Source organism: Ruegeria sp. ABV3_008, assembly GCF_056161185.1.
This window is the reverse complement of record NZ_JBSWYP010000009.1, coordinates 57,672-115,342: the sequence shown is the minus strand read 5'-3', so window position 1 is coordinate 115,342 and position 57,671 is coordinate 57,672. Positions and strand designations below refer to the sequence as shown.

The window sequence follows — 57,671 nt, the reverse complement described above, 5'->3', positions numbered from 1 at the left end:
GCCCATTTGCATGGGCATGTAGTTGCGGATGGCCTTTTTCCCGACTGCCGCTTCGATGGCCTCGATGAAATCCATCAGGCGCACCTTGTCACCATTGCCGATATTGACGACGCGGTACGGCGCGACGGGGGACAGGCTGTCGCCGTCCTCGACCTCATCCGCGCTGGCGGGCCGCACCGGAGGCACGTCGATCAGCAAACGGATGCCTCGGACCAGATCCTCGACATTGGTAAAGTCGCGATACATGTCGCCGTGGTTGTAGATATCAATCGGGCGGTCTTCGAGGATCGCGTCTACGAACTTGTACAGAGCCAAATCGGGCCGTCCCCAGGTGCCATAGACCGTAAAGAACCGGAACATGGTGGTCGGCAGGTCCCAAAGATGGGCATAGGAGTGCGCCATCGCCTCATTGGCTTTCTTGGTGGCCGAATAGATCGTCAGCTGCGTGTCGGCTTTTTCGACCTCGGTAAAGGGCATGTCCTCATTGGCGCCATAGACCGAAGAGGTCGATGCCATCAGAAGGTGCTGAACCTTGTGCTGACGCGCGACCTCCATCACGTTGAACGTGCCGACAACGTTCGAGTTGATGTAGCTGCGCGGCTCTTCAAGGCTGTAGCGCACACCGGCCTGTGCGGCGAGATGGATGATCACCTCGGGCTGAAACTCATCCGCGACCTGCATCAGCCGTTCATGGTTTTCCAGCATGTCTTCAGTGGTGGTAAAGCCGGGATTTTGCAGCAACATCTGATGGCGGCGTTGCTTGAGGGCGACGTCGTAATAGTCGGTCATCCCGTCATAGCCATGCACACGGAACCCTTCGGACAGCAACAGCTTCGCCAGGTGAAAGCCGATAAATCCGGCCGTGCCCGTGATCAAAACCCGCTTCATACATCCCTCACGCTTCGGCGACCCCTTTGCAATGTCTATCAAGGTTGCGCGCCCATTGGTCAACCGCCCGTTTCCGGACCGATTGCCGATTGTCCGTCGCAGCCGGTCAGAGTAGAGGTCTTTGCATGGTGACGGGCTGGATAAAAGGGCTACTTGGACCGGGCGGAATGCGCGGCGCGGATGTGTCGGGCATTAGGCCCGATGCGCGTTTCGTTGCGGTCGGAGATATTCACGGGCGTTTGGACCTGTTGCAAGCCCTGCTGCCGAAGCTCGACGAGAGCCTGCCCTGGGTGTTTGTCGGCGACTATGTCGACCGGGGAGACTACAGCGCGCAGGTATTGCGGCAGTTGAAACATCTGAGTTTGACCTCGAACGGGCGCGTAACCTGCCTGCTGGGCAATCACGAAGAGATGTTACTGCGGTTTCTTGAGGACCCGTTCGGCATTGGCCCGCTGTGGATGAACAACGGGGGCGTCCAGACGCTGGCCTCCTTTGGCATTAAGGATGTCGACGCCGATAGGGGCGATCTGGCAGAGCGTTTGCGCATTGCCATGGGGCATGAGCTTGTGGACTGGCTGTCGGAGCGCCCGTTGATGTGGACCAGCGGCAATGTCTCGGTCGTTCATGCCGCTCTGGACCCTCGGGCATCAGCGGAAAAACAGGACCGGAAAACCTGTCTTTGGGGCCATCCCAAGTTCCGACAGCAGCCGCGTCGGGATGGTCAATGGGTGGTGCATGGACACACGATCATGGATCAGGCCGAGGTTCGGGACGGGGTCATTTCGATCGACACCGGCGCTTTCGCGACCAACTGCCTGACCGCTGCTGAGTTGTACCCCGGAGGGGTGTCGTTTACGGCAACAGCTTAGGTCGCCTGGCCCGAGGCGAAAGACCGCCGCGGGCCGGGTTGCTTTAGCCAACGATCATCTGCTTCATGCGAAGCGCTTCGTATTCCAGTTCTTTCAAACGGAAATGCACGACGTCACCGATGGTGATCATACCGCACAAAAGTCCATCACGGACAACTGGCATGTGGCGGAACCGGCCTTCGGTCATGGTTTTCAAAACCGCATTCAGCGTATCGTCGGGCGAGCAGCTCTGAACCTCTTTGGTCATCAGATCCTCGACCGATTGCGGCAGGGTCTGGCCGGGAGTGTCAGCCATACGGCGCACGATGTCACGCTCGGACAGGATGCCCTGAAGCGCTCCGTTCTGATCGGTCACCAGAACGGCACCGATGTGTTTTTCCTTGAGAATATTCACCACCGTGTGGATCGTCTCGTTCGGACGTACCGAGAACACCGCGTCGCCTTTCCCCTCAAGCAGTTTCGCCACGGTCGTCTGCGACTGCGACAGGTTCGATCCTGTCGACTGGCTGTAGGTGGACTTGTCCTGCTTGTCGCCGCGTGTGGGGGCCTGGTATGAGGTTGGGGCCATGGGCAATCTCCTTTTTGGTTCTTGCAAAGTCTTTCCCTTTCACCTTAGCGCAGCTAAATGGCCTGTATAGGGTGCAAATGCCCGCATCGGCGAAAACCCGGAGTCCAAGCCTGTGAGTGACATCTATCTGACACCCCCCATTGCTGCGCTGATTTTCTTTGTTGTGGTGGTCTGCGGCCATAATTTTCGCATGGCGTGGAAACAGCAGCCGGACGGGTGGCAGAAGCGGGCGTGGCTGTTCGGACTTCCAGCTGGGATCGGCCTTTTGATGTTGGGCTTTTTGCCGCTGAAGCTGTGAAGCCGGTTTGACTCTGATCGGGGTGGCTGGCATATGCCGGGCACTGCTTTTCCCGGAGACTGATCCATGCGTCTACTGCCTGCGCTGGCCCTTGCAATCCTTTTGACTGGTTGTCTGTTCGACAAGGAACCCGATGTGGTGCGCCTGTCGGGTGAGACCATGGGCACGACCTTCAATGTCACTGCGATTGGCGAGAATCTCGACGAAACCGCGCTGGCTGCATCGGTCGAGGAGACTCTGGCCGCAGTCAACGCCAAGATGTCGAACTGGGATCCGAATTCCGAGGTTTCCACCTTTTCGGCGTCCACCAGCACCGACCCTGTTGCTGTCTCCGAGGAATTCGCGCTGGTTCTGGCCGCCGCAAATGACGTTCATAACAAAACCGATGGAGCCTTTGACGTCACACTCGGCCCGTTGATCGAACTTTGGGGCTTTGGCCCGCGCAAGCCCGAAGACCCTGTGCCGTCGGATGCTGATATCGAGGCCGCGCTGGCAGGCGTTGGACAAAATCGGCTTTTGACGCTGGATGCTGAGGCAGGAACGCTGGCAAAATCCGAACCTGGCGTTGGGATCAATCTGTCGGCCATCGCCAAGGGCTATGGCATTGACGCTGTCGCCGAGACCCTGCGGGACGCAAGCATCGAAAACTATCTGGTCGAGATCGGCGGTGATCTGGTCTCAAAAGGCCAGAACGACAAGGGCGAAACGTGGCAGATCGGGATCGAAAAGCCTCAGGCCGGGTCCCAGAGCCTGCAGCTGATCGTGTCGCTGGACGATCGCGGTATGGCCAGCTCGGGCGACTACAAGAACTACTTTGAACGGGACGGCGTGCGCTATTCGCATATCATCGACCCCACAACCGGGCGTCCGATCACGCATCGCACGACCTCGGTCACGGTTCTGGCGGAAAACGCCATGATGGCGGATGCCTGGGCGACTGCAATGCTGGCGCTTGGTCAGGAAAAGGGTATGCAACTGGCCGAAGAGCATAAACTTGCCGTGTATTTCATCTCGCGGGATGTGACAGGCGGCGATGATGCCTATATAACCTCGCACAGCAGCGCGTTCAAAGACGCACTGGGCACCAACTGATTGGTAGGAACCGAGATGAGCACCTTCATTCTGGCCTTTATTCTTCTGTCTCTGGTCATGGTCGGCATGTCGCTGGGCGTGATGTTGATGGGCAAAACCATCAAGGGCAGCTGCGGCGGTCTGAACGCGATCTCGGGCGCGGATAAATGCGTGGTCTGCCAAAAGGACATCGACCGCGACAGCCCTCTGCGGGATCAGCTGCAATGCAAACGCGCCAAGAAGATGCTGGAGCAGATGGAGCGTCAGGCCTAATCAACATTTGCGCTGCCCTTCGGGAATTGGCTAGATAGCCTCCGGACCAGACCGGAGGCGCATGTGGCCAAAGCCAAGAATATCCTGTTCATCATGTTCGACCAGCTGCGCTGGGATTACCTGAGCTGCTACGGGCACCCGCATCTTCACACACCGAATATCGACCGTCTGGCGGCACGGGGTGTGCGATTTAATCGCGCCTATATCCAATCGCCGATCTGTGGCAGTTCGCGCATGTCGACCTATACGGGTCGGTATGTGCATTCGCATGGTGCCTCGTGGAACGGGATCCCGTTGAAAGTCGGCGAGATGACCATGGGAGACCACCTGCGCAAGGCAGGGATGGAATGTTGGCTGGTTGGCAAAACCCATATGCGCGCGGATGCAGAGGGCATGGCGCGGCTCGGCCTTGAACCAGACAGCCTGATTGGCGCCCGCGTGGCAGAATGCGGTTTCGATGTCTTCGAGCGCGATGACGGAATGCGCCCTGAAGGGCCGGACGGGTTTTATGACCCCGATGGGGCCAAGGCCTACAATGAGTATCTGCGCGACAAAGGCTATGAAAGCGACAACCCTTGGCATGACTTTGCAAATTCCGGGTTGGACGCAGATGGCAATGTTCTGTCTGGCTGGTTCCTGAAGAACTCCTCGGAGGCTGCGAACATTGCCGAAGAAGACAGCGAGACTCCCTATCTGACCGGGCGCGGGATCGAATTCATGGAGACCCATGACGCCCCATGGTGCTGTCACCTGAGCTTCATCAAACCGCACTGGCCCTACATCGTGCCCGAACCTTACGCGTCGATGTACGGGCCGGAGCACGTGCTGCCGGTAGTGCGATCCGACGAGGAACGCCAGAACGCGCACCCGGTGTTGAAAGCGTTCATGGAGACCAAAATCGGTGAGACATTCTCGCGCCAGGATGTGCGTGAGGCGGTGATCCCGGCCTATATGGGCCTAATCAAGCAGGCCGATGATCAGATGGGCCGGTTGTTTGACTGGATGGAGCGGACTGGCCGGATGGACGATACGATGATCGTTCTGACCTCGGATCACGGGGATTTTCTGGGCGACCATTGGATGGGCGAGAAAACGTTCTTCCACGATACCTCGACCAAAATGCCGCTGACTATCTACGATCCCTCGTCCGAGGCCGACGCGACCCGAGGCACAGTGAGCGAAGCGCTGGTCGAATCCATTGATCTTGCTCCGACATTCGTCGAAGTGGCCGGAGGCGACGTCTCAAATCATATCCTCGAAGGTCATTCCCTGTTGCCGATCCTGCATGGACAGGCACAGGACCTGCCTCGGGATGTGGTGATCTGCGAATACGACTATTCGGCGTCGCCAATTGCCGAGCGGATGAAAGCCTCTGTCCGCGATGCGGTGATGTTCATGGTCGCCAACAAACGTTGGAAGCTGATCCATTGTGAGGGTGGGCACCGTCCGATTCTGTTCGATCTGGAAAACGACCCGGAGGAGTTGGTTGATCTGGGCGACAGCGAAGATCATGCTGAAGTGATCGGTGAAATGTATGACCACCTGTTCGCCTGGGCACGCCGCCCGTCACAGCGCACGACGCGGTCTGAACAGCAACTGATCGAGATGCGAACCAAAAGCCGGGGCAGGGGGATCGTGTTGGGGATCTACGACGAAAATGACATGCCGCTGGACCTGACGGTCAAATACCGAAACCGGAAAGCCAAGCCGTACAAGAGTTTTCTGAAGGACTAACTGCGCCGCGCTTTCCACTGAACATATCGGGCCATGCCGCGTTCCAGCAGGTTCGGGGTCTTGCCGTCATCCAGATGCAAATCTCCGCCACCGGCCCGGTACATTTCGGCAAACACATCCAGCACCTTGGATTTCACCATTCCGCGCAGCGGGACATGGGCCATCATGCCATAGGTCGCGGCCCCTCCGGTTTTTGCAAGCCCGGGATTGGCGCGAACGGTCGCGACCGCCTGGGCGAGATCGCTCAGGTATTCATCGGTGACATGCCGGTGTTTGGCAGTGACCATGCAATGGATGCCATCGGGGTTCTGAACGCGGTTGATGCTCCAACCGGCGCGCTCCAGCTGATCGGCAACGGCATAGATGTTCAGGTGCGGGTCGGTTGAGCCATAGGCCAGCAGCGGCCCCTGTGGGTTCCCCAGAATGCGCAGGCCGTCTATCGCCGCTATTCCGGCCTTCAGTGTCTCGACCGCTTCGGTCGTTTTTTTCGCCAACCGGCAGTAGCCGTCCTCACCGAGTTTCTGCATCACAGCCCAGGCGGCGGCATAGGCTCCGCCCGGTCTGGTACCCAGCAAGGCGGGTGAGGCAAAAACCCCTCCGGGCCAATCCTGACAGACGAACATCTGGTGCTTCAACAGGTCGAGATTGCGATAGATGATGGTCGATGCCCCCTTAGCCGCATAGCCGTATTTGTGCAGATCGGCCGAGATGGACGTCACCCCCGGTACCCTGAAATCCCAATCGGGCAGCTCAACGCCGTTCCGCTCCATGAAGGGCAGGATCAGCCCGCCGACGCAGGCGTCGATATGCAAGGGGATGCCTTTGGACTGCGCGTTTGCACCCATCTCGGCGATCGGATCAATCGTCCCATGTGGGTATTCTGGTGCCGACCCGAGGATCATCACCGTACCTGCATCAATCATCCTCGCAAGCTTGGAGATGTCAGTGGCATAGTCCGTCGTCATCGGCAAAAGGCGCGCCTTGACGCCGAAATATTCCGCCGCCTTGAACCATGCGACATGCGCGGTCTTGGGCAGGATCATGTTCGGGCGGGTTACCTTGCGCTTTTTGCGCGCCATGTCCCGGTAGGTTTTGACCGCCATCAGGCAGCTCTCGGTGCCGCCCGCAGTGACCACGCCACAGGTGTCCGGTCCGCCGTTCAGCAGCCCAGCCATGGTTGAGATGATCTGCGTCTCCATCCGCTTGAGGCTTTGGAACGCGGCCGGGTTCAATCCGTTGGCCGAGGAGAACGCGCCATAGGCCTTGGCTGTGAAGGCGTCGTGGTCATCGTCCAGATGATACACAAGGCTCCACGTCCGGCCCTCGCGGTAATTCGGGTCGTTTTCGGCAAAGGTTTTTAACTGGTCCAGGATCTCGCCCTCGGGGCGGCCTGTCTCTGGCAATTTCTGATGATGCATATCCTATCCTTTTCCGGCCAGAAGCAGCGCCAGTGAAATGCCCAGATAGTTCCCGATGGCAAAGCCAAGAATGCCGGTTGCCATGCCCGACATCAAGATCGCAGGGTTGCGCAAGCTGCGCGCGACCATGGGCACAAAGGCAGGCGACATAACGGCAGCGACGGAGGTGATCAGGAATGTATCCCGGTCGACCCCGGCGGTGCGTGCAAGCAGTGCGTGCAGACCGAAGCTGCCGAAGGTGGCGATCAGCACAAAGCCAAGAATTGACAGATCCATGTCGCGCAACTCGGTCAGATCCATTGACGCCGCAACGCTGAATGAAAACACGTAAAGCAGGTACATGCCCATATGAGGTGCGGCCCGGTTTTTGCGCAAAGACGGTGTGACCGAACCAAGCAGACCCAGTGACGTTAGAAGAACCACGGTCATGACTTGCGATGGCGCAAAGCTGAACATAGGGGTCAGTAGCACCGCTGCGGCCACGCAAAATGCACTAACCAGAAAAGCGACAACCCCCTGTCGGAGCATATTCGGCGCGTTGGCCTCGTCCACGTCGGGCGCCTGTGTGTCGCGGTCACCCGGGAAGGGCTTCAGAAAGCGGGCAAAAACCAACGGGGCCAGCGTCAGTACAAACAGCAAATATCCCGCGCCAACTACCGTATCGACGGTTGCAAATAGCAGATATCGGCTCTCAGGGATATCCCGCGCCAGTTTGATCGCACCCATATTCGCAAGGCCGCCCGTGTACATCCCCACAGCCATACCGGACAGCTGCTCACTCTGCGCTGTACCGCCTGTTTGAAACGCAAAGAAAAGGCCCGTCGCAACAAGCGTGACCGAGACAACGGCCAGCGCCATCGACAAAAGCGCAGAACCTGCGATCCGCCCCCAAGCCCCAAGGTCGACCCCAAACAGCAGTAAAGGCAGGGCCAGTCCCAAACTGGCCTCCATGACCCCGTCACGGACCTGACCAGCCGCGTCGGGTTGCAGACCAGACAGCCCCAGCGCCAATCCGGCCATATAGCACAGCACAATCGGCCCCAGCCGCCCGGCCAAAGTCGAATGCTGCGCAAGCAGCATCATCGCGGCGGGCGCTAAAAGGTAGACCAGTGCGAAGACTGCAATCTCTAGCTGCATAGGTTCCCTCTCCCTGAAGGTGAGACTAGGCAGCACCGCGCGGTTCGCACAAGATAGTCTGACGTAAGGTTCACGTTCCTTTCGGGTAGGGAAATCCGGGTGTCGGGGTCGGTTTACGAAACGATTAATTCTGCGCCGATGGGCGCAAAGGCGGTTCACCCCAAAGCGGTCAGACGATAGAAGGTTCGCCAAGAGCAGTTACCGGAGACCAAAATGGCCGCGCCCAAACCCGTAGTCCTGTGCATTCTTGATGGTTGGGGATTGTCCGAAGACACTCAGGCCAACGCGCCGCACTTGGCCAATACGCCGACATTCGATGCGATCATGCAAGGCCCGCATGCCACACTGATCACCCATGGCCCGGATGTAGGCTTGCCAAGCGGTCAGATGGGAAATTCCGAGGTTGGGCACACCAATATCGGCGCAGGTCGAGTGGTAGCGATGGATTTGGGCCAGATTGATCTGGCGATCGAGGATGGCTCATTTTTTGACAACGCTGCACTGCAGGCGTTCATTGCTAAGGTGAAAGCCACGGGCGGGACGGCGCATCTGATGGGGCTGGCCTCGGACGGGGGTGTCCATGGGCATGTGAACCATATCGTTGCAGCGGCCAAAGCGATCACGGATGCCAGCGTTCCGGTGGCTCTGCATGCAGTGACCGACGGGCGCGATGTCGCTCCGAAATCGGCTTTCACCTACATCTCCGAGCTTGAGGAACGTCTGCCCGAAGGCGCGCGTATCGTCACCGTCTGCGGGCGTTACTTCGCCATGGACCGCGACAATCGGTGGGAGCGCGTCAGCCAAGCCTACAACGCCATGATCAAAGGTCAGGGCCGAGCCGGCAACTCGGCGCATGGAGCGGTTGACTACGCTTACAACCAATCCGAAACGGATGAGTTCATTGTGCCGACCGTGCTGGAAGGCTATGATGGCGTCAAAGATGGTGACGGGTTTGTCTGTCTGAACTTCCGCGCCGATCGGGCGCGGGAAATTCTGCGCGCGATTGCCGAACCGGGTTTTGACGATTTCGAAACCGGCACACGTCCAGCGCTGTCTGCTTTACTTGGCATGGTTGAATACTCCGACGGCCACAATGCCTATATGACGACGGTGTTCCCCAAGCGGGCCATCGTGAACACTCTGGGCGAGTGGGTGGCCAAACAGGGTTTGCGTCAGTTCCGTCTGGCCGAAACCGAGAAATACCCCCATGTCACCTTCTTCCTGAATGGCGGCAAGGAGGTCCCCGAAGCTGGCGAAGATCGCTTCATGCCCAAATCGCCCAAAGTGGCCACCTATGATCTACAGCCCGAGATGTCCTCGGCCGAGGTGACGGACAAATTCGTTGAGGCCATCGAGGCGGGCTATGATCTGATTGTCACCAACTATGCCAACCCCGATATGGTCGGTCATACCGGAGACCTGGGCGCCGCAATCAAAGCCTGCGAGGCCGTGGATCAAGGTCTGGCCCGCGTGGTTTCTGCCCTGGAAAAAGCCGGGGGGGCGATGATCGTCACCGCCGATCACGGCAATTGCGAAGTGATGGTGGACCCGGAGACAGGTGGCCCACACACCGCGCACACGCTGAATCCGGTACCGGTGGCTTTGGTTGGTGGGCCTGAGGGGGCGGCGCTCCGTACCGGGCGTTTGTCGGACCTTGCGCCTACCTTGCTGGCCCTGATGAACCTGCCCAAACCGCCTGAGATGACTGGGGAAAGCTTGCTGTCATGAAGGTTCTGGCCGCAGCCTTGGCGGTGGTCTTGTATGGCCCGGCAGAGGCGCAGAGCACTCCGTCTCAGGCGGCACTAGCGGCAGCCGAGATGTTGGAACAGGCGTCAATTTCGCTGTCCGATGCAGAAAGCGCGCGCGACCGCGTACGCGCTCTGACCGAGACGATCCAAGCTTACGAGGCCGGGTTGTCCGCCATGCGGGACGGGTTGCGCATGGCCGCCACGCGCGAGGCGCAGCTGTCGGCCGAGCTGCGCGCACGGGAACAGGATGTCGCGCAGTTGCTGGGTGTATTGCAGACCATAGAAACGACCGCCCCGCCGGTGCTGATGTTGCACCCTTCGGGCCCCTTGGGGGCTGCGCGGGCCGGGATGATGCTGTCCGAGGTAACACCGGGCCTGAATGCCAAGGCGCAGGCTTTGGCACAGGATTTGCAAGAGGTCCAGACCTTGCGCCTGTTGCAGCAGGATGCGGCGGAAACCCTGACAGAAGGTCTGACCGGGGTGCAGTCCGCCCGGACCCGCCTGAGCGAAGCCATCGCGGACCGCACCGGGTTGCCGCAGCGCTTTGTCGAGGACCCGATCAAAACGGCAATCCTGATCTCTTCGACCGAAACACTCGATGGGTTTGCTACAGGCCTGTCGGAAATCTCGGAAGGGGAGATCGCGGAAAGCGACGACTCTATTCAAAGCCGCAAAGGCGACTTGCCACTACCGGTCCAGGGCGTTCTATTGCACCGGGCCGGGGAAACAGACGCAGCAGGCGTAACGCGGCCAGGGCTCGTGCTTGGTGCGCGCCCGCGTGCCTTAGTGACAACGCCCACGGCGGCCACAATTCGCTACCGGGGGCCGCTTCTGGACCTTGGCAATCTGATCATTCTTGAGCCTCAGCCCGGCCTTCTGTTTGTCTTTTCGGGCTTGCAGGAAGTCTACGGAGACATAGGTCAAGTGATACCAGAGGGCACTCCGGTCGGTTTGATGCCCGGTGAAACGCCGGAAATCGGTGCTATTTTGTCAACTCGTAGTGATGGCACTGGAACTGACCGGTCAGAAACGCTCTATATAGAGGTCAGAGAAGATAACAGCCCCGTGGACCCCGAGTCGTGGTTTCGGACCAGCAAGGATGGATAAACGAGTATGAAGAAATTTGTGATGGCCGGACTGGCCGGAACGGTTGCAGGCATCATTGCAACAACTCAGATCGCAGGACCCCTGCTGGCGCAGGAGGCCGAGAGCAAGGCCGATGTTTATCAGCAACTCGACCTGTTTGGTGACATTTTCGAACGCATCCGTGCGCAATATGTAGAAGAGGTTGAGCCGGAAGAGCTGATCGAGGCCGCGATTGACGGCATGCTGACTTCACTTGATCCGCATTCCAGCTACCTGTCGCCTGACGACGCCGAACAGATGCGCGTCCAGACTAGGGGTGAGTTTGGTGGGCTTGGTATCGAGGTCACGCAAGAGGAAGGCTTTGTCAAAGTCGTCTCTCCGATCGACGACACGCCCGCCGATGAAGCCGGGATCGAGGCCGGAGATTTCATCACCCATGTGGATGGCGAAAGCATTCTGGGCCTGACGCTGGATAAGGCGGTTGAGCTGATGCGCGGCCCTGTCGGCTCGGAAATCGTGATCACCGTTGTTCGTGAAGGTGAGCCTGATCCGTTCGATGTGACCATCATTCGTGACACGATCAAACTGACTGCCGTACGCGCTCGGACCGAGGGCACCAGCGTTGTCATGCGTGTGACCACGTTCAACGATCAGACCTTCCCGAACCTGCAGGCCGGAATGGAAGAGCAGATCGAGGAAGCGGGCGGGATCGACAAGGTCAACGGCTTTGTGCTTGACCTGCGCAACAATCCCGGCGGCCTGCTGACACAGGCGATCAAGGTCTCGGATGCGTTCCTGAACGAAGGTGAGATCGTCTCGACCCGGGGACGTGACCCCCAGGACGGCGAGCGGTTCAACGCGACCCCCGGTGATCTGGCCGAAGGCAAGCCGATTGTGGTGCTGATCAATGGTGGATCGGCGTCCGCATCGGAAATCGTGGCCGGTGCCCTGCAAGACCATCGTCGTGCGATTGTTGTTGGCACCAAGAGCTTTGGTAAAGGCTCGGTGCAGACGGTGATGCCGCTGCGCGGTGACGGTGCGATGCGTCTGACCACCTCGCGGTACTACACGCCGTCTGGCCGCTCGATCCAGGCGTTGGGTGTCAGCCCGGACATTATCGTGGAACAACCGCGCCCGGCTCCGGCAACCGAAGAAGAGGATGATCGTCCGGCACGCTCGGAAGCGGATCTGCGCGGCAGTCTGAACAATGACAGCCTCAGCGAGGATGAAATCCGTCAGATCGAAGAAGATCGCGCCAAAGCTGAAGCCACGGCTGAGCTGCGGGAAGAGGATTACCAGTTGGCTTATGCAATCGACATCCTCAAAGGTCTGTCGGCGTTCAATCCTGACGGCCCGTCTCAGTAAAATCGAGTCTCAGTAAAATCCAAAGGGTCGCGCCAGGCGCGGCCCTTTCAACTTTCGATCTTGTGCAGCTTGGCTTCATCTAGCATCAGCGCCAGAAGAATGCCCAACGAGACCGAAATCGTGGAAAAGATGAAGGCCATACTCATGCCGCTGTCAAAGGCGGTCGTCAGGGCGGATTTGACAGTATCGACCTGATCCGCGTTCAGCTTTGCCATCACCGCATGTGCAGAGTCGGTGCTGAGGGAACCGCCGTTGATCGCCCGTTGCTCGGCTTCGGTCAGATCAATGCCGGCAGCGGCAAGCTTGTCCCGCAGGGTAGACAGCGATACCGCATACATGATGGCCGTCGCACAGGCGACCGAGATTGCCCCGTAGACCAGATGTGTCATGAAGCTGAGGCCACCTACCAGCCCGGCGCGTTCAGGTTTGACCGCGCAGACCGCGGCGGTCCCGGACGGCCCGACCGTTAGGGTCGCGCCCAGACCAATCATCGCCATACCCGGCAGGATATGGAAGTAGCCCAAACTGCTGGGTAGGATCACGATACTGGCCGATCCGACAGCCGCCAGAACATAGCCCCAAAACAGCAGGCGTTTAGGCCCGAAATCATTGTAGAGCGTGCCGGAGACGATCGACCCCACCGCCAACAGGATAGTCAGAGGGGCCAGCCCAAGCGCCGATTGGAAAGTCGTCCAGCCCAGCACCTTTTGCATGTATTGCGGAAAGTACAACAACGCGACGAAGGCGGCTGAGACGTTGAACATATTAAGGCCAAGCGTGATCAGAAACTCTCTATTCTGCATTAATTGCGGCAGCAGGAGCGGCTCCTTCACCCGCTTTTCAACGCGCGGAAACAGCAGGAACAGAACGGCGCTGACAAAGAACAGCAGCAAGAGCGGGATCGACGACCAACCCCAATCAGCCCCCACATCCAGCCCGTAGAGCAGAAGAAGCACAGCAAAGGACAGGATACCCATCCCGGCAAAGTCGATATGCTCGCCCTGTTTGTGCTGGGTCTCCCGCTCCATCAAAATCAAGGCGGTGGCCATTGAGAGGCAGGAGAACACCACATTGGCGAGGAAGAAATACCGCCATTCGCCGAAACTGACGGCAAGTCCGCTGATCATTGGGCCAAATACATTGCCCGTGGTCACGCCCGCCAGGATCAGACCCATGACAAGCGCGCGGTGTTCCTGTTTGGAGACTTTGGTGGCCCCAAAGGCCAAGGTGCAGGGCCAGACGCATCCTGCACCAATGCCTTGCAAGGCACGCGCGCCGATCAGGAAATCGAGGCCGGGGGCGAAGAAGCACATCACCGAGGCAAACAGAAAGATCGACAGGCCGATGATCATCACTCTGCGGTGTCCGTACATGTCGCCCAAGCGCCCTCCGGCGACCATGGTCATGGCGAAGAACAGTGCGTAAATGTTCAGAACCCACTGGGTGCTGGTGATATCGCTGTCAAAGCTGCTTTCGATTGACGGAACCAGCATCAGGGCCCCGGTGAAGTCGATGCCGATGCCAAATGCGGTCACCATCAAGGCAATGACTTTGATGATACTTTTGCGATCCATGGCGGCTTCCGGAGTGTTGCGGCTGCCTCAATGATGCATGTAAATGACGAAAAAGATAGGAAAACCCGGGTAGTGGCTCAGCTCGGGTCCCGGCAAATTCTGCGAAAAGCTCGCTTGAGCATGTCAAGCTCACCGCGCAATAGCTCGACTTCGGCGCGTAGGTCGTCGGCGGTAGGTTCGCCCGCGATCACCGTGAAATCACCGAGTTTCTTGGCCGTTGAGCGCTCGGATATGACAAAGCAATGGACCCCGTCCGACAGAGCTGCGATCGGCACCGGGATGGTCACGGACCAGCCGTCCTCGACATCCGAGAGTGTAACACCTTCGACGTCCTCACCCCGGTACAGCACCTGAATATCCGGCTGGGTCTGGGTGCGCAGATGTCCTTGCCAAATTCCGTTCTCAAACCGGGTCCGGGTCAGTAGAGGCTCAGTCATTCCCTAGGACCTCACAAATCAGCGCGATGGTGGCGGCACAAAGTCAGGTCGCGCAGAGTGACGTTGTTCATGCCGGGGTTTTCAAGGATTAGGTCCAACCAAACCTTCTCGATCCGTTTCTCATTCAACGGCAGATGGGCCAGATCGAAATCGACGCTGGGCGACGGGCTGGCTAGATCAAGCTTGCGCAGAACCTGTTCGGTATTCGGGCCGCTGAGGATGTTCAGCCGGGCAAAGAGGTCGATCTCCTGCTCCGCGTCAATCTGCGTGTCCAGACGGATAAGGTGCTGCAGGCTCAGGCCTTGAGAGGCGTCGCTAGGCAATTGGATCGAAAGCGAGAGGAAGCTGCCTTCGAAACCAAAGACCTCCACGCCCATGTTGAAAGGGGCCAGATCACTGGACAGACGGTTGCGGTTCTGACGCAGGGCGATCTCGGCCTGTGGGCAGTCGTGAAATACCTGCACCTGATCGCCCAGGGACGCCTTACGCGGGGGTGAGGCAAGGCCGGGTGTCGCAAGAGGCCAGCGCCACAGATCGGGGCGCCAGCTCCAATCCGTGCCGATCGGTTTGGGAAACTGGTTCGAGCCGATTTGAGGGTCGCGCAGCCGCATATCCGCCGTGTCAATCACCTGCCTAAGCTGTGTTTGCAGGGCGCGCGCGCTGTCGCGCTGGCGTCGCAGTTCGGCCTGAGGGGCGTCACCCGCCATCTGCGCGGCCTTGCGCCAGCGGTCCAAAAACCTGCGGTGAAAATAGCGTTCGAGAATCCTGCCCATGGTCCCTTCGTCCGACGTAGGACCTCTTTAGTCAAAGACCGGGCAAGGGACAAACCCGGAATTTAGATCTGTCGGTTTTCGGTGCGTGAGGCGACCGTCAGTTCTTGCATTACGTCGGGTCTGTGCTTAGGGTCGGGCCTCTTGAAAAAGCGGGTCGCCAGCAACCACGCCACGCATCAGTTTTTCATTCGACAAGGCCCGGCCATGGAACCCACCCTGTTTTCGTTCATTTGGAAACACTCCAAAAAACAACAGCTTGTGCTGTTGGTTCTGACGGTTCTTTCGTTTCCGTTCCTTTATGCCTCGCTTGAGCTGCCCAAGCAGATCATCAACGACGCCATTGGTGCGCCTGCAGATACGGTCACGATCTGGGGGGTGACTGTCACACAGATTCAATACCTTATGATCCTGTGTTTTGCCTTTCTGGCTACGGTGATCGCCAGCGGCTTGATGAAGATGCGCATCAACACGATGAAGGGCGTTCTGGCGGAACGGATGCTGCGTCGCTTGCGGTTTACCCTGATCAATCGGTCGATGCGCTTTCCGAAATCGTATTTCGCCACCACCAGTCAGGGTGAGCTGGTGTCGATGATCACTTCCGAGGCCGAACCTATGGGTGGTCTGATGGGCGACGCCATCGCTCAGCCGGTGTTCCAATTCGGTCAGATGATGACCATCGTCACCTTTCTGTTCATGCAGAGCGTCTGGTTCGGGCTGGCCAGTATCGCCCTCATCCCGCTGCAGGCGTGGTTGATCCCGAAACTGCAACGTCAGATCAACCTGCTGAACAAAGAACGCATTCAGGAGGTCCGCCACCTGAGTTCCGAGATCGGCGAAAGTGCCGCTGGGATCAGCGATCTGCGCACCAATGGCGGCTGGCGCTACCGGTTGGCGCAATTCAGCTACCGTCTGGGGAACCTGTTCGAGATTCGCTTCAAGATCTACAACAAAAAGTTCTTCATGAAGTTCCTCAACAATCTGATCACTCAGATGACCCCGTTCCTGTTCTACTCGGTCGGCGGGTATCTGGCGATTACGGGTGAGGTGACTGTGGGTGCTCTGGTGGCCGCTTTGGGGGCGTACAAGGATCTGAGTGGCCCATGGAAGGACCTACTGACCTATTACAATCAGGTGCAGGACATGTCGCTGCGCTGGGAGATCGTGACCGAACGCTTCGCCCCGTCTAACATGATCCCCGAACACCTGTTCGAGGGCCGACCCGAGGTCATTCCGCACCTCACCGGCGATATCGAACTGCGGAACGTCACCGTGCGCGATGATGACGGTAAAACCATTCTGGAAGACATCGATCTGAGAATTCCCAAGGGCGCGCGGGTGGCGATTCAGTCGACCAACGCGGCCGAACGCACCGCTCTGGCGCAGCTTTTGACGCGTGAGGTGGTGCCGGTTCAGGGCGAGGTAATGCTGGCCGGGCACAATCTGAACGAACTGCATCAGGCGGTGATTGCTGCTCGGATCGGTTACGCCTATTCGCGGCCATATCTGTTCGATGGAACTCTGGGTGACAACCTGCTGATGCCGCTGCGCCCCCATCCTCAGCACGAGACTGAGGCCAAGAAGGCCCCGACCCGCCGCCAGATCGAGGCCGTTCGGTCCGGCAATCCAATAGATTCGCTAGAGGATGAGTGGGTCGATCCGGGGCTGGCCGGGCTGGACGATATCGACGACATCCGCGCGTGGTGGTTCCAACTGGTCGAGGCGATGGGCATTGACGAGTTCATGTTGCGACGCACCCTTCGCACGCAGTTTGATCCGAAACTGCATCCGCGCCTGTCGCAAGAGCTTGTGAAACTGCGCGAGACCGTAGCCCTGAAATTGCAGGACAAGGGCCTCGATCGCTATGTCTATCGGTTCGACCCGGATCAGTTCAATCCTGCGGTGCCTTTGGGTGGTAACTTGCTATTTGCGACGCCCGCGCGGGATATCACACCCGAGTCTCTGGCTGGTGATCAGCGGTTCCGCAACATGTTGCGCAGCCATGATCTGGCCGAGGAAGCAATGAACATGGCCAGCACCGTGATCGAGACGTTGGACCAGGCCTTTGGTCGCGATGGCACCGATCACCCGCTTTTCCTGCGGTTGGGCATGTCCAAAGACATGTATCACAGGCTTTTGGACATCAAGGATCGCCTGAAAACCAAAGGGGACGATGCGGTTTCGGAGCCGGATTGTGCGTTGATGCTGACGGTGCCGTTCCTGTTGACGGCCGAGCAAATTGGCCCCGACTTTCCGGATGAATACAAGGACAAGATCCTTGCGATCCGAAAACAGCAATCCGCCGCCATGCATGAGGCGCTGGATGGGATGTTCGTTCCTTTGTCGCCTGACGCCTATTTCCCGCGTCTGACCGTGATCGAGAATGTCCTTTATGGGCGCGTTTCCCTCATGGCGGGTGCGCACGCCGAAGAGATTGAGGATCTGGTTGCCCAGGCCGTGAATGAGGCCGGTCTGCGCCGCCGCGCTGCGGCCACCATGTTCGACCTGCCTTCGGGCTTGGGGGGGAACAACTTGCCCACGGTGTTCCAGGAACGCGCATCGTTCTCGCGTGCGGGTATCAAACGGCCCGATATCCTGATCCTCGACAAGGCGCTCGCCAGCCACGATTCGGAAAGCCGCCTGCGCACCCGGCTGCGCCTGCGGGAATTACTTCCCGAGTCGATCATGATCTTCATGGAGGATCACTTTGCTCATCCCGAAGCCTATGACCTGTTCGTCGAGGTCAAGGATGGCCGCATCGACGGTGTCTCACGCACGCCTGTTCTGCATCAGGAGGGGGCTACTGCCGACCTCAGCAGAAAGCTCGAAATCATCTCGACCACCGAGCTTTTCTCGGGTATCGACGCTCGGAACCAACGGCTGCTGGCGTTCTCGGCGCAATGGTATGACGTCGCCGCGGGGCAGGTGATTTTCTCGCGCGGGCAGACGGCGGACGCAGCCTATCTGTGCATCCGGGGTCAGGCCCGGTTGGACTGGTCGGATGAAGATGGCAACAAACGCCCCATATCGATTGTTGAGCCGGGTCGCTTGATCGGGGATCTTTCGATCATCACCGGTGACCGCCGACAGCTTGATCTGGTCGCCAACACAGATTGCGCCTTCCTACGTATCGGGGCCGAGGAACTGCGCGCCGTGGTCGAAAGTGACGCCTCGGTCGCGACGCAGTTGCTGCAGACCGTTGCGGGATACCTGACCACGCTCGCCACGCGCGTGAACACGGTTGCCAATCCGGCAGATGTCTTCCCGGACGTGGTGCAAGAAACCATTCTTGACGAGGCAGATGACAATGATTGAACCCGCCGCCTATGCCGCGCATGAACATCTGGTGCGCGACGCCCGCGCGCGCCCTGACCTTTGGCGGTTGCTGGTCGGGCTGGTGATTGTTTGCGCGCTCTATTTGGCGGCGAACACTGTTCTTTTTGCGATCATCGGAGCCCTCATCCCCCCCTCTCAGGCCCAAGGGTTTTTGCGCGGTACGTCCCCCCTCGCGACATTTGTCCTGCTGGCCAGCTTTGGGTTCCTGACAATTGGCGTTGCTGTTGCTGCAAAACAGATGCAGCAAAGGTCGCTCTGGGCGATTCTCGGAGAGCGTCGTTTGGCGATCAGTCAATTCACACGGGTTTTGGTGGCCCTGGTGGTTCTCGGTCTGGCACTGGCAGCCCTGCCGCCCTACGGAATGGGGGATCCGCTGACCCAGAACCTGGCGTTCTCGACCTGGATCGTACTGCTGCCGTTCGCGGCAGGCGCCGTGCTGATTCAGACCAGCGCCGAAGAGATCCTGTTTCGCGGCTACCTGCAGCAATCCTTAGCCGCGCGGTTTCAGTCACCGCTGATCTGGGTAGGCGTGCCTTCGGCCTTGTTTGCAGCGGGTCACTATGCGCCGGGGATTGCTGGCGACAACGCGCTGCTGGTTGCAGTCTGGTCCTGTGTGTTCGGCGTTCTGGCGGCTGATCTGACGGCTCGTTCTGGCACTTTGGGCCCAGCTATCGCCTTGCATTTCTTCAATAATGTGATCTCTCTCCTGATTATCTCATTGCCCGATACGCTCAGTGGTCTGGCCCTTTTCGTGCTGCCCTACGATATGTCGGACGGTGGAGTATTGCGGCAGTGGTTGTGGGTGGATTTCGGCTCGATGATGGTTTGCTGGCTGACAGCACGACTAGTCATCAGGCGCTGATTGCATTTCTTTCCGTAGCGTCTTATTTGACGTCAACGCCGCACAATCCAAGGCTCTGATATGAACTGGATCACAAACTACGTCCGCCCCCGGATCAACTCGATCTTCTCGCGCCGAGAAGTGCCAGAAAATCTGTGGCACAAATGCGATGAATGCGGAACGATGCTGTTCCATCGTGAATTGGCCGAAAACCAGAACGTCTGCACCCAGTGCGGTCACCATATGGCAATCACACCGCGTGACCGCTTTGGCCACCTGTTCGATGGCGGGATTTTCACCGAAGTTGCGGTGCCTGCGCCCAAAGATGACCCGCTGCAGTTCCGCGATCAGAAAAAATACCCCGATCGCATGAAGGCGGCCCAGAAGAAAACGGGTGAGAAAGAAGCCATGCTTGTGGCCACAGGCGAAATCGGGCGCACCCCGATTGTTGCGGCGGCGCAGGATTTCTCGTTCATGGGCGGGTCCATGGGCATGTATGTCGGCAACGCGATCATCGCCGCCGCGCAAGAGGCGGTGAAGCTAGAGCGTCCGCTGATTCTGTTCTCGGCCGCGGGTGGCGCCCGGATGCAGGAAGGCATCCTCAGCCTGATGCAGATGCCGCGCACCACCGTGGCCGTTGAGATGCTGAAAGAGGCGAACCTACCCTATATCGTCGTTCTGACCCACCCGACCACTGGCGGCGTGACTGCGTCTTATGCGATGCTGGGCGACGTGCATATCTCGGAACCCAACGCGTTGATCTGCTTTGCCGGTCCTCGCGTGATCGAGCAGACCATCCGTGAAAAACTGCCCGAAGGGTTCCAGCGCGCCGAATACCTGCTGGACCACGGTATGCTCGACCGCGTGACCAAGCGCACCGAGCTGCGTGAAGAGCTGATCACCATCACCCGCATGCTGATGAACCAGCCTCCGGCGATCAAAGGCGATCTGCCTGCGCCGGAACCGGAAGAGGCAGCTGTAGACGTGCCTGCTGAAGATACGGATCAGAAATGACCGCCCAAACATCGGACGCCATCCTCGATCGGATGATGGCGCTGCACCCCAAGATCATCGACCTGACCTTGGACCGCGTCTGGCGTTTGTTAGGGGCCTTGGACAACCCGCAGAACAAGCTGCCTCCAGTGATCCATATCGCTGGAACCAACGGCAAAGGCTCGACCCAAGCGATGATCAGAGCAGGGCTTGAGGGGGCGGGGCTGTCTGCCCATGCCTATACTTCACCGCATCTCGCCCGGTTCCATGAACGCATTCGTCTGGCCGGAGAGCTGATCTCTGAACCCGACCTGACGGCGGTGCTTGATGAGTGCTACGCAGCCAATGGCGGCGAAAACATCACCTATTTCGAGATTACGACCTGCGCGGCTCTTTTGGCCTTCGCACGAGCCACGGCGGATTACACCCTGCTCGAAGTCGGCCTCGGCGGACGACTGGACGCCACCAATGTGATCGAAAAACCCGCCGTGACAGTGATCACTCCGATCTCGATCGACCATGAGCAGTTTCTGGGCAATACGCTGGCGAAAATCGCCGCTGAAAAGGCCGGTATCATCAAACGCGGTATGCCTTGCATCGTCGGCCCGCAACCTGATGAGGCGATGGAGGTGATTGAACAGACCGCCGCACGTCTCGGCGCACCTCTCATTGCTTACGGCCAGCATTGGCACGTCGCCGAGGAAAATGGCCGCCTGATCTATCAGGACGAAACAGGTTTTTGTGACCTGCCTCTGCCCAACCTCTTGGGTACCCACCAGATTCAGAACGCAGGAGCGGCCCTGGCCGTTCTGCGCCACCTCAACCTTGGCGACGCGGCCTATGAGGCCGCGGTGACCAAGGCCGAATGGCCCGCGCGGATGCAACGCCTCAAAACCGGCCCGCTCCTGCAAGCCGCAGGGCAGGCCGAACTTTGGCTGGACGGAGGGCACAACGCCGCAGCCGGGATCGCTCTGGCCGAGGTTCTGTCGAACCTGCCGAAACGCCCGACCCATATGATCTGCGGTATGCTGAACACCAAAGACGTGACAGGCTACCTCGCGCCGCTTGCCAAACAGGCCCAAAGCCTGACCGCCGTTTCCATCCCAGGTGAGGCCGCAACCCTTAGCGCCGAAGAAACATCCGCCGCTGCCACTAAGGTCGATCTGCCCGCATCAACCGCCAACAGCGTGGCCGAGGCGCTCGACACAATCGTCGCCAAAGAACCGCATGCACGTATCCTGATCTGCGGTTCACTCTATCTTGCAGGCAATATCCTGCGCGATAACGGCTAAGATCCGCCCGCAGGGCTTCATCTGGCTGAAAGTATCCCGCGGGAGCCGCCAGCGGCGGCGGGGGCAGAGCCCCCTACTTCCCCCATTCCTGATCCTGCATTTCCCGTAGGCGAGATGCAGTGCGCTCAAATTCAAAGGTCCCTTCGCCCTCGACATACAGCATCTCGGGCTCGGCAGCTGCAGAACAGATCAACCGAACTTTTGCCTCATAGAGCGCGTCGATCAACGTCACGAAGCGTTTGGCCTCATTGAAGTTGTTGCGGGACAGACGGGGAATATCCTCTAGCACCAGAACCTTGACCGTTTCAGCGATGGCCAGATAGTCCCCAGGCCCCAACATCCGCCCACACAGGTCGTAAAACGAGGCCCGCGCGACCCCATTGCGAAAAGCCGGCAGCTCAACAGCGCGACCTTTGACCTGCAAGATCAAGGGCTCTGCCGTGCCGCCGGACAGATCCGTCCAAACGGCGCGTATCTTCTCACGCGCTTCCGGGCCAATTGGCGAGAAATAGACCGGCGCGCCCTCAAGGCGGTTTTGGCGGTAGTCGGTCGGCGAGACCAGCTCCCATACCTGAAGTTGCTCTTTGATATGAGCGATAAAGGGCAAAAACAGCTGTCGGTTCAAACCGTCCTTGTACAGATCATCCGGATGCCGATTCGAGGTCGTGACGATGACCACCCCCCCCGTATGTAGCAGATCAAACAGGCGTCCGACGATCATGGCGTCCGTGATATCGGTGATCTGCATTTCGTCAAACGCCAGCAGTTTGACAGATTTCACGACCTCCTGCGCGACCGGGGCCAGCGCGTCTTCAACACCATCCTTGCGTGCCTTGTGCATACCCGCATGGATTTCCTGCATGAACGCGTGAAAATGCACCCTCCGCGCCGGTATATCCTCCAGCGCATCTACGAACATATCCATCAGCATGGATTTCCCACGCCCAACCCCGCCCCACAGGTACAATCCCTTTGGCGGCGGCGGAGCCTTGCGGAACAAGCCCCGCTTCACCGGAGCACTCAACTCGGCCCGGATACGTTCGAAATGCGGCAGAACGGCTTCCTGCGCGTCATCCCGCGTCAGGGATCCATCGGCGATACGTTCGTTATACAGCGAAATCAGATCCGTCATGGGTTTGAGCCATAGCGCCCGCACTAAGCGTTGAAAAGCGGGCATTTTCAGGCACGCATCAATTTTCCTTATGTCGAACCGCAAATCTACTGAATTGACGGGCCGACGAAAAACAGTAGCGTCGCAAGACTGGTTTGTCTGAGGGTCCCATGCCGCACTCCGCACGTCTGCTGAATCCAATTCTGATCGTGGGCTGTATCATCATTACAGTCAGTTTCGCTGTGCGCGCCTCGTTCGGGGTGTTCCAGATCCCGATCGCCTCTGAGTTCGGCTGGCTGCGGACAGATTTCTCAATGGCAATTGCAATCCAGAACCTGGCCTGGGGGATCGGGCAGCCGATCTTTGGCGCCATCGCTGAAAAGATCGGCGACCGAAAGGCCATTGTTCTTGGTGCGTTGACTTATGCCGCCGGAATGGTGCTTTCAGCCTGGTCCGTCACTCCGTTTGAACACCAGATCTACGCGTGGTTGGTCGGGTTTGGCATCGCCGGGACCGGTTTCGGCGTGGTTCTGGCTGTGGTTGGGCGGGCGTCCTCTGACGAAAACCGATCCATGTCTTTGGCCATCGTCACGGCTGCGGGCAGTTTCGGTCAGGTTCTAGGTGCGCCTACGGCCGAATGGATGCTGACCTTCCTGCCCTGGCATCAGGTCTATTTTGTGTTCGCCGTCGCAATTCTCTGCCTGGTGCTGATCCTGCCTTTCATGCGCGCGCCTCAGCCAAGCAGTAAAGCAGAGTTGGAAGAGAGCATGGGCCAGATCTTGGGGCGTGCTCTCCGAGATCCGTCTTACACGCTGATCTCACTCGGCTTTTTCAGTTGTGGCTATCAGCTCGGCTTTATCACAGCTCACTTCCCAGCATTCGTGACCGAGATGTGCGGCCCCATCCAGCCGGGTGGCGTGCTGCATTCGATAGGCATTACGACCACGTCCGCCTTGGGTGCGTTGTCCATTTCGCTGATTGGGCTGGCTAATATCGGCGGCACGCTTTTGGCAGGTTGGGCGGGGAACCACTTTCCAAAGAAATACTTGCTGGCCATCGTATACACGGCGCGCACGCTTGCTGCTGTCGTGTTCATCATGTTTCCGATCACCCCAATATCGGTCATCGTTTTTTCGTTCGTTATGGGCTCTCTCTGGCTGGCTACAATACCGCTGACATCCGGTCTGGTCGCGCATCTCTATGGTCTGCGCTACATGGGGACGCTGTATGGAATTGTTTTTCTCAGCCACCAACTTGGGAGCTTCCTTGGTATCTGGCTGGGCGGGCGGATGTATGACGTCTATGGCGACTACACAATGGTCTGGTGGATCGGTATCGCCGTGGGCGCGTTCAGCGCGATTGTCCACCTGCCCATTCGCGAGAACAGAGGTCCAACCCCTGCGGCTGCATAGCTGGGCGGACCCGCAGCGCGGCACGCGCTGTCTGGCCCAACAGGCGAGGGCGCATCTTTGATGCGTCCTTAACTGGCGGGAGGGTCAGCTGCGTTGCGCAGCCCGCAACTCCCGCTCCAGAGCGTCCAAGAACCGCGAGCGATCAGCTTTCCCAAACGGTTTGCCGCCACCCCCTGCGCCCAGAGGGTTCGCCGCTCTCAAATCCGCCATCAGGTCGCGCATCGCCAGTTGCTGGCCGATATTGGCGGCTGTGAAAGCCTCACCGTTGGGCCTTAGCACACGGGCACCGGCCTCGACGCACTTAGCGGCCAACGGGATGTCCGAGGTGACCACGACATCGCCGGTACCGCAACGCTCGGCGATCCATTTGTCCGCCTCGTCCGCGCCTTCGGCCACAATGACGACCTGCACCAAAGGGTTTGCCGATGGCCGCAACCCGCCATTCGACACCAGCGCCATAGGCACTTTGTGCCGGGTCGCGACCCGCTCAGCCTCGGCTTTCACCGGGCAGGCGTCCCCATCGACGTAGAGCGTTGTCACGCCTTCTTTGCCTCTTTCTTTGCGGGTTCAACAGGCTTTTTCTTGACCTTGAACTCTTCGGGGATCGGCATTCGGTTGAACGCGTCCAGACCCGCGATCTTATAGGCCTCCGCCAGCGTCGGATAATTGAACGTGTTCTGCACGAAGTAGTCCACGGTGCCCTTCAGGTTTAACACGGCTTGGGCGATGTGGATCAGCTCCGTCGCGCCTTCGCCCACGATCTGCACACCAAGCACCCGGCGGGTTTTTAGGGAAAACAGCATTTTCAGCATACCATGTTCCAACCCCATGATATGCCCGCGCGAGGTTTCGCGGAACCGCGCCACGCCGACCTCATAGGGGATGCCGCGCTCCTGCAATTCTTCCTCGGACATGCCGCAGGTCGAGATTTCGGGCACGGAATAGATGCCATAGGGATACCACGGGCTTTCAGGCAGGGTTGGGGTTTCAAGCGCATGACAGGCCGCCACGCGCCCCTGTTGTAGAGAGGTCGAGGCCAGCGAAGGGTGGCCGATCACGTCTCCTGTCGCGTATACATGCGGCACTTCGGTCTGGTAGGTCTTGCGATCCACGCTGATCCGGTTGCGGTGATCGGTTTCAACGCCAACAGCCTTCAGATTCAGTGTTGAGGTCGCGCCCATGCGTCCGGCAGCAAACAACAGCATCTCGGCCCGGACGTGACGACCGTTCTCAAGGGTGACCTCGACATGCTCGCCCGCATCTTCGATCTTTTCGACGGCCGAACCGAGTCGCAGATCCACTCCATTTTCGCGGATCTGATGTGTGAAATCGTGGATCAGGCGTTTGTCGATGAAATCAAGGAAGGTGTCGCGCGGCTCGATCAGGGTTACACGGACATCCAGGGCCGAAAACATGGTGGCGTATTCTACGCCAATCACCCCGGCACCGATAACGACCAACGACCGAGGGATCTCGGCCATTTCAAGGAACTCATCGCCATCCACAACGGTTTTGCCGTTGAAAGGCACATAGTCCGGGCGATAGGTTTTTGTTCCGGTCGCAATCAGAAATTTTGCGGCGGTCAGGCGGGTTTTCTCACCGCTATCCGTCGCCACCTCGATCTCATGCGGGCCCGTGAACGAGGCCAACCCGTTCAGAGTATCCACATGGTTTCGGTTGAACTGATGCTCCAGCACATCAACTTCGTGGTCGAGTGTCATGTGCAGCCGGGCCTTCAGATCCTCGGCTCGAATCTGTTCTTTGACCCGGTAGGAGCGGCCGTAAAAGCTGCGTTCGCGCCAGCCCGAAAGGTTCAGCACGGTTTCACGCAGGGTTTTGGACGGGATCGTGCCGGTATGCACCGAGACGCCTCCGAAACGGTCGTGCCGGTCGATCACCAGCACCCGCCGCTTCAATTTGCCCGCCTGAATTGCCGCCGACCGGCCCGAGGGGCCAGACCCGATGATGATCAGGTCATAGTCATACTTGCTCATGCCTCAGTCTCCGTACAGCGCTTCGGCGTGGAACGTGATGTGGTCTTCCATAAAGGTGGACACGAAGAAATAGGAATGGTCATAGCCCGGCTGCAGACGATAGGTCGCCTGCTGGCGGCGCTCAGCGATGGCCGAGGCTAGCGCTTCGGGGCGCAGGAGGTCGATGAACTGGTCGTTGGCACCGGTGTCGATCAGGACAGGGCCGTCAAAACCGACCTCTTTCATCAGGAGCGAGGCGTCGTGCTTGCCCCAAACGGCCTCATCATCGCCCAGATAGGCGCTCAGCTGTTTGCGGCCCCAATCTGCGTCGGTCGGGTTCGAGATTGGCGCAAAGGCCGAGACCGAGCGATAGCGCCCCGGCAGGTTCATCGCCAGTGTCAGCGCACCGTGGCCGCCCATCGAATGGCCGGTGATTGCCTGACGGTCCATGTCGATGGCAAAATTCTCGGCGATCAATGCAGGCAGTTCCTCGGCCACATAGTCCCACATGTTGAAATGCGGAGCCCATGGGGTTTGCGTCGCGTTGACGTAAAAACCCGCGCCTTGGCCCAAATCATAGTCTTCGTGATCGGCCACGCCTTCGCCGCGGGGAGACGTGTCGGGGAACACGATGGCGATGCCCTGTTCGGCGGCCCAGGCCTGTGCACCGGCCTTGGTCATCGCGTTTTCATGGGTACAGGTCAGGCCAGACAGGTACCACAAAACCGGAACGGGGCCGTCCTTGGCCTCGGCGGGCAGAAACAGGCCAAAGGTCATATCGCATTGGCAGGCGGTCGAGGCATGGCGGTAGACACCTTGCACACCACCAAAACAGGCATTTTCCGAAAGGGTTTCCATCTGGTCGAGTCCTTAATCTAGGGTCGCGCCATGGCTATCGCCCTAAGGACGCCGCGTAAAGTGCGGCGGCGGCCATGTGCATGACTTTTTGGTGGGGTTGCACGCTCACAAAGCGGTAAGCCATCCGATGATCAGCGGAACCGTCAGAATACTGGCCGTCGTAGACAGCAGGATCGCCGCCGAGGCGCGATGAGGTGCAACCCCGTAATGCGCCGCCAGCATGTAGACATTGCCCGCAACCGGTAGCGCAGCGGCGGCAATCGCAACCGTGGCCGAGAAGGTATCGACTGGAACCAGCCAAAGCAGGGCGACGGCAACACAGGCGGGGTGGACGATCAGCTTGCAAAAGCTCAGCCAGCCCGCGATTTGAACCCGCTCGGCCGATTTACCAGCCAGCGAGGCGCCGATTGCAAACAGTGCTCCGGGCGTTGCGGCCCCACCCAGAATGGTCAGAAAATCATTCATCGGGCCGGGCACCGGAATCTGTAGCGCCGACCAGATCAATCCGGCCGAGATCGATACGATCATTGGATTCTTGAGCAACCCGACCCCGATCAGGCGCAGCGTTTTGACCGCCAGCTTTCCGTCCCGGCCGCCATTGATTAGGATCACAATGAGTGAGGAAAACACCACCAGATCCACCGCAAGGATCAGCATGACAGGCCCGATCGCGGCCTCAGACAGCAGCATGGCCAACATCGGCAGGCCGAGAAACCCGACATTGCCGATTGCAGCACACTGGGCCTCAACCGCAGCGGTCGGGATGTCGAGGCCCCGTACCCAAGCCACCAGCGACGCCAGAGCATAGACCGCCAGTGTGCCGATCAGATAACCGATGATCAGCCGCCCGTTGAAAATCTCAGCAAAGGGTAGGGTGGCGGCAAAGCGGAACAGCATGGCCGACAGGGCAAAGAAAAAGACGAATTTCGTCAGATAGGCGGTGGCTTCCTCTGTGAAGAACCGCGTGCGCCCGGCCCAGTAACCCAGGCCGATGATCACGAAGAAGGGAAGGGTGCGCAGAAAAATCTCGACCATGGGTACCCTCCTAGCATGGATTGCGCGACCTGCAAGTCACGGATCGAACGGCGTTTTGGGTGACGGCCCGTCAGAAAACACCAAGAATCGTTGTGTCTGAACAGATCGGTTTATAAATTCGATCCACAACCCGCTGAAGGAGCAATCATGACCCAATCCGCCACCATCCTGCGCACCGGCCGAAAATTCGACCAGGTTCTGCGCGGGGCCCGAGAAGTTTTTCTCGCGGATGGGTTCGAGGGGGCCAGTGTGGATGACATCGCGCGGGCGGCGGGTGTTTCGAAGGCGACGCTGTATAGCTATTTCCCCGACAAGCGCCTGCTGTTTATTGAAGTGGCGCAAACCGAGTGCCGCCGCATGGCCGAGCGTGTGATCTCGATGATCGACGAAACCAAACCTGTGCGCGAAGTTCTGACGATTACCGCGACGCAGTTGGTCAGCTTTTTCGTGTCGGATTTTAATCGCCAGATATTCCGCGTTTGCGTGGCCGAAAGGGACAGGTTCCCGGAACTTGGCCGGGTGTTTTATGAAGCTGGGCCTCAGAACGGTCAGCGCAAGATGGTCGAGTATCTGGAAAAGGCCGTCGCCAAAGGCGAATTGGTGATCGAGGACGTGACGATTGCAGCCGAGCAATTCGCAGAGTTGTGCAAAGTGCGCCTATGGCTGCGCGCCGCCTTTGGTATCCAGGAAGAGTTCTCCCAGGCCGAGATCGACGAGGTTGCCCTGCAAGCTGTCGACATGTTCATGGCCCGCTACGGCGTTTGACAAAGTGAAATGGCCTGCAGCCCCATCTGCAGACCATTCCCACTGGTTAAAAATATACTCGTTACCTGAGTACCCACTCACTCGATAAAGGTTTTGGCCAACCGGTCGCTGATGGGTTGTGACAGATAGGCGATCACGGCCCGCTCGCCGGTATTGACGAACAGATCAGCCGGCATGCCGGGCACCAGATCCAGCGCGGCCACCGCTTCGGGCTGCTGGTCGTCCAGTTTGACCCGCGCCTTGTAGTAGGGCTCGCCCGTGCGTTCATCTTCCAAAGCGTCGGCCGAGATATCGAAGATCTTGCCGCTGGCCTCGGGGACATCTGCCTGTGCAAAGGCCGACAGGCGGATGCGGGTGGACTGGCCGACCTGCAGCTTGTCAATGTCACCGGTCTTGACCCGCGCCTCGACAATCAGCGCCTGATCCGCCGGGACAATGTCCATGATGTGTTCGCCCGGACGAATGACGCCGCCCGTGGTCGAGGCGGCCAGATTGACCACCCGTCCGCTGGTTGGGGCCAACAGCTCGATCCGCTTGCGACGCTCGGCGGTGCCTGCATATTGCGGGCGCACGAGATCAAGTTGCGCTTCGACCACTGCCAGCTCGCCCGCGATCACCTCATCGCGCAGCTTTTGCTGGCTGATGAGCGTCAGTTCCAGTTCTCTGACCTGATTTTCCGCCTGCGCGATTTGCGTGCGCAACGAGGCATCGACACCGTAGAGCCGCTGTAGCTCAATCTGGCGCGAGCTGACGCGGGTGGCTGCCACCAACCCTTTGTCCAGCAGGGTCTGCAGGTTGGTCAGCTCGGTCAAAGTGATCTCAATCTGGTTCTGGGTTCTGACGCGCTGCTCGGCCAGCCCTTGGGCCTCGTCTTTCAGGCCCGAGATCCGCTGTTCGTTGATCCGGGTTTCTGTCTGGCGGGCGCGGGCTTCGGCGTCAAACAGCTGTTTCTGCGTCAGATAGGCGGAGGTCCAGTGAAGCCGCTCCATTCCCGCCTGAAAGCCAGTCATGGCCGAGGCTTCATCAAACCGGTCCTGACCGCTCATCTGTGCCAGCAGGCGGGCGCGGCGGACCGAAAGCTCACCCATCTGGCTGCCCAACACGTTCAGGTCGACGTCGATATCGGTGCTGTCCAGCCGGATCAGAGGTTGACCGGCCTGAACGAAATCTCCGTCGGCAATCAGGATGTCGCGGATGATGCCGCCGTCCAGATGCTCGACCGTTTTGCGATCGCCTTCGACCACGAATGAGGCCGGGGCAACCACCGCCCCGTCCAGCTTCGAGGCGAAGGCCCAATAGGCGCTGCCTCCGACAAAGGCCATCAGGGTGATCACGCCGACCCAGACATAGCGACCGATCCGGGGGGAGGCGTCCAAGATGTCGATGAACTCTGCCTCATTCAGCGACAGCGCATTGCGAGAGGCGGTGTGCGGGACAATCTGGGTCATTGGGCTGCTCCTGTGATTTGCGTTTCCGGGACGGGCTGAGGGGTCGGGCGGGTGCCCTTGCCCGAGCTGTCCAGAACATTGCGGCGGTTGACTTTCAGCACGTCTTCCTTGTCGCCAAACTGGGTCTGGGACCCGTTGCGCATGACCATGACCTTGTTGGCGGCCTGCAAGGTTGCGGGGCGGTGGGTCATGACGATGGCGATGGAGCCGCGGGCCTGAGTGGCCAGAATGGCATCGCGCAAGGCCTGCTCTCCTTCGGCATCCAGATCCGAGTTCGGCTCGTCCAGCACCAGCACAAACGGATCACCATAGAGGGCGCGGGCCAGGGCCAGACGCTGCCGTTGACCTCCGGACAGAAAGAACCCCTGACCGATGCGCGTTTCATAGCCTTCGGGCAGGGCGCTGATCATCTCGTGAATGCCAGCCTCCTGCGCGACGCGGAAAACCTCGGCGTCGTCGATGGCGACCGAAAAACGAGCGATGTTTTCGCGGATCGTGCCGTCGAACAGTTCGACATCCTGCGGCAGGTAGCCGATCTGTTTGCCCAGATCCTCGGCGTTCCATTTTGACATCGGACTGCCGTCCAACAGAACCTCACCCCGCTGCGGGTGCCAGATCCCGGCCAGCATTTTGCCCAGCGTCGTCTTGCCGGAGCCGCTATGGCCGATGACGGCTAGAACGTCGCCCGCGGCCAGATCGAAGTCGATACCCCGAATGGTGGCATTGATCGCGCGTGGCGGACCGGCCTGAGCGATTTTCACGTCCAGCGTCTTGAAGGCGCGGGGCAGGTGCAGGTTGGGTGTTTCTTCGGCGAAATCTTCGGTCAGCGCTTTGATTTTGGAATACGATCCGCGCGCGGCCAAAAATCCTCGCCATTGGCCGATGAGCTGATCAATTGGCGCCAGCGCCCGCGCCAACACGATGGTGGCGGCGATCATGACACCAGCGGTGGATTCGCCGGTAATGGCAAGGGCTGCGCCCAAGCCCAGAATGGCCGATTGCAGGCCCATGCGGATGGTTTTGGACAGGACCGAAAAGCCAGCGATCCGGTCAGCCGCGCGTGTTTTGTGCGCATGCGCGTCGATTTGCAGGGCGGTCCAGCGGCGCACCAGATCAGATTTCATACCCAGCGCGTGGACCAGTTCGGCATTGCGATCCGAAGTCTTGAACAGCGCGTCTGAGCGCCCTCGGGCCTCGGCCGCGTTTCGCATCGGTTTCTGCGCGCGGGCGTTGTTGATCAGCGCCATGACGGTCAGGGTGACGGCTCCGGCAAGTCCCAGCAGACCCAGCAGCGGGTGCAGGACATAGAGGACCAGCAGGTAAATGGGAATCCATGGCGCGTCGAAAAAGGCGGTCAGGGTCGAGCCCGAGATGAACTCACGAAATCCGTTGACGTCGTCGACCAGATTCTCAGCGCTCTGCGCCTCGCCCTGAACCCGGCGGCGCATGGCGGCCCCCAGAACAGGCGCACCGACGGCCATTTCGAACCGGGCGGCCAGGCGGCCCAGGATGCGCATCCGCATCAGGTCGAGACAGGCGATCACGACAAAGACGCCGCCCAACAGAAGGGTCAGCGCGATCAGCGTGTCGACATTCTGGCTGGTCAGGACCCGGTCATAGACCTGCAGCATGTAAAGCGGCCCGGCCAGCATCAGCAGGTTGAGAAACAGGCTGAAGAAAGCGACGGCAACAAACCCTTTGCGCAACGAGGCCCATGCGGTTTGTACGGGGTTGGATTTCTGAAACATCGTCTTGCCCTTTTCCGGTTTGGCAAACGGGGCGGTCAAAGCCGCCCCGTCCGTTTTCGATTAAGCTACGAAGTCGTCTTCGGTCAGGTCGGTGGTGTTGACGCCCGCCAGACGGACCGAACCTTCGGTGCCGAACGAGATCACAGCGTCGTTGCCATCCTGAGCAACATTCACAGCGCCGCCGAAATCGGGGCCGAAGTCACCGAATTGCAACTGGTCGAGGCCAACTTCGAAGTCCTGGATCACGTCGTTTCCGAAATTCGCGCCGAAGGTGAAGGTATCCGCACCTGCACCGCCGATCAGGATGTCATTGCCACCCTCACCCGAGATCAGGTCATCGCCGTCACCGCCGCTGAGTTTGTTGTCCAGATCACTGCCGATGATGATGTCACCATCGCCGGATCCGATAACATTCTCGATCGACTGCAGAACATCGACTTCGATCTGGTTGTCGATGACGTCCTGACCGATGACACCCGTGCCGCCTGTGGCGTTCACGTCCAGAGTGGCGCCGGCATCCACCAACGTGTCCTGCACGACCGGGCCATTGTTACCAGCCGGCGCGTTGTGCAGATGGATGGCCGAGACAACACCCGGGATCGGCGTGTTCAGGTCGGCTTCGTTCAGGCCCACAACGCTCAGCTCGCTGGAATAGGTCACCTCGCCTGTGTTCAGGTTCTGGGTGATGACCAGAGAGGCCTCGCCGGTGGCTTCGCTGTCCGAGGTCGGCCCCGGTTCCTGCGCCGCGTCCAGACCGCCGCTGAGGGTGACGGTGCGGATGCCATGCTCGGTCTCGACACTGTCCACCAGCAGCTGCCCGCGGATTTCGCCGCCGGGGAAGTCCGATGTGTGGATGTTGTAGTACAGGTTGCCCTGAAGCGCCTGTTCCACAAAGGCCGCACCATTGGCGATGTTCGCTCCGAACTGACCGGGGGCAGAGACCACGGCGTCCTTGACCGAGACATTGAAGCCCGTATCGCGGGTTGCCGTGCCGTTGCCATTGGCGCCCAGGCGTACCTCGACCGCGACATCCAGATCCCAGAAGTCGGCTGTGTCGACACCCTCACCACCATCGATGAAGTCATTGCCCAGACCACCGGTCAAAACATTGTCCGCATCGCCCGCGATCAGAACGTCGTCGCCAGCGCCACCGTCGATATTGCCGTTCGCGGTGCCCAGATCGACAAAGATGTCATCGCCAGCGCCCAGCAGGACGTTGCCGTTGATCACGCCTTCGTCGTCATTGACGATGGTCACGTCACCTGCATCCGAGGCGTCGATTGCATTGACCGTCCCGCGGATCTCACCTTCGTTCAGGATCGCCCCCAGAAGGTTCAGGCCACCGTCAACGCGGATACCTGCGGCTGCGTCCGAGGTCTCGGACCCTGCGATCAGGCCTTCGTTGACGACCACCCCGGCAAATCCGGCCTCGGACTGGCTGGTGAACAGGCGCAGGCCATCGCCGACCTGATTGCCCTCAACCGCGTCGCCGCGACCTTGCAGGGTGCCTTCGTTCAGGACAGCAGCCGAAACGATATCGCCTTCGACATCGCCGGTTTGCAGCGACACGGCCGAGCCGTTGTTGCCCAGACCCGCATCAACCAGACCGGTGTTGTTGAAGGTATAGTTGTCGGCAGTGCCATCGGCATAGACGGTGCCGTTGCGCTGATCGCCGGTGCCGAGGATTTCGCCTTCGTTGACGACCTCAAGTCCCTCACCGTCGATATTCACCGCACGGCTGTCCGACGTGACTGTTCCACGGTTCACAAACGAGCCGCCGGTATGATCGCCGGTGCCGAAGTAGACGCCGTTTTGCACGCCTGCGAACACGCCGCCTTCTTCGTTGACCAATTGGCCTTGGAAGTTGACGTTGTTCACAGCGCGGAACGCGCCGACGGTTCCGTTTGCACCTTCGGACAGGACGGTGCCTGCGTTGGTGATGGAGCCGGTGAACGTGCCAGCGTTGCCGACATTGCCGATGCGGATACCGTCGCCTGCGGCATTGGTGCCCGCCGCCGCGTTGCCGCGACCCTGGATCAGACCGTCATTGTTCAGCGTGAACGCGTTCTCGCCTGCGATCTCGGCGCCAAAGCCCGACCCTTCATTGCCTTCGCCTGCGTCGATCGTGCCTATGACCAGGTTGTTGACCGCGAAATCATCGGCGGTGCCGTCGGCATAGACGGTGCCGTTGCGCTGATCGCCTGTGCCAAGGATATCGCCGCCGTTCACAAGGTTCACACCGGTGCCGTCGATATTCACCGCGCGGCTGTCGGACTGGATCGTGCCGAAGTTCAGAACGTCCAGATCATGTGTGCCCTGACCGATGTAAAGCCCGTTTGCGGCCCCCTCGATCACCCCGGTCGAGGTGTTCAGGATCTCGCCCTCGGCGCTTGCACCATCCGCGATGCGGATACCGGCTGCGGTGCCTTGGGTGCTTTCCGATGTGATCAGTCCGCTGTTGAGGATCTCGGTCTCGAGGATCGTGCCCTCGGCCCCGTTGTTGATCCGGATACCGTCACCGGCCAGACCGGTGTTCGATGCCGCCTGACCACGGCCCTGAATGGTGCCGCCAAAGCCGTTGAAGATATCGGTTTCCACACGGTCACCAACCTCATCCCCGACCTGAAGCGAGATGCCAGCACCCTGATTGCCTTCGCCAGCATCCACGGTTCCGCCCGTGAAGTTCGAGATCGAGATATCCTCGGCGGTGCTGTTGGTGTAGATCGTGCCGTTGCGCTGATCTCCGGTGCCAAGGATGTCGCCGAAGTTGCGCACGTCAATGCCCTGGCCTTGAATGTCGACAGCGCGGCTTTCGGAGGAGATCACGCCGCCACGGAAATTATCCAGGCTGCCCGAGCTGTCGGGGCCTGCAAACTGAACACCGTTGAAGTCGCCCGAAATCTCACCAAAGTTGCGCACGGCGGCGCTGCCGGTGACCTGAACGCCGGTGGCCAGTGCATCGGGGCCGCTATTCGCCTCGATCACGCCCGAGCGGAAGTTGAATACGTCAACATCCTCGCCCTGCGCCTGAACGGCGGCGACGGCGTTATTGGTGACAATCTCGCCAAAGTTCAGCAGGCGCGAAAAGTCATTTGCCAGAACAAAGGCGGGCGTGTCATCCACGATCGTGTTCTGGAAGAAGTTGTTGAAAAGGGTTTGGCCGTCACGTGTGGTCTCTTGCGCCAGTGTTGACGTGGTCAAGAGACGGGCGCGCAGGCTTTCTACGAATTGGGACAGCATGGGTCACTCCGTCTGGTTTGTTGCGTGATGCAGGCGGCCCGTTCGATCGGGCAACCGACGCATCAAATCAGTAGCCCTGGCCCGTGGTCAGCGGAAATTCATGGTCCAAATTGGGGGTATAACCAACGCAAATACTCACGGGTTTCGTGAAGTCTTCGCTGGTCAGGGCCTTGATTCAAACGGCGATGCGATGGGAAAACGCGGGTCGCTCACTTATTTGATGACGACGTTTCACCTATTTGTGACGGGATGTGCGGGTCAAATTCACCTCAAATCGCTGTCCGGGCTTCTGAAACAATGGGGCAGCGCGTAGTGTTACAGGTACCTTGACCTATATATTTGTTTGAATTGCCCCGTCATGAACCTGAGAGACTTGGAATACGTCATTGCCATCGCAAAGCATGGCCAGTTCAGTCAGGCAGCCGCGGCCTGCAACGTGTCCCAGCCAGCGATGTCCAATCAGATCAAGAAACTCGAACAGGAGTTGGGGGTCGAGCTGTTCCTGCGTCTGAACAATGAGGTCCGCCCGACGGCCTGCGGCGCGCGGATCGTCGACATCGCAACAAGGATGCTGAATGACGCGCAAAAGATCCGCGACACCGCGACCGAGTTCCGCGACCCCGAGGCGGTGGCCTTCACCATCGGCATGACGCCCACGCTGGCCCCGTATCTGACCCAGTACTTCTCAGAGCTGTTCAGCACCTTGTTCCCGCGCATGCGGGTGACGATGATCGAGGACCTGCCGCGAAACATGTTGCAGATGGTCGAAGATCACACGCTGGATCTGGCGCTGGTGGCCAAGATCAACAACAGCGACGCGCTGGATTTCACCTCGATCTGGTCCGAGCCTCTGTATCTAGCGCTGCGCGAGGGGCATCCGCTGCATACTCTGCCCTCGATCTCTGCCGATGAGGTGCCGGTGCATGATTTCATCCGTCTGCCCCATAGTTTCGGCTACGCGTTGGAAGAGAGGTTGCCCAAACAGACCCTCTCGAGCCGTATCGGCAAGCGGTTTGATCTGACCGCGTTGCGGTTCGAGACGATCTGCCGACATATCTGCCACTCTGACGATTGCACGATTGTCTCTGCCCTTGCGGCCGAGCAGTTCAAGCGGGACAACTGGCCGCTTTGCTTTATTCCGTTCGAAGGGCCGGGCCATCTGCGCGATCTGGGGGCGGCGACGCGGCCCAATTGCCCGCGCAAACCGATACTGGCGCGGATCGGAGAATACATCCGCGAAAACCCCCCGGTCGGCGTGATCCCGACCTATCAACCGGAGGAAGTTGATCCGCCGAAACAACCAGCGACGGTCTGAGCGTTTTCGGCAAATGGGTTAGTAGGTGGTCCGCATCTGATAACCTTGATGGAAGGTCATTCTGACAAATGTGACCGGTTTGCTTTGGAACCATGTCGTGCGTTCCAGTTGGAACAACGGTGTGCCCGGTGGCACTGACAGAAAGTCTTGCAACTGCCCGGTGGCCGGAACCGCCGAGAAGGCGATCTCAGCGTTGGAAAAGGGAACCTCGGATAGCAGCCATTCATTGGGGCCGGTGGTCAGAAAGCTCTCATTCACCACGTGAGGCACGGCATCGACACTGATCCAGCGCTCTTCGAACTGAAAGGGACGGTTGTCGGCGTGATGCATGCATTGAAGATGCAGGATTTGCGCGCCTTCCTGCAGGCCCAGCTTGGCCTGCAGCCACGCGGGGCAGTCGATCTGCGTACGGCTGACAAGCGCATAGCGGTACTCGGCATTCATATCCTCGATCGTCTGGCGGACAACGGTAATCGGCAGTTTGGCCTGTTTGACCGGGGTCGTAACGACCCGGGTGCCGCCTTTGCGTTTACGAGTGATGATGCCCTGTTCCGCCAATTCGCGCAGCGCGCGGTTCACGGTGGCGCGGGCGCAGCCGAACTCGGCGGCCAGTTCCAGCTCGGTCGGAAGCAAACTGCCCTGAGGCCAGATGCGGCTTTGGATACGGTTGATCACCTCGTCACGGATGTCCTGAAAACCGATATTCTTCTGTTCAGTCACGATCTGATCCCGTTTCCTCAATAAGCTTGTTCATAATATGTATCGCAGGCGACTCTCGCGTAAAGAGGATGCCGAGCGTTACAAGTGAGGCAATATCTCGTTTATGGCTTTTCTGTACCGCGCCACGATCTGGTCACGTGCTACGTGGCGCCCCTCCTTGACCTTATGCCGCCCGGCCGACCAGAGGTCGGTAACAACCCTGTCCTGTGCGGCGAACACAAGCCCGTCCAGCAACTGGTTCGGCCGCAAAGCACAAAGCGCCGGATCACTGCTGTCGATGGCGACAAGGTCGGCCAAAGCGCCCTCGGCGATCTGTCCCGCGTCGCGGCCCAACGCTTGCGCTCCGCCCGTCGCGGTGTCGCAATAGAGGGTTTGTCCGACGGACCCTTCGCCAACCACGAGCACATTGCGGGACAGGTCGCGCAGGCGTTGGGAGTACTCCAGCGTCCGAAGCTCTTCGGTCAGTGAAATCCGGACATTGGAATCCGATCCCACGCCGAACGCGCCGCCTGCAGACAGGTAAGCCGCGCCATTGAACGGGCCGTCGCCCAGATTGGCCTCTGTGATTGGGCAAAGGCCAGCGACAGCGCCAGAGGCCGCCAATGCGCGCGTCTCTTCATCGGTCATGTGTGTGGCGTGGATCAAGCACCACTGCCTGCCGACAGGGGCATTACCCAGCAGCCATTCGACCGGGCGCGCGCCCAGGCCAGCCTGCACCTGCGAAACTTCCTTGGGCTGCTCGGCTATATGGATATGGACCAAACCCACGTGATGGCTCAGCACTTCTTTCAGATCGGCGGGTGAGGTCGCGCGCAGAGAATGCGGGGCAATACCGACCCGGGCGTCCTCAGGCAGTGCAGCGCTGGCCGCTTTGGCCTCGTCCACCAGTTTCAGGAAACGGGTCACGTTGTTGCCGAACCGCTGTTGCCCGGGTTCCAACGGCACTTCTCCGACTCCGGCATAGGAGTAGAGGACGGGCAGATGCGTCAGACCGATACCTGTTTCGACGGCGGCAGCCATGATGCGGTCGGATAGCTCGGCCAACCGCTCATAGGGTGCGCCGCTGGGTTGATGGTGCATATAGTGGAACTCTCCGACGGAAGCGAAACCAGCCTCCTGCATCTCCATATAGACTAGTGCCGCGATGGCCTGAATCTGATCGGGCGTTAGTTGGGCGGTGAAACGATACATCACATCGCGCCATGTCCAAAAGCTGTCGCGCCCGGCGCGCCGGTATTCGGTCATGCCAGCCATGGCCCGCTGAAAGGCGTGACTGTGCAGGTTGGCCAGTGCAGGCAACAGGGTGTCGACCGTGACATCTACGTCCTGCGCTTTGGTGTCGGCTGTCACAGCGGTGATGTGCCCGTCCTTCAGGTCCAGCCTGACATTTTCTGCCCAACCTGTTGGTAGCAATGCGCGCTTCGCGAAGATGGTCATGTGGCTCTCCATTTTATGGATAGACATAAAACATATTGGAATGTACTAGAAAAGAGAGAATTGCATCCAATGCGAGAATCAAATGCCCACAACCCGCATCCTGAAGGACCTGAGTGCCGCAACCATGGTAGAGAATGGCGCGCCCTATGGTGTGATCGAATCAGCAGCGATTGTGATCGAGGGCGAAAAAATCGCATGGGTTGGGCCGCAGGCCGCATTGCCCGAAGCCTATGCCGGGTTGTCTGAGAGGTCCTGTGCAGGCCGTCTGGTGACACCCGCTCTGATCGACTGCCACACGCATGTCATCCACGGCGGCCACCGCGCGGTCGAGTTCGAGATGCGCTTGAATGGGGCGAGCTATGAAGAGGTCGCGCGCGCCGGTGGCGGCATAATCTCAACGGTAACGGCCACGCGCGATGCCAGTTTGGATGACCTGATCGCTCAGGCGCTGCCACGTGTAGATGCGATGCTGGCCGAAGGTGTCTCGGTCATCGAAGTGAAATCCGGCTACGGGTTGGATCGCGAGACCGAACTGACCATGCTGCGCGCCGCGCGGGCTTTGCAAGACCACCGTCCGGTGCGGGTCATAACCAGTTTTCTTGGCGCCCATGCCGTGCCTGTGGAGTACAAGGGCAATCCGGACGCATATATAACTGAGGTTTGCATTCCGACCCTGCGGGTCGCCCATGCCGAGGGGCTGGTAGATGCGGTGGATGCCTTCTGCGAAGGGATTGCCTTTCTGCCCGACCAACTCGTGCCGTTGTTTGATGTGTCGCGTGATCTTGGCTTGCCGATCAAACTGCACGCCGAACAGCTGTCCAATCTCGGCGGTGCAAAGCTGGCGGCCAGCTATGGCGCACTGTCAGCGGATCATATCGAGTATCTCGATGATGAGGGCGCGGCGGCGATGGCGCGCTCGGGCACAGTTGGTGTGATCCTGCCCGGTGCTTTCTATACACTGCGCGAAACGCAATCTCCGCCCATTGACCTGCTGCGCAAGCACAATGTCCCGATGGCTTTGGCGACGGATTGCAATCCGGGTTCGGCCCCGATGACCTCTCTGCTTTTGGCGATGAACATGGGCTGCACCCTGTTCCGCATGACGCCCGAAGAGGCGCTGAAAGGTGTTACGCTCAACGCGGCCCGCGCGCTGGGTTTGCGCGATTGCGGCCAGATTGTACCCGGAATGCGCGCTGATTTGGCGATCTGGAACGTCACTCACCCGGCCGAGCTGTCCTATCGCATCGGCTTCAACCCGCTACACACTCGCATTATCGGAGGCGCAGTTTGACCACCCTGACCCTTACACCCGGCGCTGTTTCTCTGGCGCAGTTGGAGCAGGTTTTCCGAGACGAATGCGCCGTGCAGCTAAATCCGGTATGCCATCCCGGCATTCTGGCTGCCCACGCGCGCATCGCGGATGCCGCTGCGGGTGAGGCCGCAGTCTACGGTGTCAACACAGGCTTCGGCAAACTAGCCAGTGTCAAGATCGCGGCAGAGGATACGGCGACCTTGCAGCGCAATCTGATCCTATCGCATTGCTGCGGTGTCGGCCCTGCGGTCCCGCGGGCGCATGCACGGTTGATGATGGTCCTGAAGCTACTCAGCCTTGGGCGCGGAGCCTCGGGCGTGCGGCTGGAGTTGATCACGCTTCTCGAGGCTATGCTGGCCAAGGGCGTCACGCCTGTGATCCCAGCACAGGGCTCGGTCGGGGCCTCTGGTGATCTGGCGCCGCTGTCGCATATGGCGGCTGTCATGATGGGCGAGGGTGAGGCCGAATATGGCGGCGAGGTCTTGCCGGGTGCTGAGGCGTTGGCGGCAGCTGGCCTGACGCCGGTGGGGCTTGGCCCGAAAGAGGGTCTGGCGCTGATCAACGGCACCCAGTTTTCGACCGCTTTTGCTTTGGCAGGGCTGTTTGGAGCCTGGCAAGCGGCGCAGAGCGCGCTGGTCACATCGGCACTGACCACGGACGCCATCATGGGATCCACGGCACCGTTGCAGCCTGAAATCCACAGTCTGCGCGGCCATCGCGGCCAGATTGAGGCCGCAGCCACGATGCGCGCCCTGCTGGCCGGATCGGTGATCCGCGAAAGCCACCGCGACGGCGATACACGCGTGCAGGACCCGTATTGTATCCGCTGCCAACCGCAGGTCGTCGGTGCGGCAATGGACGTGATCCGACAAGCCGCTACGACGCTTGAGCTTGAGGCGAACGCCGCCACCGACAACCCTCTGGTCCTGTCCGAGGCCGGGTTGATCGTTTCGGGCGGTAACTTTCATGCCGAACCGGTTGGTTTCGCCGCCGACATGATCGCGCTGGCTTTGGCCGAGATCGGAGCCATCGCTCAACGCCGCATCGCACTGATCGTCGATCCGGTCCTCAGCTTTGATCTGCCGCCCTTCCTGACCCCCAATCCGGGGTTGAACTCGGGCCTGATGATTGCCGAGGTCACGACGGCGGCTTTGATGAGCGAAAACAAACATCTCGCCAACCCCTGCGTGACGGATTCAACGCCAACCTCCGCCAACCAGGAGGACCATGTCTCAATGGCGGCCCATGGCGCGCGGCGTTTGGGGCAGATGGTTACCAATCTGGAGCGTATTCTGGGGGTCGAATTGCTCTGCGCCACGCAAGGGATCGAATTCCGCGCGCCATTGCCCACCAGCGAAACTCTGCAAGGCGTGATGGCCAGGTTGCGCGCTGTGGTGCCGCCTTTGGGGGACGACCGCTATACCGCGCCGGATATTGAGGCAGCCTCGGCCCTGATTTCCAGCGGTGAGATCGCGCATAACACAAGTATTGCCATGCCGGAGTTGGGCGCGTGATGGACCCGGTTGAGGTCACCCGAGGCGATAGCCCCATCGTTTTGGGCCTGCCCCATACGGGCACCTATGTGCCACCAGAGATTCAGGCCAAGCTGAACGCGCGGGGCAGGGCGCTGACGGATACGGATTGGCATGTCCACACGCTCTACGACGGGTTGTTGCCCGGGGCGACGACAGTCCGCGCGAGTTTCCACCGCTATGTGATTGACGCCAATCGCGATCCGTCGGGCGTGTCGCTCTATCCCGGTCAGAACACGACGACACTGGTTCCGCTGACCGATTTCGATGGGAATGGGATCTGGGACCAGCCGCCATCCGACAAAGACATCGCAGATCGCCTCGCCGCGTTTCACACGCCCTATCATGCCGCGCTGATGGCCGAGATGGAGCGGGTCAGGGCGATCCACGGCATTGCCATCCTCTATGACTGCCACTCGATCCGCAGCACCATTCCGTATCTGTTTGACGGAGTTTTGCCCGATATGAATCTGGGCACAAACAACGGCACGACCTGCGCGTCTGAGATCGAGGCAGCGGCCCATGAATTTGCCGCCTCATCACCCTATAGCACTGTTTTGAACGGGCGTTTCAAGGGCGGCTGGACGGCGCGCCACTATGGCCGCCCGGCTGAGGGTCTACATGCCATTCAGATGGAGCTGGCGCAATCCACCTACCTGACGACCGAGCGCCCGCCATGGTCCTATGACGACCGCAAAGCCGAACGTTTGCGCCGCTGGCTATTCGACATTCTGGACGCCGTCCAAGACACAGCATTGGAGCTTGCATCATGACCGACCCTCGCAAGAACACCCGTGATATCTATCCACCCACCGGGCCAGAGTTGAACACCAAAAGCTGGATGACCGAAGCGCCGCTGCGGATGTTGATGAACAACTTGCATCCGGACGTGGCCGAGAACCCGCATGAGCTGGTTGTGTATGGCGGCATCGGGCGTGCGGCGCGGACGTGGAACGACTTCGATATGATTGTCGACAGCCTCAAGGACCTGGAAGAAGACGAGACACTGGTTGTGCAATCCGGCAAACCTGTGGCCATTGTGCGGACGCATACGGATGCGCCTCGGGTGCTGATCGCGAACTCGAACCTCGTGCCACATTGGGCCAACTGGGATCACTTCAACGAGCTCGATAAAAAGGGCCTGATGATGTACGGCCAAATGACCGCTGGCTCGTGGATCTATATCGGCACGCAGGGCATCGTGCAGGGCACTTATGAGACCTTCGCTGAGGCCGGACGTCAGCACTACGGCGGCGACCTGACCGGAAAGTGGATTCTGACCGGCGGTCTGGGAGGAATGGGTGGCGCGCAACCATTGGCAGCGGTTTTCGCCGGGGCCTGCTGTCTGGCGGTCGAGTGCAACCCGGACAGCATCGACTTCCGCCTGCGCACCAAATACCTGGACGAAAAGGCCGAAACGCTGGACGAAGCGCTTGAGATGATCGACCGCTGGACCAAGGCGGGTGAGGCGAAATCGGTCGGCCTGCTGGGCAATGCTGCCGAAATCTTCCCCGAGATTTACGCCCGGATGCAGGCCGGTGGCATGCGCCCCGATATCGTTACCGACCAGACCAGCGCCCATGACCCGGTCAACGGCTACCTGCCGCTGGGCTGGACCATGGCGCAGTGGAAGGACAAACGCGAAAGCGATCCCAAAGCGGTTGAAACTGCCGCGCGCGCCTCGATGAAGCAACATGTCACTGCGATGGTCGATTTCTGGAACGCGGGCGTGCCGACGCTGGACTACGGCAACAATATTCGCCAAGTGGCGCAAGATGAAGGGCTCGAGAACGCCTTTGCCTTCCCCGGTTTCGTGCCCGCCTACATTCGCCCGCTGTTTTGCCGCGGGGTCGGCCCGTTCCGCTGGTGCGCTTTGTCCGGCGACCCCGAGGATATCTACAAAACCGACGCCAAGATGAAAGAGCTGTTCCCCGAGAACACGCATCTGCACAACTGGCTCGACATGGCGCAGGAGCGTATTGCCTTCCAGGGCCTGCCCGCACGGATCTGCTGGATCGGTCTTGGGGATCGTCACAAAGCGGGGCTAGCCTTCAACGAAATGGTGCGCAACGGAGAACTAAAAGCCCCGGTTGTCATTGGTCGGGATCACCTCGACAGCGGGTCCGTGGCCTCGCCCAACCGCGAGACCGAGGCGATGAAGGACGGCTCGGACGCTGTTTCGGACTGGCCGTTGCTGAATGCGCTGGTGAATACGGCCTCGGGCGCAACATGGGTGTCTTTGCATCATGGCGGTGGGGTCGGCATGGGCTTTAGCCAACACGCGGGCGTGGTCATTTGCGCCGATGGTACCGATGCAGCGGCCAAACGGTTGGAGCGGGTTTTGTGGAACGATCCGGCCTCGGGCGTGTGGCGCCACGCAGATGCGGGGTACGAGGATGCCAAGGCTTGTGCCCGCGAACACGGTCTGCGGTTGCCGGGTATTCTGGGATAGCCCTCGGTCAACGATCCGCGAATTGATGCGTCATATTGAACTTGTGATGCATGCCGGGTTGCGTCGTGACATTTTATAGATAATAAACTCGACGCAAAGCAAGCTGCCGAAAGTTTTATAGATAAAATGATCATCCCTCATTCCGGCTGGACCAAAAAATCCGCGCAAGCTGTTCATGATCTTCCGCTGATGGATCTGTTGTTCCGGGCGCAAACCGTCCATCGCGAGCATTTCGACCCCAACAAAATCCAGACCTCGAAGCTGCTGTCGATCAAAACCGGAGGCTGCGCCGAGGATTGTGCCTATTGCTCGCAATCGGCCCGCAACGGCTCGACCCTGCCTGCCTCCAAACTGATCGAGGTGCAGCGTGTTCTGGCCGAGGCGAAGAAGGCAAAGGATGGCGGCGCGACGCGGTTCTGCATGGGCGCTGCCTGGCGTGAGCCCAAGGCGCGGGACATGGCGGCTCTGGTCGCGATGGTCGAAGGCGTCAAGGCCATGGGGATGGATACCTGTATGACGCTGGGCATGCTGGACGACACACAGGTCGTGCAGCTGCGCGATGCAGGCCTTGACTACTACAACCACAATATCGACACGTCCGAGCGCTACTACTCCGAGGTCATCACGACCCGCACCTTCGCCGACCGGATCGATACGATGAACCGAGTGCAGGAAGCGGGGATCAAGGTGTGTTCCGGCGGCATTCTGGGTATGGGCGAGCATACGGGCGACCGTATCGACATGCTGCTCACGCTGGCCAACATGCAGCCCGCGCCGGATTCGGTTCCGATCAACATGCTGATGCCGCAGGCCGATACACCTCTGGCCGATGCCGAGCCGATCGACCCGATCGACTTTGTGCGCATCATCGCGACGGCGCGTATCCTGATGCCAACCTCCTACGTTCGCCTGTCCGCAGGCCGCAGCGAGATGAGCGACGAGATGCAGGCGATGTGTTTCTTCGCCGGTGCGAACTCGATCTTCGTGGGTGAAACGCTGCTGACGGCGGAAAACCCCGAAGAGGACACCGATATGATCCTGTTCGCCAAACTTGGTCTGCAAGCCGAGAAAGCCGGGGATCAGGCGGGCCAGGAAGCCGCTGAATGAAGGCTGCTGCTCGGCTCGAATCCATGCTCGACACCTTGCAGGCCCGGCATCGCCGCCGGGTCCTGACGCCTGCGTCGGGATTGGATTTCGCGTCGAATGACTATCTGGGCCTTGCCGGATCGCAGCTTCTGCAAGAGGCCGCGCAAGAGGCCTTGTCGCGCGGTGTTCCGGTTGGCTCTGGCGGCTCTAGGCTATTGCGCGGCAATCACGCCGAGCATGAAGCGCTGGAGGCCGAAGCCGCCGCGTTCTTTGGGGCCGAGGCGGCGTTGTTCATGGGTGGTGGGTTTCAGGCCAATCAGGCGATTTTCGCAACCCTACCTGCGGCCGAGGATCTGGTCCTCTTTGATGCTTTGGTTCACGCCAGCGCGCATGAGGGCATGCGCTCTTGCCGGGCCGATCTGCGGTCGTTTCGGCACAATGATGTCGGCGACGCGCGTGAAAAGGCGCAGCAGTGGCGGACCGAGGGCGGCGCGGGCCAAATTTGGATCGCGGTCGAGAGCGTCTATTCGATGGAAGGGGATCTGGCCCCTCTTTCCGATCTGGCGGGTTTGGCGCGAGAGCAGGAAGCTGTTCTGGTCGTCGACGAAGCCCATGCGACCGGCGTGTTCGGACCTCAGGGACGGGGGATGGCGCATGACCTCGACTGCCATCTGTTGACGCTGCACACCTGCGGCAAAGGTCTGGGCGTTGCCGGAGGGTTGATCTGCGGCCCCAAGGTCATGATCGACACGCTGATCAACCGCGCACGCCCCTTCATTTTTGCCACCGCGCCGTCGCCTTTGAATGCCGCTTTGGTTCGTACGGCCCTTGAGGCGCTGGCTGCTCAGACAGGTCTGGTCGACGACGCCCAGAAGCGAATTGGCCATGCCCATGATGCGGCGCGCGCAATTGGAATTGCTGCGGCTGCGCTCAACAGCCAGATCATTCCGGTCATTCTGGGCGATGATGCGCGCACGATGACGATGGCGCAGGGCTTGCAGACGCAAGGGTTCGACGTCAGGGGCATCCGCCCGCCAACGGTACCGCGCGGGACGTCACGCTTGCGGATTTCCATCACCGGCAATGTAGATAGCGCCGATATCTCGGCCCTGTTTAACGTTTTGGCGGCATATCAATCGGAGGCCGCATGAGCGCGCTGATCATCACTGGAACCGACACCGGCGTCGGCAAGACTGTATTCTCCGCCGGTCTGACGGCCGCCCTTGGAGCCACCTATTGGAAACCGGTGCAATCCGGGCTTGAGGATGCAACCGACACCGACGTCGTGCGCACCCTGTCGGGGGCCGAGGTGCTGCCTGAGGCGTATCGCCTGAACATGCCCGCTTCGCCGCATCTGTCCGCCGAGGATATGGGGGTCGAGATCGACCTTGCCCAACTGGCATTGCCGCGGGGCGAAGGCCCTCTGGTCGTTGAAGGGGCAGGGGGGGTGATGGTCCCTCTGAACCGGCAGGTGTTCTATCTGGACCTCTTCGCGCAGTGGAAAGCCCCGGTGGTTCTAGTTGCGCGCACCGCGCTTGGCACGATCAACCACACGGCTTTGTCCCTGATGGCATTGCGCAATGCGAGGTGCGATGTCGTTGGCGTTGCCTTCGTTGGCGACCCTGAGCCGGATGTCGAACAGACCATCGCACAGATGTGCAAGGTGCGGCATTTGGGGCGTATACCCTATCTCTCGGACCTGACCCGTGAAAACCTGGCCGATGCGTTCCAAAGCATCGACCTTGATGCGATCCGGAGGGCTCTATGACCCCGCTGGAATTTGACGCCCGACACCTGTGGCACCCCTACACCCATGTGCTGGATCCGGGCCCGATGCATCTGATTACCAGCTCCGAGGGCGTCTGGTTGACGCGTGAGGACGGTGGGCAGATGATCGACGCCATGTCCTCCTGGTGGTGTACCGTTCACGGCCATCGTCACCCGGCAATTATCGAGGCGATGCAGGCCCAACTGGCGCAACTACCGCATGTCATGTTCGGAGGCCTGACTCACGCGCCCGCCGTTGAGCTGGGCCGAAGGCTGATCGGAATGCTGCCCGAGGGTCTGGATCGCATCTTTTACAGCGACAGCGGCTCGGTCGCCATCGAAGTCGCGTTGAAAATGGCGGTGCAGTACCAGATCGCAAAAGGCCGAAGCGCGCGGTCAGAGTTCGCCACCATTCGGGGCGGCTATCACGGTGATACGTGGAAAGCGATGAGCGTGTGCGACCCGGTGAACGGGATGCACGGACTGTTCAAGGGCGCTCTGTCCATCCAGCATTTCTTGCCACGCCCGGCCATTCGGTTCGATCAGGACTGGTCGGAGGACCCCTCAGAAAACGGGATGTTGGCACTTGAGCAGTTGTTGGACGAAAAAGGCGACAAGATCGCGGGGCTGATCCTGGAGCCTGTCGTGCAGGGTGCGGGCGGGATGTATTTCTACCATCCGAACTGGCTGAAGGGGGCACGGGCGCTGTGTGACGCGCATGACGTGCTACTGATTTTCGATGAAATTGCCACGGGCTTTGGCCGCAGTGGCGAGCTGTTTGCCATGGACCACGCGGATGTGGTGCCTGACATCCTGTGCCTCGGCAAAGCCCTGACCGGAGGGCACATTACACTGGCCGCCACCATCGCAACCGAGGCGGTTGCGCGCGGCATCGGCGAAAGCGAGGCCGGTGTGCTGATGCATGGCCCGACCTATATGGCCAACCCTCAGGCCTGCGCTGCAGGTGTTGCCAGTCTCGATCAATTGGTCCAACGCGACTGGCGGGCGGAAGTCGCAGGGATTGCGCAACAGATGCAGGTCGAACTCGCTCCGGCTCGTGACTTGCCCGGTGTTGCGGATGTGCGGGTTCTGGGCGCCATCGGCGTGATCGAGATGAAGGACCGTATCGACCCTGCAGTGGCCCATGGCCTCGCCCCAAAAACAGGCGTCTGGCTGCGTCCGTTTGGGCGCAATATCTATTGCATGCCGCCCTACATCATCTCGCCCGATGAGCTGAGTCTAGTGACTGCAGCCATGGTCGATCTCGCCGGAGGCGCCGGATGAGGCATCACTGGCTGGCACGCTCGGATAGCCCCGATCTGATCCTCGTGTTCGGGGGATGGGCGTTGGGTCCTGCGCCGTTCTCCTGCCTCACAGGTGGGGAAAATGTGCTGTTTGTTGAGGGTTATAACCGGCTGGATGACCCGCTGCCAGACTTGTCGCGGTTCGATCGCGTAGACTTGCTGGCCTTCTCTTTCGGCGTCGCCTCGGCCGCGCATTGGCTGAACCAATCAGGGATGCGTCCAGACCGTATGGTCGCCGTCAGTGGAACGCTGAACCCCGCAAGTGCCGAGCAGGGCATCGCACCCGATATGATCCGCGCAACGGCGGATCAATTGTCTCAGGCCAGCTTTACCAAATTCTGCCGCCGCGCGGGCATGATCGGAGAGGTTCCCGAACTGGATATCCCGTCGGCTCGGGCCGAGTTGCGCGCGGTGATCGACCGTGGCCCAGCTGCAGATCCGGGTTTTGATAGTATTTGGATTCCACCGCGCGACCGCATTGTGCCAACCAAAGCGCAAAAGGCAGCATGGGCCTCGCGTGCCGATAGTGTCCGAACAGTCGAAGGTCCTCATGTCCCGTTCCGCGCGGGGCAAAGCTGGGCGGAGTGGCTGGCATGACAGTGCAACTCTCGGACCGGGTTCAGCGTAGCTTCAGCCGTAGCTTTCAAAGCTATCACGACACCGCCTGCCAACAGGCCTGGGTGGCAGAGAAACTGGTGGAAGAGATGCGCCGACATGGCGCCCCGGCCAAGTTTGAACGCGGATTTGAGTTGGGGTGCGGAACTGGGCATTTCACGCGGCTTCTGTGTCAATCTCACCGATTTGACAGCCTCACCCTGAATGATATCGCACCCGAAGCTGGCCAAACGGCAGATGAGGTGGGCGCGCAGTTTATCTGCGGCGATGCGCGGCGGGTGATCTGGCCCGAGAAGACCGATCTCTTTGCCTCGGCGTCGATGATCCAGTGGATGGAAGACCCGCAGGTGCTGTTGGAACGGGCTGCGCGATCCCTCGCACCGGGCGGCTGGTTGGTGATTTCGGGCTTTGGACAGCAACAATACAGGGAACTTAGCCAAATCGGCACCTCGGCCCGTGCCCCTGGTTTGTGCGACCCTGACCAGATGGCCGCCGCCGTTGGGGCGCATATGGAGGTGCTTGCGACAGGCGAGGCCCTTCGTCCCTCGTACTTCCCCACGCCGCGCCACGTTCTGCGCCATTTGCGCAAGACCGGCGTCAACGGGCGCGCGAAGAGTGTCTGGACCAAATCCACACTCGCCCGGTTCGAGGCAGAGTACACACGCCGGTTTCAGACCGAAAACGGCGTCTCTCTCAGCTATCATCCCGTCTGGATCGTCGCGCGCAAGCCGCAGGTCTGAGGCCTCGCGGTTAGTACCTCGCGTCCGTCTTTTCAGCGTTTGCAGGCACTCAGGCGCAGATTGTGAAATCTCATACCGAAACGTCGCAATGATCTGTTGCGTTCGCGGTCACGGGTCGCCACGGTAGCATTTGAGATTTTGGCGTTGCTGTGGCCCGCCATCAGGAATTTGAAGGAGGGGGCAGAATGACCGCGACACTTACATTCGAACATCTTAAAACGCAGGTTTCAGCGGGTGAGGTAGACACCGTTCTGGTGTGCTTTGTCGACATGCAGGGCCGTCTGATGGGCAAGCGCTTTCACGCGGGTCATTTTGTAGCGGGCGCGTGGGAAGAAACCCATTGCTGCAACTACTTGCTGGCCACCGATCTTGAGATGGGCACACCGGATGGCTATGCCTCGACCAGTTGGGAGCGGGGGTATGGCGACTACGTTATGAAGCCCGATCTTGCGACCCTGCGCCCGGTGCCATGGCTTGAAGGCACTGTTATGGTGATGTGCGATATCCTCGACCATCACACGCATGAAGAGGTGCCGCATGCGCCACGGGCGATGTTGAAGTCGCAGGTCAACCGCTTGAAGGCCATGGGCTACGAGGCGATGTGTGCGACAGAGCTGGAGTTTTTCCTTTTCGAGAAGAGTTTCGACGAAATCCGCAAAAACGGCTTTCGAGATCTGGAGCCGATTTCCGGCTATAACGAGGATTATCATATCCTCCAGACCACCAAGGAGGAGCATGTGATGCGCCCGATCCGCAACCATTTGTGGAATGCGGGGATACCGGTTGAGAACTCGAAAGGTGAGGCCGAAACCGGGCAGGAAGAGCTGAACATCAAATACGCGCCTGCGATGGACACGGCCGAGTACCACTCGATCGCCAAGAATGCGGTGAAAGAGATCGCCTGGCAGCATGGTCATGCGGCAACGTTCCTGCCGAAATGGCATCACGACAAGGTCGGCAGTTCTAGCCATGTGCATCAATCCCTGTGGAAAGACGGCGCGCCTGCTTTTTTTGATGAAAATGATCCGCTTGGCATGTCGGATGTGATGAAAAGCTATTTGGCTGGCCTGCTGAAGTACGCCCCGGATTACACGTATTTCATGGCCCCTTACATCAACAGTTACAAACGCTTCATGAAGGGCACCTTTGCGCCGACACGGATCATTTGGTCCGTAGACAACCGCACGGCTGGCTTCCGCCTTTGCGGCGATGGGACCAAGGCCATTCGGGTGGAATGCCGGATCCCCGGTTCTGACATGAACCCTTATCTGGTGATGGCCGGGATGCTGGCGGCGGGAATTGCCGGCATTGAGGAAGGATTGGAATTGCAACCTGCGGCAACCGGCGACGTTTACCAGGGCGATACGGGGATGATCCCCGGCAATCTTGGTGCGGCATTGGGCGCTTTGCGTGGGTCGGCCATGTTGCGGGCTGCTATGGGGGATGAGGTGGTGGATCACTACGCTCGGGCCGCTGAGGTGGAGATCGAAGAATTTGCGCGTGTGGTAACCGATTGGGAAGTTGCCCGTGGGTTTGAGCGCGCGTAAAGGACAGGAGTGAGGGGCCAGCCCCTCACGCTCCTCGGGATATTTTTAGCCAGATGAAGCAGGGATCCTGTTTTTTCGGAAATGGAGTAACTATGGGGCAGATGTTGAAGTGTGTCTCGCCGATTGACGGGTCGGTTTTTGCGGAGCGAGAGGTGTTATCTCGAGACGCGGCGTTTGAGGTGGCGGCTCGGGCGCGCGCCGCGCAAGCGGCTTGGGCGGCGCGGTCCTTGCAGGAGCGAGTTGATCTGGTAATGGCCGGTGTGGCAGCTGTCGGTGCGATGAATGATGAGATCGTGCCTGAGCTTGCGCATATGATGGGTCGGCCCGTGCGCTACGGTGGCGAGTTTGGTGGGTTCAATGAACGCGCAAGCCATATGGCGGAGATTGCCGAGCGTTCTTTGGCCGATATCGCCGTGGGCGAGGATGAGACGTTTCGGCGGTACATCAAGCGTGTTCCGCATGGGGTGGTTTTTGTTGTGGCCCCCTGGAACTATCCCTATATGACGGCAATCAACACAGTGGCTCCGGCATTGATTGCTGGGAATACCGTGATCCTGAAACATGCCACGCAGACGTTGTTGGTGGGCGAGAGGATGGCGCAGGCGTTCCACGCGGCCGGTGTGCCCGAGGATGTGTTTCAGAACGTCTTCCTCAGCCACGATGTGACCCATGATCTGATTGCCGGAAATGCGTTTGATTTCGTGAACTTCACCGGCTCGGTCGGGGGTGGGCAGGCGATGGAGCGCGCGGCGGCGGGCACCTTTACTGGCGTCGGGACCGAGCTTGGCGGTAAGGACCCCGGCTATGTCATGGAGGATGCCGATCTGGATGCCGCCGTGGATACTTTGATCGACGGGGCGATGTTCAACTCGGGTCAATGCTGTTGCGGAATTGAGCGGATCTATGTGCATGAAAGCCTTTTCGACGAATTCGTTGCGAAGGCGGTCGAGATTGTGAAGGGCTACAGGCTGGGCAATCCGCTGGACCCTGAGACGACCCTGGGTCCGATGGCCAATGTGCGCTTTGCCGATGAAGTGCGCGCTCAGATTGTCGAGGCTGTAGCGGATGGCGCGGTGGCCCATATCGAGAGATTCCCCGAGGATGACGGTGGCGCCTATTTGACGCCTCAGATCTTGACCAACGTCACCCATGATATGCGCGTGATGCGGGATGAGAGTTTTGGGCCGGTCGTTGGGATTATGAAAGTGTCCTCGGACGAAGAGGCAATCGCGCTGATGAACGACAGCGAATTCGGTTTGACCGCCAGCCTGTGGACCCGTGACGTGGACCGGGCCGCGCGAGTGGGTGATCAGATCGAGACCGGCACTGTGTTCATGAACCGGGCTGACTATCTGGACCCGGGCCTATGCTGGACCGGCTGCAAGAATACCGGGCGGGGCGGTGGCCTGTCGGTCATCGGGTATCACAACCTGACCCGTCCAAAATCCTACCATTTGAAGAAGGTAACATCATGAGCCTTGTTGGAAACTGGTCCTACCCGACCGCGATCAAATTCGGTGCTGGCCGCATCAAGGAACTGCCTGAGGCCTGTGCGGCGGCAGGGATGAATCGCCCTCTGCTGGTGACGGACAAGGGGTTGGCAGATTTGCCGATCACGACGGCGACGCTAGATATTCTTGAGGTGGCTGGGCTGGGCCGCGGTCTGTTCAGCGATGTGGACCCGAACCCGAATGAAAAGAACCTCGATGCCGGAGTCGCGGCTTACAATGCCGGCGGGCATGACGGGGTGATTGCCTTCGGCGGCGGCTCGGGACTGGATCTTGGTAAGATGGTTGCCTTCATGGCGGGCCAAACGCGGCCTATTTGGGATTTTGAAGATATCGGCGACTGGTGGACCCGCGCGGATGCAGATGTGATTGCGCCGATCATCGCGGTGCCGACAACTGCCGGGACAGGGTCCGAGGTGGGGCGTGCCAGTGTCATCACTAATTCCGAAACCCATGCCAAGAAGATCATCTTTCACCCGAAGGTCCTGCCGACCGTGGTGATCTGCGACCCGGAACTGACCGTTGGCATGCCGAAATTCATCACCGCAGGAACCGGTCTTGACGCCTTTGCCCATTGTGTCGAGGCTTTTTCCAGCCCGCATTACCACCCGATGAGCCAAGGCATCGCGCTTGAGGGGATGCGGTTGGTCAAGGACTATCTGCCGCGTGCTTATGCGGATGGCGCTGATCTTGAGGCGCGCGCGCAGATGATGAGCGCGGCTGCCATGGGGGCGACGGCGTTCCAAAAGGGGCTCGGCGCGATCCACGCCATGAGCCATCCGATTGGCGCAGTATTCAACACTCATCACGGCACGACCAACGCGGTCTGCATGCCCGCTGTGCTGGAATTCAACGCACCCGTCATTGCGGATCGGTTCCAACAGGCCGCCGCCTATCTGGGGATCGAGGGCGGCTTCGACGGCTTCCGCGACTTCGTGCAGGAGTTCAACGATGCGCTCGGCATCCCGCGTCAGCTGTCGGAACTGGGCGTGACTGAGGATCGGATTCCCGAACTGGTCGAAGGCGCGATCATTGACCCCTCTTGTGGAGGCAACCCGATTGAACTGACGAAAGAGAACCTGACGCAGCTGTTCCACGCCGCGCTTTAGGTGAGAGGCCCGGCGGGTGTCCTCGCTGGGCCTCTCAATTGCTACTCAGCCGCCATGGCGCTGATCTCGGCCCGCGCCATCGCGACCCATTCCAGATCCTTGGTGTAACGCCAGGCGAGATCGCCGTTTTCATCCATGGCGATCAGGTGCAGCCAACGATTGTCGAACAGCTCTTTCACGGTTTCGTTGCGTCTGAGGATGTCGTTCATCGCCTCCCGTGGGGCCTCAATGATGACCGACAGGCGCAGCGGGTCGTGCTGGAACGACTCTCCGTCATGTATGGATTGCCAAGGCAAGCCGGGGCGCAGCGCGCCGCCGTTTCCCTCGACCACGCCGATGCCGCCAACCACGTTGTGCAGCAGTTTGTTCCCGCCGCCAAACAGGCTGGGCGCAACGGTTGAACCGTAGTACTGCAGGCTGATCCAGCTGGCGACCACGACCGGAGCGGTCATGATCAGTTCCAGCACGCCAAAGCCCTCATCCGCGCGCCAGTCATAGCTGTGCAGGAAGGACTGACCCGCAAGACCCGTGCCATCGGTCCGGGACCGCGGTGCGGCAATGAAGGCGCGGCATCCGGCTAGCCCCCATTCAGGGCGCAGCTCAGCCCAATCGGTGGCGCGGCGGGCGATGTCATTGGCCCCCTTGGCACGCGGCAGACGCGCGGCGCGCTCGGACCGCGCCAGTTGTCCGGCCGAGGTCAGCCAGTTTTTCAGCTGTGCAATCTGCGCGGCCCACAGACCCGTCGCCTGATCCTGATCGAACAGAGAGACCTTGTCGGTCGTAGTGTGGTGCATCGCCGCCAGAAACAGCGTGTCCGCTGGGATGTCGATCCCCTCGGCGCGCAGCCCTTCACGTACGGTATGATCGTTCAACAACCCGGCCAGAAGGCGGGCGCTGACGTCACCGGCATGACCGCCACATGCGCCACATTGCAGGGCGCTTTCATGGGGGTTGTTGGTCACATCCGCGCCATGACCGGCCAGCATCACGACGCGAGCGAAGTTGCTGGTCAGAGACATCGCCCCAAGGATGGCTTTGGCCGAGGCGATACGTGCAGGCAGGTCGATCGCGTCGTCAAGCTTCGGCGCAGGGTCGAACTTCGTAGACCCGTGGCCCTTGCCAAGAGCGTCACGCAGCAGTTTGCCCGCATAGACCGGGCCCGTTGCCTCGACAAACGCGAAGGACGAGACCGCGGCCAGTTTGAACCGGCCCCAGGCCCGTTTGGCCCGTGCGGTGTAGCGGCGGTTCAGGTCGGACTGCGCGCCCTCGGCCGCGTGGGAGCACACGTTCGGGTTCAACAGGACTGGCCCCCGTATTTCGGTCACGTCCGAGCCAGCTGCCTTGTGGGCGCTGGCGAGGCCGAAGAAGCCAGCAAAACCAATGGTCTCAATCCCGCTGTCCTGCGATTCCAGCGCGCGGCGGAAGACTTCGGAGCGGACGTCGATGCAAAAGGCCGCTTGCACCTCGGGACGGCCTTCGACCTTGCGCGGCTGACGTTCGCTGAGGGTTTGCGCCAACTTGCGTTGTTGCGCGCGCTCCGAGGCGTCCTGCAGCACCGTGTCGATCACCAGATCGCGGGTCGGGGTGATGGGGGCCTCATGTTGGGCAATGATTTCAGCCCAGCGATCGGCAATCTGATCGTGGTAGAGACCAAACAGAGCCTCTTCGAAAACCATGCGAATGGCCAGCAGTTCGGTTGTGCTTGTATCTGTCTGCCCTTCCAATTCGGCCTGCCACAGCAGATAGCGAGCATATTGCGCCCAACCGCCCAGTGTCATCAGCCAACGATGGAATGCCGTGCTGGCCGCCTCTGGGGTGACACCCAGTGCCTCAGAGGCGCGGCCAATCGCCCGCCATTGCGAGCGGTTGGTGCCAGCGACAAAAGCTCCGAACCCTTTCAGGCCGTGGATTTCCGGGGTCAGATCGCGTGAGGCGAACTCGCGCCACGCGCTATAGGCACCGCCTGTGCGGTTGGGTTGCCACAGGGCCTGACCCTGATCGAAATGGCTGGCGGCCCAGGCCCCGATCCGTTCGTCAATCAGACCGGGCCAGTCGATCCCGGAGACCTCGGCGGCCAAATCGGCAACCGTGGGCAGGGGAGACAGCTTCGCGGTCTCGGACCCAAGCGCAGCTTGCAGATCTTCGAAACTGGGCGCGTCAAAGCGGCTTTCGACGCTGGCGAGGGCATCCCGCAGATCGACCTCAGAAATCTCTCCGCTTGCCAGTTTCTGCGCAAATACCGCCCGGTTCGGAGTGATCCGCGTGCCCGCAACCCGTGCCAACCGGGCGGACGTCACAGCCAGCGTCTCTTGTGTTTGCCCCAGAAATGGGTTCACCGCGACGTTGGAGGCAAGCGGGAACAGCGGCGGGATTTGACGCACCGCGTCATTGGCCAGTGCGACCAGTTCCAGGAGGGGTGCAGGATAGCTTTCGTGCTTCATATACATTTTGAGAAACCCCTCTTACACGGTTTGGCGCTTGGACCATCCGTCCAGCAGCCGGTCAAAGATTGCGTTGGCATAGAGCCCGTTTGAAAGATGCACCCGAATGCCTGCCGCCGCCGGGTGCGAGGCCCAAAGCGGGAAGGTGGATTGCGCCAGAGCGACCGCGCCAAAGCTGATCAGGGCGAGAATGATCAACGTCCACTCCAACGGCCCGGGCGCAGGCGCTGCGGGCAAGGCGCCCATGGTCAGATGCACGGCGATGATTTGCAAGACGAAGTAGCTGATTGAGGTTACGCCAGCATAGACAACAGTACGACGGGTCAACGCGCCGGGTGCGGCATCGGCAAAGCCCTGCGCCAGCAGATAGGCGACGCCGAAGATCAGGATCACGCCAAGGACAATCGCCTGAACGGATTTGCCGTCTACGCCGAACGCCATGGCGACGATGCCGTAGATCAGGATGCCGGTGGCAAATGCCAGCAACACGTTCCGCGCGCTTGGCACAGCGACTGGGCCGGGCCTGCGGATGGCTGCTACGTTGCGCACGGCCTCTCCCGCGCTGAGGAAGGCATGCGCCTTGTAGAGCGAATGCGCCACGATGTGTAGCAGTGCCAGCGGAAACAGGGCCAGCCCGCATTGCATGATCATGAAGGCCATTTGAGCAATGGTCGACCAGGCCAGCGAGGTTTTCACCGCCGGTTGCGTCAGCATCACCAGACCGCCGAATAGCGCGGTGAACCCACCCAGCATCACCAGCAGCGCCATGATGCCCGGTGCCGCCAGCATCACGTCGGCAAAGCGGATCAGGAGGAACCCTCCGGCGTTGATGACGCCCGCATGCAGCAGGGCCGAGACGGGGGTCGGGGCCTCCATCACCTCGGTCAGCCACCCATGGACCGGGAACTGGGCCGAGGCCATGATAGCCGCCAGCGCAATCAGCAGGGCGGCGGCGATGGTCAGCCCGTTGGGTTCAGCCGAAGACAGGATCGAGGCAATGTCCGTGGTGCCATAGTTTGCGATCAAAAGAACCACCGCGAGGGCCAGCGCGCCTTCGCTGATACGCGCCACGACGGCCTTTTTCCGCGCCGCCCGCCGGGCGGTGGTCCGCTCGGGGTAGAACAGCAGCAATTGGTGCAGCAGCAGGCTGGTCGCAATCCACGCGGCGAGCAATTGGATCAGGTTGCCCGACATCACAAGCAAAAGAACCGAGGCGAGTGTTGCCGACATCCAGCCGATGAACGCACCCTGACGGGCCTCGCCATCCATATAGGTGGCCGAGTAGCGTAGAACGATCCATCCGATGAAGCTGACCAGAACCAGCATAGTGGCGCTGACCGCATCAAGCCGCACGGAAAGGCCAACACCCCAGAACCCGATCAATCCCGAGGTGCCGGAGCCGTGAAGAACCAGCATCAGGGCCGACAGCGCGGCGCCTCCGAAAGCCGCCAATGCTGCCCATTCCGACAGTCTCGAGACATGGGTCGGCCGCAGTCCC

General features: G+C 60.0%; 47 protein-coding genes (2 of these 47 cut by a window edge). 28 read left to right on the top strand and 19 right to left on the bottom strand.

Going from position 1 to position 57,671, the window contains the following annotated elements; genetic code table 11:
• Positions 1-888: the 5' portion of an SDR family NAD(P)-dependent oxidoreductase gene (locus ACXAH8_RS15930; protein WP_475219808.1), read on the bottom strand. The gene continues 126 nt to the left of window position 1, outside the view; only the first 888 of its 1,014 coding nucleotides appear in the window; it begins with the start codon at positions 886-888; the stop codon falls past the left edge of the window.
• 125 nt (positions 889-1,013) lie between these two features.
• On the opposite strand from ACXAH8_RS15930, the gene ACXAH8_RS15925 reads away from it, so the two are divergent.
• On the top strand, positions 1,014-1,757 hold the full coding sequence (locus ACXAH8_RS15925; RefSeq protein WP_475219807.1) for a metallophosphoesterase: 744 nt from the start codon (positions 1,014-1,016) through the stop codon (positions 1,755-1,757).
• 43 nt (positions 1,758-1,800) lie between these two features.
• On the opposite strand, the gene ACXAH8_RS15920 is transcribed toward ACXAH8_RS15925, so the two are convergent.
• Positions 1,801-2,325, bottom strand: a complete 525-nt coding sequence (locus ACXAH8_RS15920; RefSeq protein ID WP_170472451.1) for a CBS domain-containing protein — start codon at positions 2,323-2,325, stop codon at positions 1,801-1,803.
• A gap of 112 nt (positions 2,326-2,437) precedes the next feature.
• Here ACXAH8_RS15920 and ACXAH8_RS15915 point away from each other — a divergent pair, with 112 nt between their 5' ends.
• The 4 genes from ACXAH8_RS15915 to ACXAH8_RS15900 all read left to right on the top strand — a co-directional run bounded on the left by ACXAH8_RS15915 (position 2,438) and on the right by ACXAH8_RS15900 (position 5,701).
• Positions 2,438-2,623 carry a hypothetical protein gene (locus ACXAH8_RS15915; protein ID WP_475219806.1) on the top strand — a complete coding sequence of 62 codons (186 nt, stop codon included), beginning with the start codon at positions 2,438-2,440 and terminating at the stop codon, positions 2,621-2,623.
• 66 nt (positions 2,624-2,689) lie between these two features.
• On the top strand, positions 2,690-3,715 hold the full coding sequence (locus ACXAH8_RS15910; protein ID WP_475219805.1) for an FAD:protein FMN transferase: 1,026 nt from the start codon (positions 2,690-2,692) through the stop codon (positions 3,713-3,715).
• A 15-nt stretch (positions 3,716-3,730) separates the two neighbouring features.
• On the top strand, positions 3,731-3,967 hold the full coding sequence (nqrM, locus tag ACXAH8_RS15905; RefSeq protein WP_475219804.1) for a (Na+)-NQR maturation NqrM: 237 nt from the start codon (positions 3,731-3,733) through the stop codon (positions 3,965-3,967).
• Positions 3,968-4,060: 93 nt separating this feature from the next.
• Entirely contained in the window at positions 4,061-5,701 is a 1,641-nt protein-coding gene (locus ACXAH8_RS15900) for a sulfatase-like hydrolase/transferase (protein ID WP_475219884.1), read from the top strand.
• On the opposite strand, the gene ACXAH8_RS15895 is transcribed toward ACXAH8_RS15900, so the two are convergent.
• A complete protein-coding gene (locus tag ACXAH8_RS15895; RefSeq protein WP_475219803.1) occupies positions 5,698-7,119 on the bottom strand; it encodes a pyridoxal phosphate-dependent decarboxylase family protein in 1,422 nt (473 codons plus the stop codon). The two genes, ACXAH8_RS15900 and ACXAH8_RS15895, sit on opposite strands and share 4 nt — an antisense overlap.
• 3 nt (positions 7,120-7,122) lie before the next feature.
• Positions 7,123-8,256 (bottom strand): DUF819 family protein, encoded by a 1,134-nt coding sequence (locus ACXAH8_RS15890; protein WP_475219802.1) that lies wholly within the window; start codon positions 8,254-8,256, stop codon positions 7,123-7,125.
• A gap of 213 nt (positions 8,257-8,469) precedes the next feature.
• Here ACXAH8_RS15890 and gpmI point away from each other — a divergent pair, with 213 nt between their 5' ends.
• The 3 genes from gpmI to ACXAH8_RS15875 are packed head-to-tail and all read left to right on the top strand — an operon-like array spanning position 8,470 to position 12,455.
• Positions 8,470-9,984 (top strand): 2,3-bisphosphoglycerate-independent phosphoglycerate mutase, encoded by a 1,515-nt coding sequence (gene gpmI / locus ACXAH8_RS15885; protein ID WP_475219801.1) that lies wholly within the window; start codon positions 8,470-8,472, stop codon positions 9,982-9,984.
• A complete protein-coding gene (locus tag ACXAH8_RS15880) occupies positions 9,981-11,111 on the top strand; it encodes a murein hydrolase activator EnvC family protein (RefSeq protein WP_475219800.1) in 1,131 nt (376 codons plus the stop codon). The genes gpmI and ACXAH8_RS15880 overlap by 4 nt, the downstream gene beginning before the upstream one ends.
• 6 nt (positions 11,112-11,117) lie before the next feature.
• Positions 11,118-12,455, top strand: a complete 1,338-nt coding sequence (locus ACXAH8_RS15875; RefSeq protein WP_170463085.1) for a S41 family peptidase — start codon at positions 11,118-11,120, stop codon at positions 12,453-12,455.
• 47 nt (positions 12,456-12,502) lie between these two features.
• On the opposite strand, the gene ACXAH8_RS15870 is transcribed toward ACXAH8_RS15875, so the two are convergent.
• The 3 genes from ACXAH8_RS15870 to ACXAH8_RS15860 all read right to left on the bottom strand — a co-directional run bounded on the left by ACXAH8_RS15870 (position 12,503) and on the right by ACXAH8_RS15860 (position 15,239).
• Positions 12,503-14,029: an MFS transporter gene (locus ACXAH8_RS15870; protein WP_475219799.1), complete on the bottom strand. Its 1,527-nt coding sequence runs from the start codon at positions 14,027-14,029 to the stop codon at positions 12,503-12,505.
• A 77-nt stretch (positions 14,030-14,106) separates the two neighbouring features.
• Positions 14,107-14,466 carry a hypothetical protein gene (locus ACXAH8_RS15865; RefSeq protein WP_475219798.1) on the bottom strand — a complete coding sequence of 120 codons (360 nt, stop codon included), beginning with the start codon at positions 14,464-14,466 and terminating at the stop codon, positions 14,107-14,109.
• Positions 14,467-14,477: 11 nt separating this feature from the next.
• The gene (locus tag ACXAH8_RS15860; protein WP_475219797.1) at positions 14,478-15,239 is read right to left on the bottom strand and encodes a DUF6478 family protein; all 762 of its coding nucleotides are present in this window, start codon (positions 15,237-15,239) and stop codon (positions 14,478-14,480) included.
• A gap of 204 nt (positions 15,240-15,443) precedes the next feature.
• Here ACXAH8_RS15860 and ACXAH8_RS15855 point away from each other — a divergent pair, with 204 nt between their 5' ends.
• From ACXAH8_RS15855 to ACXAH8_RS15840, 4 genes are read left to right on the top strand one after another with little or no spacing between them, the layout of a single operon-like run.
• Positions 15,444-18,551, top strand: a complete 3,108-nt coding sequence (locus ACXAH8_RS15855; protein ID WP_475219796.1) for an ABC transporter transmembrane domain-containing protein — start codon at positions 15,444-15,446, stop codon at positions 18,549-18,551.
• Positions 18,538-19,434, top strand: coding sequence for a lysostaphin resistance A-like protein (locus ACXAH8_RS15850; RefSeq protein WP_475219795.1), 897 nt, complete (start codon positions 18,538-18,540; stop codon positions 19,432-19,434). The genes ACXAH8_RS15855 and ACXAH8_RS15850 overlap by 14 nt, the downstream gene beginning before the upstream one ends.
• Before the next feature lie 60 nt (positions 19,435-19,494).
• Entirely contained in the window at positions 19,495-20,427 is a 933-nt protein-coding gene (accD, locus tag ACXAH8_RS15845) for an acetyl-CoA carboxylase, carboxyltransferase subunit beta (RefSeq protein ID WP_475219794.1), read from the top strand.
• On the top strand, positions 20,424-21,698 hold the full coding sequence (locus ACXAH8_RS15840) for a bifunctional folylpolyglutamate synthase/dihydrofolate synthase (RefSeq protein ID WP_475219793.1): 1,275 nt from the start codon (positions 20,424-20,426) through the stop codon (positions 21,696-21,698). The genes accD and ACXAH8_RS15840 overlap by 4 nt, the downstream gene beginning before the upstream one ends.
• 73 nt (positions 21,699-21,771) lie before the next feature.
• Here the strand turns inward: ACXAH8_RS15840 and zapE are convergent, their stop codons facing one another.
• Positions 21,772-22,830, bottom strand: a complete 1,059-nt coding sequence (gene zapE, locus ACXAH8_RS15835) for a cell division protein ZapE (RefSeq protein ID WP_475219792.1) — start codon at positions 22,828-22,830, stop codon at positions 21,772-21,774.
• Between the two features lie 149 nt (positions 22,831-22,979).
• Between zapE and ACXAH8_RS15830 the strand changes: the two genes are divergently transcribed.
• Positions 22,980-24,221, top strand: coding sequence for an MFS transporter (locus tag ACXAH8_RS15830; protein ID WP_475219791.1), 1,242 nt, complete (start codon positions 22,980-22,982; stop codon positions 24,219-24,221).
• 84 nt (positions 24,222-24,305) lie between these two features.
• Here ACXAH8_RS15830 and ACXAH8_RS15825 read toward each other — a convergent pair whose 3' ends face one another.
• The 4 genes from ACXAH8_RS15825 to ACXAH8_RS15810 all read right to left on the bottom strand — a co-directional run bounded on the left by ACXAH8_RS15825 (position 24,306) and on the right by ACXAH8_RS15810 (position 28,087).
• Positions 24,306-24,761: a YaiI/YqxD family protein gene (locus ACXAH8_RS15825; RefSeq protein WP_170702095.1), complete on the bottom strand. Its 456-nt coding sequence runs from the start codon at positions 24,759-24,761 to the stop codon at positions 24,306-24,308.
• Positions 24,758-26,215 carry a Si-specific NAD(P)(+) transhydrogenase gene (gene sthA / locus ACXAH8_RS15820; protein ID WP_170377338.1) on the bottom strand — a complete coding sequence of 486 codons (1,458 nt, stop codon included), beginning with the start codon at positions 26,213-26,215 and terminating at the stop codon, positions 24,758-24,760. The genes ACXAH8_RS15825 and sthA overlap by 4 nt, the downstream gene beginning before the upstream one ends.
• Before the next feature lie 3 nt (positions 26,216-26,218).
• Positions 26,219-27,052, bottom strand: coding sequence for an S-formylglutathione hydrolase (gene fghA / locus ACXAH8_RS15815; RefSeq protein ID WP_475219790.1), 834 nt, complete (start codon positions 27,050-27,052; stop codon positions 26,219-26,221).
• 105 nt (positions 27,053-27,157) lie between these two features.
• A complete protein-coding gene (locus tag ACXAH8_RS15810) occupies positions 27,158-28,087 on the bottom strand; it encodes an AEC family transporter (protein ID WP_475219789.1) in 930 nt (309 codons plus the stop codon).
• Between the two features lie 147 nt (positions 28,088-28,234).
• Here ACXAH8_RS15810 and ACXAH8_RS15805 point away from each other — a divergent pair, with 147 nt between their 5' ends.
• Positions 28,235-28,852, top strand: coding sequence for a TetR/AcrR family transcriptional regulator (locus tag ACXAH8_RS15805; protein ID WP_170472485.1), 618 nt, complete (start codon positions 28,235-28,237; stop codon positions 28,850-28,852).
• Between the two features lie 77 nt (positions 28,853-28,929).
• Here the strand turns inward: ACXAH8_RS15805 and ACXAH8_RS15800 are convergent, their stop codons facing one another.
• The 3 genes from ACXAH8_RS15800 to ACXAH8_RS15790 are packed head-to-tail and all read right to left on the bottom strand — an operon-like array spanning position 28,930 to position 35,288.
• Positions 28,930-30,300, bottom strand: coding sequence for an HlyD family type I secretion periplasmic adaptor subunit (locus ACXAH8_RS15800; RefSeq protein ID WP_475219788.1), 1,371 nt, complete (start codon positions 30,298-30,300; stop codon positions 28,930-28,932).
• On the bottom strand, positions 30,297-32,048 hold the full coding sequence (locus tag ACXAH8_RS15795; RefSeq protein WP_475219787.1) for a type I secretion system permease/ATPase: 1,752 nt from the start codon (positions 32,046-32,048) through the stop codon (positions 30,297-30,299). Before ACXAH8_RS15795 ends, ACXAH8_RS15800 begins: the two co-directional genes overlap by 4 nt.
• A gap of 60 nt (positions 32,049-32,108) precedes the next feature.
• Positions 32,109-35,288, bottom strand: coding sequence for a beta strand repeat-containing protein (locus ACXAH8_RS15790; RefSeq protein ID WP_475219786.1), 3,180 nt, complete (start codon positions 35,286-35,288; stop codon positions 32,109-32,111).
• Positions 35,289-35,646: 358 nt separating this feature from the next.
• Here ACXAH8_RS15790 and ACXAH8_RS15785 point away from each other — a divergent pair, with 358 nt between their 5' ends.
• Positions 35,647-36,603, top strand: coding sequence for a LysR family transcriptional regulator (locus ACXAH8_RS15785; RefSeq protein WP_475219785.1), 957 nt, complete (start codon positions 35,647-35,649; stop codon positions 36,601-36,603).
• A gap of 18 nt (positions 36,604-36,621) precedes the next feature.
• Here ACXAH8_RS15785 and ACXAH8_RS15780 read toward each other — a convergent pair whose 3' ends face one another.
• Together ACXAH8_RS15780 and ACXAH8_RS15775 are read right to left on the bottom strand one after the other, a co-directional pair.
• On the bottom strand, positions 36,622-37,323 hold the full coding sequence (locus ACXAH8_RS15780; protein ID WP_475219784.1) for a GntR family transcriptional regulator: 702 nt from the start codon (positions 37,321-37,323) through the stop codon (positions 36,622-36,624).
• Between the two features lie 78 nt (positions 37,324-37,401).
• The gene (locus ACXAH8_RS15775; protein ID WP_475219783.1) at positions 37,402-38,760 is read right to left on the bottom strand and encodes a formimidoylglutamate deiminase; all 1,359 of its coding nucleotides are present in this window, start codon (positions 38,758-38,760) and stop codon (positions 37,402-37,404) included.
• Between the two features lie 82 nt (positions 38,761-38,842).
• Here ACXAH8_RS15775 and hutI point away from each other — a divergent pair, with 82 nt between their 5' ends.
• The 13 genes from hutI (at position 38,843) to ACXAH8_RS15710 (ending at position 53,732) form a co-directional block, all read left to right on the top strand.
• Positions 38,843-40,051 (top strand): imidazolonepropionase, encoded by a 1,209-nt coding sequence (gene hutI, locus ACXAH8_RS15770; RefSeq protein WP_475219782.1) that lies wholly within the window; start codon positions 38,843-38,845, stop codon positions 40,049-40,051.
• On the top strand, positions 40,048-41,586 hold the full coding sequence (gene hutH / locus ACXAH8_RS15765) for a histidine ammonia-lyase (RefSeq protein ID WP_475219781.1): 1,539 nt from the start codon (positions 40,048-40,050) through the stop codon (positions 41,584-41,586). The genes hutI and hutH overlap by 4 nt, the downstream gene beginning before the upstream one ends.
• On the top strand, positions 41,586-42,377 hold the full coding sequence (gene hutG / locus ACXAH8_RS15760; protein WP_475219883.1) for an N-formylglutamate deformylase: 792 nt from the start codon (positions 41,586-41,588) through the stop codon (positions 42,375-42,377). The genes hutH and hutG overlap by 1 nt, the downstream gene beginning before the upstream one ends.
• A complete protein-coding gene (hutU, locus tag ACXAH8_RS15755; RefSeq protein ID WP_475219780.1) occupies positions 42,374-44,056 on the top strand; it encodes a urocanate hydratase in 1,683 nt (560 codons plus the stop codon). Before hutG ends, hutU begins: the two co-directional genes overlap by 4 nt.
• Before the next feature lie 126 nt (positions 44,057-44,182).
• The gene (gene bioB / locus ACXAH8_RS15750; RefSeq protein ID WP_475219779.1) at positions 44,183-45,163 is read left to right on the top strand and encodes a biotin synthase BioB; all 981 of its coding nucleotides are present in this window, start codon (positions 44,183-44,185) and stop codon (positions 45,161-45,163) included.
• Complete coding sequence (locus ACXAH8_RS15745) at positions 45,160-46,293, top strand: 8-amino-7-oxononanoate synthase (RefSeq protein ID WP_475219778.1); 1,134 nt, start codon at positions 45,160-45,162, stop codon at positions 46,291-46,293. Before bioB ends, ACXAH8_RS15745 begins: the two co-directional genes overlap by 4 nt.
• A complete protein-coding gene (bioD, locus tag ACXAH8_RS15740; RefSeq protein WP_475219777.1) occupies positions 46,290-46,910 on the top strand; it encodes a dethiobiotin synthase in 621 nt (206 codons plus the stop codon). Before ACXAH8_RS15745 ends, bioD begins: the two co-directional genes overlap by 4 nt.
• Positions 46,907-48,193 (top strand): adenosylmethionine--8-amino-7-oxononanoate transaminase, encoded by a 1,287-nt coding sequence (bioA, locus tag ACXAH8_RS15735; protein WP_475219776.1) that lies wholly within the window; start codon positions 46,907-46,909, stop codon positions 48,191-48,193. Before bioD ends, bioA begins: the two co-directional genes overlap by 4 nt.
• Positions 48,190-48,810, top strand: a complete 621-nt coding sequence (locus ACXAH8_RS15730) for a pimeloyl-ACP methyl esterase BioG family protein (protein WP_475219775.1) — start codon at positions 48,190-48,192, stop codon at positions 48,808-48,810. The genes bioA and ACXAH8_RS15730 overlap by 4 nt, the downstream gene beginning before the upstream one ends.
• The gene (locus ACXAH8_RS15725; RefSeq protein ID WP_475219774.1) at positions 48,807-49,568 is read left to right on the top strand and encodes a methyltransferase domain-containing protein; all 762 of its coding nucleotides are present in this window, start codon (positions 48,807-48,809) and stop codon (positions 49,566-49,568) included. The genes ACXAH8_RS15730 and ACXAH8_RS15725 overlap by 4 nt, the downstream gene beginning before the upstream one ends.
• Before the next feature lie 185 nt (positions 49,569-49,753).
• Positions 49,754-51,115 (top strand): glutamine synthetase family protein, encoded by a 1,362-nt coding sequence (locus ACXAH8_RS15720; protein ID WP_475219773.1) that lies wholly within the window; start codon positions 49,754-49,756, stop codon positions 51,113-51,115.
• Positions 51,116-51,207: 92 nt separating this feature from the next.
• On the top strand, positions 51,208-52,590 hold the full coding sequence (locus tag ACXAH8_RS15715; RefSeq protein WP_475219772.1) for an aldehyde dehydrogenase family protein: 1,383 nt from the start codon (positions 51,208-51,210) through the stop codon (positions 52,588-52,590).
• Positions 52,587-53,732: an iron-containing alcohol dehydrogenase gene (locus tag ACXAH8_RS15710; RefSeq protein WP_475219771.1), complete on the top strand. Its 1,146-nt coding sequence runs from the start codon at positions 52,587-52,589 to the stop codon at positions 53,730-53,732. The genes ACXAH8_RS15715 and ACXAH8_RS15710 overlap by 4 nt, the downstream gene beginning before the upstream one ends.
• A 41-nt stretch (positions 53,733-53,773) precedes the next feature.
• On the opposite strand, the gene ACXAH8_RS15705 is transcribed toward ACXAH8_RS15710, so the two are convergent.
• Together ACXAH8_RS15705 and ACXAH8_RS15700 are read right to left on the bottom strand one after the other, a co-directional pair.
• Positions 53,774-56,179 carry a YbcC family protein gene (locus ACXAH8_RS15705; RefSeq protein ID WP_475219770.1) on the bottom strand — a complete coding sequence of 802 codons (2,406 nt, stop codon included), beginning with the start codon at positions 56,177-56,179 and terminating at the stop codon, positions 53,774-53,776.
• Positions 56,180-56,194: 15 nt separating this feature from the next.
• Positions 56,195-57,671 carry the 3' portion of a proton-conducting transporter transmembrane domain-containing protein gene (locus ACXAH8_RS15700; RefSeq protein WP_475219769.1) on the bottom strand. 74 nt of this gene lie beyond the right edge of the window, so the window shows 1,477 of its 1,551 coding nt (coding positions 75-1,551); its start codon lies beyond the right edge, outside the window; the stop codon is at positions 56,195-56,197.

What these genes read in the sequence shown, in the direction of transcription:
- ACXAH8_RS15925 (WP_475219807.1), top strand. Translation starts at nt 1,014, where the DNA reads ATGGTGACGGGCTGGATAAAAGGGCTACTTGGACCGGGCGGAATGCGC.
- ACXAH8_RS15920 (WP_170472451.1), bottom strand. Translation starts at nt 2,325, where the DNA reads ATGGCCCCAACCTCATACCAGGCCCCCACACGCGGCGACAAGCAGGAC.
- ACXAH8_RS15910 (WP_475219805.1), top strand. Translation starts at nt 2,690, where the DNA reads ATGCGTCTACTGCCTGCGCTGGCCCTTGCAATCCTTTTGACTGGTTGT.
- nqrM (WP_475219804.1), top strand. Translation starts at nt 3,731, where the DNA reads ATGAGCACCTTCATTCTGGCCTTTATTCTTCTGTCTCTGGTCATGGTC.
- ACXAH8_RS15900 (WP_475219884.1), top strand. Translation starts at nt 4,061, where the DNA reads ATGTTCGACCAGCTGCGCTGGGATTACCTGAGCTGCTACGGGCACCCG.
- ACXAH8_RS15895 (WP_475219803.1), bottom strand. Translation starts at nt 7,119, where the DNA reads ATGCATCATCAGAAATTGCCAGAGACAGGCCGCCCCGAGGGCGAGATC.
- ACXAH8_RS15890 (WP_475219802.1), bottom strand. Translation starts at nt 8,256, where the DNA reads ATGCAGCTAGAGATTGCAGTCTTCGCACTGGTCTACCTTTTAGCGCCC.
- gpmI (WP_475219801.1), top strand. Translation starts at nt 8,470, where the DNA reads ATGGCCGCGCCCAAACCCGTAGTCCTGTGCATTCTTGATGGTTGGGGA.
- ACXAH8_RS15880 (WP_475219800.1), top strand. Translation starts at nt 9,981, where the DNA reads ATGAAGGTTCTGGCCGCAGCCTTGGCGGTGGTCTTGTATGGCCCGGCA.
- ACXAH8_RS15875 (WP_170463085.1), top strand. Translation starts at nt 11,118, where the DNA reads ATGAAGAAATTTGTGATGGCCGGACTGGCCGGAACGGTTGCAGGCATC.
- ACXAH8_RS15870 (WP_475219799.1), bottom strand. Translation starts at nt 14,029, where the DNA reads ATGGATCGCAAAAGTATCATCAAAGTCATTGCCTTGATGGTGACCGCA.
- ACXAH8_RS15865 (WP_475219798.1), bottom strand. Translation starts at nt 14,466, where the DNA reads ATGACTGAGCCTCTACTGACCCGGACCCGGTTTGAGAACGGAATTTGG.
- ACXAH8_RS15860 (WP_475219797.1), bottom strand. Translation starts at nt 15,239, where the DNA reads ATGGGCAGGATTCTCGAACGCTATTTTCACCGCAGGTTTTTGGACCGC.
- ACXAH8_RS15855 (WP_475219796.1), top strand. Translation starts at nt 15,444, where the DNA reads ATGGAACCCACCCTGTTTTCGTTCATTTGGAAACACTCCAAAAAACAA.
- ACXAH8_RS15850 (WP_475219795.1), top strand. Translation starts at nt 18,538, where the DNA reads ATGACAATGATTGAACCCGCCGCCTATGCCGCGCATGAACATCTGGTG.
- accD (WP_475219794.1), top strand. Translation starts at nt 19,495, where the DNA reads ATGAACTGGATCACAAACTACGTCCGCCCCCGGATCAACTCGATCTTC.
- ACXAH8_RS15840 (WP_475219793.1), top strand. Translation starts at nt 20,424, where the DNA reads ATGACCGCCCAAACATCGGACGCCATCCTCGATCGGATGATGGCGCTG.
- zapE (WP_475219792.1), bottom strand. Translation starts at nt 22,830, where the DNA reads ATGACGGATCTGATTTCGCTGTATAACGAACGTATCGCCGATGGATCC.
- ACXAH8_RS15830 (WP_475219791.1), top strand. Translation starts at nt 22,980, where the DNA reads ATGCCGCACTCCGCACGTCTGCTGAATCCAATTCTGATCGTGGGCTGT.
- sthA (WP_170377338.1), bottom strand. Translation starts at nt 26,215, where the DNA reads ATGAGCAAGTATGACTATGACCTGATCATCATCGGGTCTGGCCCCTCG.
- fghA (WP_475219790.1), bottom strand. Translation starts at nt 27,052, where the DNA reads ATGGAAACCCTTTCGGAAAATGCCTGTTTTGGTGGTGTGCAAGGTGTC.
- ACXAH8_RS15810 (WP_475219789.1), bottom strand. Translation starts at nt 28,087, where the DNA reads ATGGTCGAGATTTTTCTGCGCACCCTTCCCTTCTTCGTGATCATCGGC.
- ACXAH8_RS15805 (WP_170472485.1), top strand. Translation starts at nt 28,235, where the DNA reads ATGACCCAATCCGCCACCATCCTGCGCACCGGCCGAAAATTCGACCAG.
- ACXAH8_RS15800 (WP_475219788.1), bottom strand. Translation starts at nt 30,300, where the DNA reads ATGACCCAGATTGTCCCGCACACCGCCTCTCGCAATGCGCTGTCGCTG.
- ACXAH8_RS15795 (WP_475219787.1), bottom strand. Translation starts at nt 32,048, where the DNA reads ATGTTTCAGAAATCCAACCCCGTACAAACCGCATGGGCCTCGTTGCGC.
- ACXAH8_RS15790 (WP_475219786.1), bottom strand. Translation starts at nt 35,288, where the DNA reads ATGCTGTCCCAATTCGTAGAAAGCCTGCGCGCCCGTCTCTTGACCACG.
- ACXAH8_RS15785 (WP_475219785.1), top strand. Translation starts at nt 35,647, where the DNA reads ATGAACCTGAGAGACTTGGAATACGTCATTGCCATCGCAAAGCATGGC.
- ACXAH8_RS15775 (WP_475219783.1), bottom strand. Translation starts at nt 38,760, where the DNA reads ATGACCATCTTCGCGAAGCGCGCATTGCTACCAACAGGTTGGGCAGAA.
- hutI (WP_475219782.1), top strand. Translation starts at nt 38,843, where the DNA reads ATGCCCACAACCCGCATCCTGAAGGACCTGAGTGCCGCAACCATGGTA.
- hutG (WP_475219883.1), top strand. Translation starts at nt 41,586, where the DNA reads ATGGACCCGGTTGAGGTCACCCGAGGCGATAGCCCCATCGTTTTGGGC.
- hutU (WP_475219780.1), top strand. Translation starts at nt 42,374, where the DNA reads ATGACCGACCCTCGCAAGAACACCCGTGATATCTATCCACCCACCGGG.
- bioB (WP_475219779.1), top strand. Translation starts at nt 44,183, where the DNA reads ATGATCATCCCTCATTCCGGCTGGACCAAAAAATCCGCGCAAGCTGTT.
- ACXAH8_RS15745 (WP_475219778.1), top strand. Translation starts at nt 45,160, where the DNA reads ATGAAGGCTGCTGCTCGGCTCGAATCCATGCTCGACACCTTGCAGGCC.
- bioD (WP_475219777.1), top strand. Translation starts at nt 46,290, where the DNA reads ATGAGCGCGCTGATCATCACTGGAACCGACACCGGCGTCGGCAAGACT.
- bioA (WP_475219776.1), top strand. Translation starts at nt 46,907, where the DNA reads ATGACCCCGCTGGAATTTGACGCCCGACACCTGTGGCACCCCTACACC.
- ACXAH8_RS15730 (WP_475219775.1), top strand. Translation starts at nt 48,190, where the DNA reads ATGAGGCATCACTGGCTGGCACGCTCGGATAGCCCCGATCTGATCCTC.
- ACXAH8_RS15725 (WP_475219774.1), top strand. Translation starts at nt 48,807, where the DNA reads ATGACAGTGCAACTCTCGGACCGGGTTCAGCGTAGCTTCAGCCGTAGC.
- ACXAH8_RS15720 (WP_475219773.1), top strand. Translation starts at nt 49,754, where the DNA reads ATGACCGCGACACTTACATTCGAACATCTTAAAACGCAGGTTTCAGCG.
- ACXAH8_RS15715 (WP_475219772.1), top strand. Translation starts at nt 51,208, where the DNA reads ATGGGGCAGATGTTGAAGTGTGTCTCGCCGATTGACGGGTCGGTTTTT.
- ACXAH8_RS15710 (WP_475219771.1), top strand. Translation starts at nt 52,587, where the DNA reads ATGAGCCTTGTTGGAAACTGGTCCTACCCGACCGCGATCAAATTCGGT.
- ACXAH8_RS15705 (WP_475219770.1), bottom strand. Translation starts at nt 56,179, where the DNA reads ATGTATATGAAGCACGAAAGCTATCCTGCACCCCTCCTGGAACTGGTC.